The organism is Bacillus cereus group sp. BfR-BA-01316 (assembly GCF_022664195.1).
Lineage (GTDB): Bacteria > Bacillota > Bacilli > Bacillales > Bacillaceae_G > Bacillus_A.
In genome coordinates this window covers 1-57,671 of record NZ_JAKUGX010000014.1, presented here as the reverse complement: position 1 = coordinate 57,671, position 57,671 = coordinate 1, and the positions used below count along the sequence as shown (strand labels likewise).

The following is a 57,671-nucleotide window of genomic DNA, read 5'->3' as shown; positions in this document are numbered from 1 at the left end:
GTACCTATCAAATATTTTTCTCCTTGCCTGTACTCTATCTCGTAAGACTTGCAGCTGCGCCCTACCTACACCCGCTAAAATATTACTCATACGATAATTATATCCAACCTCACTATGTTGGTAGTGTGGAGCCGGATCTCTTGCTTGGGTAGCTAAAAATCTTGCTTTTCTCAATGCTTCGACATCATTCGAAACAAGCATACCTCCACCTGAGGTTGTAATGATTTTATTGCCATTGAATGAATAAACACCGAATTTTCCGAATGTTCCACTCGCTTTACCTTTGTAGGAAGAACCAAGTGATTCCGCTGCATCTTCTACTACTGGAACATTATATGTATTACATAACGAAAGAATCTCATCCATTTTAGCGCTTTGTCCATATAGATTCACAACAATTACTGCTTTCGGAAGTACCCCTTTCTCTTTTGCATCACGTAATGCACATTCTAAAGCCTGCGGTGACATATTCCATGTTTCAGGCTCTGAATCAATAAATACTGGTGTAGCCCCTAAATATAAAATTGGATTTGCGCTCGCTATAAAAGTAAGACTTGAACAAAACACCGTATCTACATCTCTTACATCCAGTAAGCGAAGTGCCAAATGGATAGCAGAGGTTCCTGAACTAACTGCAGCCGCATCAAGAACTCCAACATGGGATGAAAGTTCACTTTCAAACGCATCTACATTTGGACCAAGTGGAGCAATCCAATTCATATCAAATGCTTCCCCTATATATTTTTGTTCATTACCGCTCATATGTGGAGCGGAGAGATAGATTCTTGTTTTTTCCTGTGAGTATACCACTTTAAACACTCTCCTATAATTCTTTTTTTATTACTCTAGCTGGAATACCAACTGCCTTACAATTCGCTACAATGTCACGGATCACTGTTGCTCCGGCACCGATAACGGACCAATCGCCAATTGTAATATTTGGAATCACATTAACTCCTGCTCCTATATGTACTCCTGTTCCTACAGTAACGGATCCTGTAAGCACTGCATTTGGGGAAATATGTGCAAAATCATTTATCTTATTATCATGTTCAATAATAGCGCCTGAATTGACAATAACGTGATTCCCAATTTCAACATCTGCATTAACAATTGCACCTGGCATAATAACCGTACCAGCTCCAATCTTTGCACTTAAACTAACAATAGATTGTTTATGTATAAGCGTCGCATAGCGATGACTGGGAATCTCTAACTGCTCCATAATTATCTTTCTTGTTCTGTTATTCCCTATAGCTATCACTAACTTTGTATCTACATGCTCATCCATTAACTTTACAGCTGCAGAAATAGGTCCAAAATAGACACCATCCTCAATTTTCAACTCTTTATACACATCATCTAATTGCGCAATGATTTCATAATTTCCATACGATAGGATAATATCTCGGATTACTTTACTATGACCACCTGCCCCAATCATAATTATTTGCATCCATCTCACCTCCTCAAGAATTCTTTGTACCATTAAATTTTTCCACAGTTACATGCCCAACTTGATTGATTCCTTCTGACTTAAATACTTTCTTTACCGTTAACAACAAAATTTTCATATCAAGCCAAAAAGTCCGTTTTTTTGCATACCATACATCAAAACCAAATTTTTCCTCCCAAGAAATCGCGTTTCTGCCATTTACTTGGGCCCATCCCGTAATCCCTGGTCTGACATTATGTCGCTTGGCCTGCTCTTCTGTGTATAGTTCCAAATACTCCATCAATAATGGTCTTGGACCTACCAAACTTAGGTCCCCTTTTATAACATTAAACAACTGTGGCAATTCATCTAAACTATATTTTCTCAGAAACCCTCCGAAACGGGTAAACCTTACATCATCAGGCAACGCATTCCCCTCACTATCCTTCTCGTCAGTCATAGTTCTAAACTTATAAAGAAAAAAAGGGACACCATGCAATCCCGGGCGTTGCTGCTTAAATATGATAGGGGAACCCAACTTAATTCTAACTAAAACAGCCACTATTATAATAAGAGGTAAAAGAAACACCAATAATGACAAAGAAACGAACAAATCGAAAAGTCTTTTCATATATAATCATACTCCTAATTTGGTTTATGTATTAACCTCTACTCCATAACTGCCTAAAACTTCTATCTTCATAAAAAGCAGCCCCATTCATAGTTGAAAAATAACGAATTGATTTACTTTTTTATTTAAGGACATGTCATGCAAAATATTTAATTAAAATACTCAGTAATAAGAACACCACCATATTCAACAGAACATAGTGGTGTTTCATTTCTAAAAGATTCTTAATATTTTCCTTTTATTTACTTGCTCTTACTTTAAAGCATTATAATTTTGTGTCAATTCATTAGGCGCTGGTGCTCGATGGATTGGGTTAGTAACGGGATTATAGAAATGTAGATTTCAAATTAAAAAGTGCCCTTTTTGTTTGACTGAATTTTCACCCTCAGGTTTCCCATTATACTTTTAACAACTCCAAATAAATACTTAAATTCATCTGTCTTATAAAAAATAAATACATAAATAGCATTTGGAATTATTAAACAAATCATCCCTCTTAATATTAATGCTAGTAATCCATTATACGGAATAAGACCACATATTAAACTTGTGATAACGCAAGCTCCTAGCCCTATCATCACATAGTAAGTATATTTTAAAAAATAATCCCTAACCGGTTTACGAAATACTTTCTTATATACTAAATAAGGAGCAATCCAAAATGGAACCACTAGTGTACTTATAAGTGTTCCAATAAAGACACCTGTTATACCCATATATTGCACCAAGACAATAGAAGCCACCAGATTTACGGCAGCCTCTAAAAAGGGAGCATACCTATCTTCATGAAAAATCCCTGATGTTGTTTTGACCATAGATATAGAACGTCTCATTCCTGATACATAAAAATTTATCATTAATATAATTAATACACTTATATCCATAATAAATTTCGAACCAATCCATAAAGTAATAAAGGGTTGCATTATAATATATAAAAATATGGAAAAAAATGAGTATATCCAAAAATTACAAAGCATAGTAATCTTAAATATGCTATAAATTTTTTCATCGCTTTCTTTTGCAACCAAATTCCCTACACTATGATTAATATTATCAAAGATTTGATTTATAAAGGTTCTACAAATGTTAATTAACATATAATAATTTGAATACAATCCAACAGCTGTAACACTGACAAAAGACGCAATTAACATGTTATCAGTACCAAAGACAATATATCCACCTATATTATGTAGCACTAAAGCCTTTACATTTTTAACAATATTACTTTTGGTTTCACTATCTAATTTGCTTGCTGCTTTATTTTTTAAAAATGGGTACATCTTATCTACCAATATAGCCAAGAACGCAGAGGTACTAATTGTTATAATAATATCGATTATTAGATATAAAATATAACTATGCGTAAAGTATAAAATTCCTATTTTAACGCAAGTAGATATAATAGATGAGATAGAATAAATCCCTGTAACAATATATCCCTTTTGACATACATTTAAAAATGAGGTTTTATAAGAAAATAGATAAGATGAAGCTGTATTAATTAAAAATATAATATAAATAAAATGAATATTGTCTACCTTTGCATCTTTAGCGATATATCCAAGAAAAGGTAATAAAAGTAATCCTAGTAACAATACTATTAAAGCTATTGCCATATATGCCTTTCTATAAAAATTCATAAGCATATTGATTCTATCCTGATTATTTTCTGCCACTGGTTTATATAGATTATATATGATAGCAGATCCTATTCCTGCTTCAGCTAAAGATAACATTCCTAATATATTAGTAAATAATCCATTTACCCCCAGATACTCAACACCTAAATAAGTAATAAATATGGTTCTGGAAGCAAAACTTAGTAACGTAATAATAACTTGACTACCTATACCGGCTGATATATTAATTATTGAATTTTTAACTCTCATTTTTCCTCCCACTTCAGAAAGTATGAAAACACTTTCAATCAAAGAGTATTACCTGATTTCTCTTTTATATGCTGCAACTATTAAAGGGTACACTTTAAACTTTATTGCTAAATAATATATATACTCCTTAAAGTTATTGCATCGATATGAAAAACCAATTCCTTTTACACTATCTGAGAACATTTCATAATTCACTATTCTACGAAAAGCATTATTAACATCCACATTAGGATCGCTTTTTAAATTATTAACCAACAGTCTATATATGTGATTTATATAATAATTAGCCATATCTTTTTTAAATTGCTTATCGTGTAGTAAACCAAATTCTTGTGAAAGTTGTCTTCTCATTTGATATTGTAAAACTAAACTGTTCTCTAAATTTGGTTTATACGGAACCCTCATTAAGCTATTTGGATTATTAATAGTATAAAAATAAAGAACTTCTGAGATTGCACATACCCTTTGTGAGTGCAATAAAAACTCTAAATTAAAAATAACATCTTCTCCAATAAACACTTGTTCATTAAATCTGATGTTTTTTTCTTTTATAATGCTTAAATTGTATATATACCTCCATGCAAAGCATAGATCATTCTTGGAATGAACATTTGGAGAGCTCAGTACAAAATCCCTCCCGTTCATAACAGTATCTAATTTGAAGTTAGGAATAATACTATTATTATTTGGAACAGTTTTGTATCCACATATTACAGCATCACACTTTTCATCTTCTGCAATACCATATAACCTAGTAAAATAGTTTTCGCTTACCTCATCATCGGGATCTATAAACACTATATACTTCCCTGTAGCAGCTTCGATCCCTGCATTTCTTGCGCTACTCACTCCTCCATTTTCTTTATAGATTACTTTAATTCTATTATCCTTTTCTAAATATTCTCCACATATTTCACCACATTTATCTGTTGAACCGTCATTGACTAAAACTAATTCAATATTGACGAAAGGCTGTTTTAAAACACTTTCAATACATCTAGCTAACCATTTTTCCACATTATATATGGGAACAATAACACTTATTAATTCATGCAATCCTTTCACCCCTACATTACTTACATAAGTTAAACCCTCACGCCTATCTTATTACAGCTTTAATTTCGTTTAAATATTTCTCATCTTGAATATCGCCCACATTTTGTCCAGCACCTGCTTCACATACGTACTTATTTTCAATTTTGATTTTAGTTTTTGCTTGTCTTAAAAACCATTCGTATTCAATATCCACATGCCCTATATCAATTGCTTGATATCCCTCTTTATACAAATCATATGCTAATATAGTAGCAGTAGGCCCTATTGCTAATAGAATCAATTTAGATTTATTATTTTTTTTTGCTGCTGTTAAGATTTTATTGTAATGTAAGAATGCGTGCTCCTCTGGTACTAAAATCCTTTCAATTGATTTAGCATTGTCAAACAGATCATTTCCAATACCTAATCTACTCTTACTGCCTTCTATTAAAACTATATCCCTATCTTTCCATATTAATTTTAATAATATAAACCATTCTTTACATTTTGACTTATCTCGAAAGGGATAATAGAATCTCGATATAAAGGAATTATAATATACTTTTCCCTTCTTCAAATCTTTATACCACTTTAATCTATATTTTGCAGTATGAAGACTCCAATAATCCTTTGGTTCATCTGCATATTTTGATAAATCTTGAAAAACATCTGGTAAACAAACTAAGAACTTCTCATCTTCACTTAGCAATATTTCTTTTAATCTTTTTGATAACAAATGATCCGCCCGTTGGAATGTTATATCTAGATTATGAATTAATTTAAATTCACCATCACCATACCTGGCTACGGAAGCTTTATCATGAATAATTTTTTTTAAAGTTTCATCTATAGATTGAATTCTAGGAGGCTTGAAAAAGCACTTCGTGAATCGATCTTTTATGATAGTTAATCGATTCAAACTCTGAATTTTCACATCAACCAATTTATTCCAAATAAAAACTAACATACTTTTTATTTTTATTTGTACCATACCAAGCTCCTTTCTAATACTTTTCTCGATAGAGCATTAGATTATCTTTCCTCTTTTTCTTAAGAAAATTACTCTTATCCCTCTATTCACATCTTACATAATATTTATTCTTATTATTTCCCAATTTTTCAACTAGCCTTTTTTCTCAATGAAATATCGCCTCTAGAATTTTCAGCGGCAAGTTTCCGGCCTATTTTTATTGATGGAATTTCAATAAATTTATAACATAAGACCGACGCAACCATAGTAAATATGAAAGAAATTAATAAAATTAAAGGCACTGATATCTTTCCATAGAAAATATGAACTGTTGTTAATAGAACAATTGGATGTACTAAATAAAGACTATATGATATTTCCCCTATAAATTGTACTGGTTTAATCAGTAATAATTTAGAAAATAGTTTTGAACTTAGGGCGGATAGAATAATTAAAACTGCGCCAAAACATATATACCAATCGATGATGATAAGATACAACTCATAATCAATTTCACCAATTAGTTTGGAAAGTAACATAAATGGGATACGTGGATAGCTAAAAAATAAAAGACCTAAAGGCAATAATAGATATTTTACTTTTAAATTAATAATTTTACTCACTAAATATTCTCTGTTTTTAGCTAGTAGTGCACCAATAATAAACATTGAGCTATAATGTAATGTGATAAAGTAATTGGTGGATACTGGAATATTAAATTCGCTTGGAATGTTCTTCATTAATAAATAACCAATAACTGATAAAAACATCGCTATCCCAATACTTACTTTCCAGTTTACTCTAAGTAAAAGAAAAATAATTAAAGGAAACACTATGGAAATTCGCATCTCGTGAACTAATGACCAAATCACCATAATAAACGCATCAGAATTAAATTCTCTCAAGAATAAAATATGATCCATTACTCTATTAAAAGAAACTTCTATGTTCCATGAACCCCATTGTACCAAACCGGGAATAGTACCAATTTTAGAATGAATCCCCAATTTAATTCCTATTGCAATAAAAAGAATCACAATATAAGGAATATAAATCCTACAAACTCTTTTAATAAGATACTTTAAATAATTAAATTTCGTCCCTTTATAAAAAGGCAAGGATAGAACAAATCCACTTAACACAAAAAATATAATAACAGCCGAATGACCTTGCCATAATATAGAAAAATAGGCCCCAAATGTTGAATACATTACCTTTTTACCTAATATCGGAAATAATGCTAAGAAGTGTCCTAATAGAACAATGATTGCAGCAATACCCCGAAGGGAATCCAATTCTTTATAACGTCTCGTCATAATTCTTCCCTCTGTTCTAAAATGAAATTTATTAATCTAACTATTAAAATTTAGTCATCCTCCTTATAAGGATGACTAAATTTTATAATTATTACGTAAATTAATTAATCTAATACAAAACCCTTGTGTGAATGGCAATATATCGAATAACGTAGAATATACACCTATATCCTTCGTATCACCTTGAGAGAAGTCAACCGCTCCGTTTCTTCTTGTCACTCCCATCAAATAACCGATAGCTTTATCTGCACTTTCCAAACATTCCTTTGAAATATCCTCTATCTTTGCTGCATTCAACATAAACCACCCCAGTGTGGATGTAGCGGAGGAATCTGGTCCGCATTCGTTCCTGGTTACAGTCCAATTCCAATTGCCTTGTTGTTGAAATTTCATCGTAGCTTTTGCAAATTTACGTACACTTTCTTCTAATACAGGTTTATAGCTGTTGTTTTCCGGTAATTCATTCCACGTATCTATAAGACCTATAGCAAACCATCCAAGACCTCTTCCCCAGCCATATAAACCTAGAGGAACTTTATCTTCTAATCTATAAGCATGGCATGGTATATGACTTAAGTTTAACATTCCATATGTTTCATATTCTTTAATCTGCTTTACAGCCAAATCTATACACTCACTTTTGTTATACCTAATGCCGTAAGTCACTAAGAATGGACATATGAAACCAATGGTATCTACGTATCGATACCCCTTCATAAACTTTCTATATTCTATCGTACCATCCTCACCTATATGCTCTTGTATCATTTCCCAAGTAGCATCCAAGGCTTTTTTATATTTATCTATATCCTCAAAATCCAGCTTCATGATCGCATAAGCAAGTATTGCTCCATCTACATACTGAGGTTTGTGCACCCACTGACCATTATGATCAAATTTAGAGTTCAAAAACTTCGTAATTTCATGTTTCACTGCTTTGTCATCGTTATATTTCAGGTATTCAGATAACCCTAATAGTAAAGATGCTTCTTGCCAATGCTGTATAGCACTTTTCGTATAATTTCCTTTCAACATATCAATTGCTATTAATCTTGTGTTATCAGTTACCTTAATCTTTGGTGTTTTATTTAGCCACTTAACACCTATATGAGTGATTGACTGATTCCATAAGCTTTTATCCGTATATCTCCCTATTTTTATTCTTCCCAACCAATTCTTTCCTATAGGAATGAAATCAATCACTACAATAATTGCGATTACAGCAAGTAACACAAGGCACGCTGCCTGTATAACCATATAATTATGTCCTTTCTATACTACTTAAATAATGTATATAATTTTTTTATCTCCGACTCGGTTCCTAGCTCTTCATCTGATAAGTTCTTTATTAACTTATTTCTTAATTCTTCATTATGTATTAATTTCTTAATTCCCTCCGAAAGTGAGTGAGCATCCATGTCTATAATCAGCCCATTTTCTTCATTTTTAATTTGATCTTTAGCTGTACTGAAATTTGTTACCATTATTGGTTTATGCAGTATTTTTGCTTCGTCTATTGCGATAGATTTTCCTTCGAACCTGGATGGTTGTACATATATATCTGCTTCTCTTATATACGGATAGGGATTTTCTTTCAGTCCTAACAGTAAAAAATGATCTTGAAGGTGATTTTCTTCTATCATTTTTTCTAACTTACCTCGCCCTTCCCCTTCTCCAATGATATACCACTTTATTTCATATCCATCTCCAACCAGATTCTTACATGCTTCTATAGCCAAATCAAATCCCTTTTCATGACTTAGCCTTCCTACAGAAACAAGCTTTACCCCTTTACGCTCTAGATCTACCTTTTCCTGTGACATTTTATTTATCGTACTTGGAGATACGATGTTATGAATAACACCTATTTTGTCGTTATATATAGAAAATCTTTGTTTTAAAACATTGGCACATTCCTCAGACACCGTCACTATATGATCCAATGAACGAAAATAACCCATATCAATGTTAGGATCCATTCCTAATTTGTCATAATCAGTGTGTATAAAACCAATTTTCTTATTCGCATTTACTTTGTCTATACAAAAGTAAACTGGGTTCTTTTCTAAGTACCCAATCGCTACATCATACTTTTTACTTATATTCTGTAAAGATTTTGATAGATATCGCCATACTCTCTGTTCACAACGGGCTTTGTTTTTTTCACTTTTAAATATGTAACCTGCACAAACCCTTGATAAGGCTATATCTAGTCTTCCTTGTCGCAAGCATTTCATGACAGCTGCTTTTATCGGCATATCAAACAACTGATACTCAGAAGGTTCTTCCAATACATTCACTTGTTTAGGGATTTTATTAAGGAATAAACCTTCATGCTTAAATAAAAATAAATCCACATTATAGCGAGAGTAATCCATCGTATTCAACAGAGAGATTAATGACTTCTCAGCCCCACCGCAGTTCAAATTATTGATAACAAATAATACGTCTTTTTTCATAATAATCACCTTTTAAAGAATTCCGTAGAGCTTATTTATTTCTTTTTCGGTTCCTAACTTTTCTGTAGATAAATTATTTACGATTCTTTCCCTTAATTCTATATCTTTGATAAGCCTTTCAATTTCAGTTGCTATTCCTTCTTCAGACATCTCAGTAATAATTCCGTTTATTCCATGATTTATTTGATCTTTTGCAGTTTCAAAGTTGGTCACCACTATCGGTTTATGCAATATTTTTGCTTCATCAATTGCTATAGACTTACCTTCATATCTAGATGGTTGCACATATATATCTGCTTTTCGTATATAAGGATAGGGATTTTCTCGAACCCCCAAAATTGTAAAATGGTTTGATAGATGATGATCTTCTATTAAACGTTCTAATACATCTTTTTCATTTCCATCCCCTAATACGTACCACTTTATCTTGTATCCTTTTTCAAGAAGTAACTTGCAAGATTTCACCGCTAAATCTAAACCCTTTTCATGACTTAATCTGGCGACAGTAATAATATTGGTATAATGTCTATCAAACAAACTGTCATCTTCTATATCTTCTTTAGATAAATCATATATAATGCTAGGAGCTACTATATTATATATAATCGTAACTTTATTTTTTAGTTGTGGAAAATTTTCTTGTAACGATTTTGCACACTCTTCTGAAACCGTTATTAGATTATCTAGTTGTTCAAAATATGAGTTATCGAACTGGCAATCCATACCTGAATTCGAGTAATTTGTATGTATCCATCCAGCCTTTTTTTTGGCATTGACTTTATCAACTACGAAGTATATTGAAGACTTTTCAAGATAGCCTATCGCTGCATCATACTCTTTTTCTAACACTTCAAATGACTTACTTTGATATTCCCATGTATACTGTTCTGAAATTGCAGCTTCCCTTATCAATCTATTTTTAATAGTGAACATCAATCTTGAATATGCTAAATCAATTTGTCTATTCTTTAAAAAGCCCATTATTGAATTTTTAAGGCTAGATGCAAATATTTTATAATCACTTGGCAGATCTAATATATTTACCTCTCTTGGTATCGAATTTATGAATATTCCTGTTTTATTAAACAAAAATAAATCTACATCATATAAACTGTAATCTATCTGAGATAGTAAATTTATCAAGCTTTTTTCTCCACCACCAGCAGATAAACTAGGCATAACAAATAGTAGTTTTTTTTTCATAATGTACCCCAAATTACTTAGACAATTCTTTCAAATATTCTACTGCTTTGTAAGACATTTTCTTTATATTAGGTATAGATTGTTGTAACTTTTGTTTTATTTCCTCTTCCTCTCGTACCATCTCATCAAATCTTGCTTTTAATTTATTACTATCAGATATCTCCTCTATATCTAAAACTAATTTTTCTTCCCCAAATATATCTTTAGATATCCCTTTGGACTTTACACTATATCCCAATACCATAGTCGGAATAAAACTAGAGTAAGCAGCTATAGTTGCATGCGTTCGAGCTCCTATAAAGAAACGCATTCTAGCTATATACCCCTTATACTGTATTGCATTTAAGTTATCTGGTAACAGAATCACTCTGCCTGTGTCCTTAAATTCTTGGTAATATTTGTAGAGAACTTCGTAATCATTGTTCCCATCTTCAATAACGTGAGGTGTAAGAGCAATCGTCATATCTGTAGTATTTAATATATGATTAACTAACTCTCTTACCGCGACTTGAGAATTCTCATTTCTATTCCATACAAGCGGGCTAAAATTAAGACCCATTGTATTTCCTTCCTGCCATCCATTAGGCAACTCCAATTCTTCTTTTTCCATTGTAAACGCAGCATCAGCACACAATTGAACATTATTTAATCCTTGTTTTTTTAACATATTATAGGTAAGACTTTCGCGTGCTAATATTAAATCAAAGAGCTTTAGATCTTCCAACTTTCTTTCAGACATATCCTCTTCTCCTATAGAACATCCCCATAGTACTAGCTTTTTCCCCTGCATTTTTACTCTTCTATCAATCTCATACCACCCAGGTTGCTCTCCATAGCAATAATTATCCCCTCCGATAGATAAACATACATCGGAACTTTTTATATGCTTTATTATGTTATGATGAATTTTCCCTAATGCATAAGACTCATCGTTAAAGAGTTTTACTTTAACTGAGGACAATAACCAATCATATGAATATTTTTTCAGACTGCGGCTAGAACCATCATATATATAATCTAACTTATTGATTACCTTATCTGTTTCAGGTCTATCTGATGCCAAACATACTTTTGCTCCATCTATTTTTTCTTTTATAATATTTGCAGAAGCTCGAACTATCGCTTCGCACCCTCTATTCAAACTGCCCCCATGGGCAAACATCATAAACTTCACACTAAATTCCTCCAGTTTTATTTATTTCTAAGCCTGCTGTAAGAGACTGCGAAGTATAACCCCACAGTAGATTTTCTTTTAATCATATTTATTAAAAATTTCTCATATCTACCAAGCTTGCTATAAGTTACTTCACAATATAGTGGCAATGCCTCTCTAACATATTGATTACATATCATTTTTTTTATGTATTCATATCTCTCACTAAACCGTATTTCCTTAGACGGTTCAAAATAAATATATACGTAGGAAATTACACTATTTATAAACTTTCTTGATTTCAATTCACGTATCTTTGCCTTATCGACCTTTTCGATGTAAATTTTCGGTAGTTCCATGTTATATACTTCCACAGCTCGCTTGAAATAATCTTTTTTTGAGATATCCCGAGTTGCGCTACCCGCTACATCCCTATAATAATACCCCGTATAATCTATATATTTCATATTAGTTGCATTACTAAAAAATTGAATATTAAACATTCCATCTTCTCCTAATGCAACCTTCTCTGGAAACTTCACATTATTTTTCGTTATTATGCTATTTTTATAAATTTTGTTTACAGCAGTATTTAAATTATCGCTTTTAAGAAAATAGGGTAATATCTCTTTATTTATATATTCTTTTTCCAGAACAATATTAATTGGAAATGGATATTCAATTGTTACCTTATGCCCTTCAATCTCACTTCTTAAATTTGATATAATTACATCACAATTGCTTTGTTTTGCTGAATTATACAGAGTTTCATACATATCCGCTTCTACATAATCATCTGCATCAACAAATCCAATATATTCACCATTAGCTATAAGAATTCCTTGATTCCTTGCAATACTCACACCTTGATTTTTTTGATTTATAAGTATAATCCTGTCATCTAGTGCCCTATACTTTTCAATAATCTCTACACTATTGTCCGTTGAACCATCATTGATAAAGATAAATTCGCAGTTATGAAGCACCTGATTTAACAGTGATTCTATACACCGAGTAATATATTTACCAGCATTATAAACCGGTATAATTACACTGACATTTCTATTCATGAGCAAATCACCCCTTTGCTTCGAATCTCTTATACTTTCATTTTTAAAAATTTTTGTAGTTGTACCAGTACAATTAATAAACTTTTAAGCCTCCATAATTTCATACAACTTATTTAATTCATACTTATTACTATAATCAGTATTACTACAATTGTTAGCTAACTGCTTTCTTACGGTAGCATCCCTATACAATTTTTCTATTCCATCTGCTATTCCTTCAACGGATAATTCCGTAATATATCCGTCAACCCCATTTTTCACTTGACTGTTTGCGGTTGTATAATTTGTAATTAGGACTGGTTTTGCAAGTATCTGAGCCTCTCCTACTGTAACAGCTTTTCCCTCATATCTAGATGGTTGGACATATAAATCAGCTTCTTTTATATATGGATATGGATTAATTTGCTTTCCTAACAACACAAAGCTATTTTCTAATTTCAAATCCCTTATTAGACTTTTAATCATTGTTTCGTCTCCACCATATCCAACTACATACCAGGCTATATTCTCATAGCCTTTATCTTTCAATATCCTTAAAGCCCTAACAGCATTATCGATTCCTTTTGCATGAGATAGTCTAGCCACAGTTATAATTTTAAAACGGTTATCAAGAAGCATAGGCGTATCTATCTCTTCATTCGCCATGTCTCTAATAAACTGCGGGGAGGTTATATTTTCCATCACTATAACCTTATTTTTTAATGCACTATATTTTTTTAAAAATGAATTTTTGCATGCTTCTGATACGGCTACAATATAATCAAATTTATTCCATACTTTTAAATCCATCTCTATATCTGTCTCAATTGTAGAATAATCTGTATGGATCCATGCTATTTTTTTCTTAGCCTTGACCTTATCTGCTACAAAATAATGCGGCCACAAATAACTAATTGCAACATCATACTCTTTATCTAGTTTAGGTAAAAATGGAATAGCATATTTCCACATTAATTGCATTTGATAATATCCTGTCTCTACTATTCCTTTAGCTTTTCCTGCAAAACGAGTATTTATCTTAGATAAAATTCTAGAAAATCCAATGCCATACTCTTTATCCTTTAAAGTTTCTCCGATTGACTTCCTAAAGGTGGTGTATTGTGGAACTTCTTCTAATAGATTTACCTTGTTACAAACTAATTCCAAAAAATCCCCTTGATGCCTATACAGCATTAAATCAACAGCGTATTTTTTGTAATCAAAACCCTCAAGCATACTTATAAGGCTTCTTTCTACTCCTCCAACTTCCATATCAAATGAGGCCACCAGTATATCCTTCATATATGCCTCCTAATTTTTTGTAACAAATTTTCTTATCCGCGCTATATTTTCTCCACCTATAACCTTAGATGCTAACAGTTTTAAACCACTCTTCAATCTCGCTTTAGGTGGTAACCAACTTTTATAAAAATGATGCATTGCATATGTATTTGGAGTAATAAATTTTCTACAGTTAATATAATCATATGGAGAAAAATATGTTTGAGGATAGAAGGCTCCTATCCCACTTATTTCTTGATATTTTCCATTCAACTGTAATCCTTTATTTTTTAGTATCTCGCTTATAATGGCCACATTGGTTAAACTGTCATACTTTCCATCCTCTTTAATAAAACTTTTTTCTTCGTATGAATCTAGAAACATTTTTATTAATACATTTCCTTTAGTGGCTCCTATTGTACTTGTAGCTATATAGTTCTCTTGTTCAAATCCCCAAAATGAATCATGATGTAGCATATCATCAAAAGATTTGAATACCTCCACATCCGTATCTAAGTAAATTCCTCCAAATTTATAAAGAGCGTATACTCTTACATAATCACTTACAAATGCAAATTTTTTGTATTCATAGGCTTCCTTGACATATAAATTACAATTTATATCAAAATTATCTTCATTCCACTCAATTATTTCATAACCAGCCAAATTCTCTTTCCAGCTATCTATACATTTTTTTACTATTATTGGTTTTTCTCCTTTACCAAACCAACAATAGTGAATGATGCGTGGAATCTTTTCTGTAAATGCCAACTCAGTATCCCCTTTCTAAACTATATAGAATAATACACCTATACACCTAAATTTCCATATTTCATTGATCAACTAGTCATTAACATATTTCACCTTAAAAAACTTAGAAATTTAAAAAATTACTTTTATAAATAATGTTTAATGTTATTACATTCTCGTATGCATAGAAAATAAAATAAAATATTAATATTGCATAATAAACTAGTTTTTGGTCTTTATCAGTAAATAATTTTATAATCCATGAAATTAAAATTAATTGGTATAATCCAAAATATATAGAAAATCTTGCAAAAATCCAATTTTGTGTTGAAATTATCATGAATACAAGTCCTAATATAGACATATTTACTACATAGTCACTTTTAGGAAATATTTCCCTGAGTTTCTCTCTTCCAATGTAAGCAATAATAATTGGAGGAATATTAACTCCAACTCTAAGTATATTTGCTCCGCCCTCAGAAAAGTTCTTGTAATCTCCATACTGACTATCTCCTATGACTGAGAATAAGGTATCTAAAAATTGATTAAACCCTATAACTATGAATACAGAGCAAAAAAGGGTTACATACGTTTCCCATGACCATGCTTTTCTCCTAATCATAAAATATATTGGAATAAGGATAAGTGCAGTTTGGTGTATTGTTGATGCAAATAGAATAATTAGAATATACTTTTTCCAGTTACCTTCAAATATATATTTTGTTGCAGCAAAAATAATTGCTGCTGCAAGAAATTGCCTTATCCCATTCATTGATATTAAATACATTCCACCTGTTATATATACATATAAACTTAATTCGAACATTCTTGTATATTTATATAAAACCAATACAATAAGTACATTTGTTATTAGTGCCGTTACAAAAATCAATATTTGAGGGTCATTAGAGAACTGTTTTAAAATCATCTGAAGCACATTAAAACCCATATCTTTTCCTTCTTTTATATGTTCCCAATCAAACGTATCTTTTTTATAAGAATACATATAAAAAAAAGTATCCCCGATATTATTACGGAGACCAGACACCATTACAAGAATAACTATTGTTAAAAATACTAACAGCTTATTTGGCTTTGATTGAACAATGTGTGGTCCCATTATTACAGGAGTAGAAAAATATCTTGCTAAAAAAGAAAGAATATAAACTAAGGCCAGCGTAACCCAAAATATAAACATTTTTAAATTCCTTTCATATTATAGATTGTAAATATAAAACTCTTTGCTATTCTTTAACCAAATAATTCAATAATATAACCTATCAGTCCTATATTTCTCTTACAATCTAAATACATATGACAATAAAATACACAGTCAATTAAAGACCTACTATTTATTTTTCAAAACAGTAGCTTTACTTGTCTTTTGAATATAAAAATGAAGCATAATCCCAAAAGGTGTAGCCACCAAAGTAATAAATTTATATGGGGACTCAATGAGAAATTTATAGTTTTTGATCATCAAGTTGCTAGATACATAATGTATAGATTCCCGAAATTTTTCTTTTAATGTAGGAGCATATTTCATAGCAACTTTTCTAAAGAATGAGAACCCTTGAGGATTTTTTCTATATTGCTTAATAATGTTCATGCTAGATCCATCTGCTAAATACTCAACATGACAAAGAACTTTATTCATGATGAGTAACGGATGCTCTTGATCAATAAGAATATATTTATAACTTAAAGGACAGTACTTTTCGCCCGGAAATATTGGATATGGTGGGGTTTTTCGTGTTAACTCTGATCGATAAACTAACTTTTTATCACCTGTGACTTTATATTTCGCATGCAAATCTGTCAGTTTAGATTCCTTCACATGTTCCGGCATCATCGTTCCAATAACTTTTCCATTTGGATTAGCGTCTAATCCTATTATGCCAGCGTAATCATTACTTCCATACTCCTTCCAAAAACGAGTGATATTTTCAACGGCATCATCCGCCATATAATCATCAGAATCAATACAAACATTAAGTTCCGTATCAATTAATTCGTAAGCAGTATTATGTGCCCCGTGCATTCCCTGATTCTCTTGATAATGATACTGAATTGAGATACTGCCTTGGGAAATCCAATTTTCTATTAACTCTCTTGTGTCATCTGTAGATCCATCATCAATAATTAACCAAACAAAATCCTTACTTGTCTGTCGCTTTAAACTTTCATAACATAAATGCAGCGTGTAAGCACGGTTAAATGTAGGTGTAAAAATTGTAAGAATAGGTTTCAATTTACATCTCTCCATCAATCATCTAATCTATTAAAATTCATCCCCTAATATTGTTAATATACTATTTAATACTAATCTATCAGGTCTTACATATTCATGGTAATATCTATAATTGTTAATCATCATTTGATATCTATAATTTTCATCATTTGATAAAGTATATATTTGATTTATACATTCTTCTGGTGTTTTAAAAACAAGATAATTTTGACCATCACGAAAATCACCTGGGACTTCATAATGTAATTCTTCTGTTACTATAGCCTTGCTTGCTGCAACATACTCTGCAAATTTCCAACCAATAGATTGATGTAATCCCATAGTTGCAATACAAATTGCAGATTCTTTTACCTTTCTTAGGTAATTATTCCGTTCAGTAGCTTTTCCGTCTTCTATAACAATATCTGCATAATTTTTATATGCAAATTCTGATGGTGCTACTCCTCCATAAAATTTATCTCCAAACTCTTTTCGACAAAGTCTAATGCATGTTGCTCGAAAATCATTAATATATGCGCGTTCTTCCTTTTTATTCGAAGAAATTTGCCCTTCATAATCTCCATTTACATCCCATAGCCTAGCCATAAAAAGAATTTTTGAATCTATTTCTTTATGAGGTATATCTTCAAAAGAATTAATACGATATAAACCATTGTAATATTGAGACAACGGAACCTTCCGTATTATTTTCTTAATTTTCTCCCTAAGTGGATCTTGAGGCATCGGTGAATGCGCAATATTTCCAGGTATTGTAACCATATAATTTAATCCAAGAGGATAAATTTTTTCCTTATGCCTTAACTTTGAATTATAAAAACTATTAAAACTTCGCTTAAAGTAAAAGTCGTATTTTTCTAACAACACATTCATAAACTCAACATAATCCTGATTTTGCTTAAGCAAATTATCATAACCGTCATTAACATCATATAAAACTCGAGTTTTCCCGTTGATTATAACTTCCATCATATTATAAGGTAATTGATCTTGATGATTCTTACTAAGTTTCTCTATCCTCAAGTCTATTACTCCTTGTTGAGCAAGTAGAACAAAACCTGCAGTTATATTATAGAGATGCAGCGGAACTTCTCCTAGCCTAAGACAACATGAAACTCTTGACATCATTGTGCTCCTTTTTAATCCTTTAGACATTATTTAAAATATAGAAGTTACTATTAATTAAAGCGCTTGAAGATAAAAATTCTCAAGCCAAGTAGCCGATTCACTTATATCATATCCTTCTTTCTTGATATATCCTTCTACATCTTGCATACGTTTATTGACATCCAATATATCCTGCGCCCATATTTCGGGGGAGGTATTTATGCTTTCAAAACTCACTAGACCTGCTCCCATGTCTACTTCTTTAGTTATCGCATCCGAGATTACACAAGATAACCCAGCTCCTTGCGCTTCTATAAGAGTAACAGGCAATCCTTCATGAATGGATGGGAATGCAAATACATCAAAAGCTTGAAGTAAATGGTCGATATCGCTCCTTATGCCAAGAAACTTTACATTAGCCCCTAAATTTAATTCTTCCACTTTTTGTTCAATCTTTACCCGTAACGGACCATCCCCCACCAAAACAAGAACGGAATCTCTTCTAAGTTTAACTAACTGAGCAAACACTTCTATAAGGAATCCATGATTTTTTTGATGCGCAAACCTTCCTACATGCCCTACTACAAAGTTATCAACTGTAAGATTTAGTTCCTCTCTTATCTGTTTTCTAATTTCGGGGGAAAATGAAAACTTTTCAGGCTCAATTCCATTTTTTAAAATCGTGGCAGTATCTGTTTTACCTGCAAATAACCAGCGAGATGCTGCATCCGAGCATGCTAGAAGATGTGTCGCACTTCTTAATATATACTTCCCTGCATACCACTTATATACTTTCGCAGCAACTCCACCTTCACTGCTAGTATTGTGACTATGTGCGATACGAACTGGTATACCGGCTTTCTTAGCTGCACGTAACACAAATCCACTCATCTTATCCATGTGTGAGTGTACAATCTTATATTCTTGATGAGATTCAAAAAAATTATCTAAAGACTTTATGTATTCGTTATGACCACCATCAGTAATATATGGAATCCTGTGCACTTTCCCACCTAATTCTGATATTTCTGTATCGAAAACACCTTCCTTACAAGTAAGAAAATCAAACTGCACTTTATTTCGATCTATATTCCGGTACAAGTTCATAATAAGGGTTTCTGCACCACCACGGTTCATATTGACTACAACATGTAAGATTCTTAATGGACAATCCAATCTAACGCCTCCGTTCCACTCATAAACATGGTGTAAATATAGCTCTTTTCTTCTAATACTTTATTGACGGCATAATTATTTTTAATAATCTCACGACCAGACTCTCCGAATATGCCTTGTAAGCTACTATTTTCAGCAAGATATTTTATCTTTTCTGCCATTGTCTGTATGTCTTCACGACCTACTGTCCAACCATTTACACCATTTTGAATTAACTCTTTATGGCCCCTGTTCTCACTAGCTATAACAGGCAATCCGCAAGCCATCGCTTCCATAATATTAACTGGTAACCCCTCACGTAGACTGGATGCAACAGAAATATCACAAATAGGTAAAATTTTTGCAATATCATTCCTATAACCAAGGAAATCTATCATTTCAAATACGCCCATTTGTTTAGCTAAATTTTTGCAATCATTTATCAAAGGACCATTCCCAGCCAATAGAAGCCTCGCATTGGGAACATGATCTTTTATTAAGGCCAATGAACGAATCAAAAACTGCTGATTTTTATTTTTATTAAACTCAGCCGCATAAAACATTAAAAAATCATCCGGTTTATAACCCATCTCAATCCTTAGACAATTCTTTTGAGCCTCACTAACTGGTTTAAAATATTCTGTGTCCACTCCCACCCCATGAATTTGTTCAATTTTAGGTACTTTAAACTTTCGCTGAACAGCCAAGTTATAATCTTCTTGGTTAATTGTAATGAGGCAATCTGTATAATTTGCTAGCATTTTTTCAATTGGATAATATAACAGCCAATTTGCAAGCGGGGCACCTTTACAAAAATGAAATCCATGCGCAGTATATAAAACTTTTGTTCCATGCTTTCTAGATTTTCTTGCTGCCAAACGTGCAACGGCTCCCCCCATCGGGGTATGACAATGAATAATTTTATATTGATTTTCATCAATAATATCTTTCAGCTCTTTATAAGCCTTAATATTCTTAAATTGCAAAGGTGACCTTTGAATAGAAATGTCATACTTCTTATCCACATATGGGAGTTCTATGTTGCCAGCAGCAGCAACATGGACTTCCCAGCCTTGTTCTTTAAACCATTTCATATACGGCAAATGAAATGCTTTAAAGTGAAAGTCTACCGTCGCACAAAATAATACTTTATTTTCCATATATATATCACCCTACAATTGTTATATTGTAACTAACCACCTGTGCATACTTCATTCTCATTTCTCTACATAGTAAAACATAAGTCTAAGCATATATATGCAGATCAAAATCCATATTTATATCATATTTCGTGGAGTTATATGACTATTTGCCAATGTCAATACACGTTTTCTTAATTCCGTCTTCTCGAGATTCTTATAAGTTTGGAGAACTGCTTCAATTTCGTTTATACAAAGGTTCGATGTTTTACCTATATAAATTTTAGGATGAATTTGTTGTTCATGTATTTCTTCTTTTTTCAATAGTTCTTCAAAGAGCTTCTCTCCAGGTCTTATTCCAGTGAACTCTATTTGTATTTCTTCTAGCGAATTTCCTGATAATGTAATTAAATTTTTCGCAAGATCTACTATTTTCACAGGATCTCCCATATCTAACACAAATATTTCTCCACCTTTAGCTAATGCACCAGCCTGTATTACAAGCTTGGACGCCTCTGGAATTGTCATAAAGTAACGAATCATATCTGGATGTGTAACCGTAACTGGACCACCTTGCTTAATTTGTTTTTTAAACAACGGTATAACACTACCGCGGCTTCCTAATACATTACCAAATCTTACAGCCACAAACTTTGTATTACTTGTTTTGTCCAAGTTTTGAATTACCATTTCAGCAAGCCTTTTTGTTGCTCCCATTACACTTGTCGGATTCACAGCTTTATCTGTAGAAATCATTACAAACGTCTCGACCCCATTCCAGCTTGCCGCTTTTGCCACGTTTGTTGTCCCAATTAAATTGTTTTTGATAGCTTCTTCGGGGTTACGTTCCATCAATGGTACATGCTTATGTGCAGCGGCATGATAAACAACTTGAGGCTCATATTGACTCATTACTGACATCATTTTCAGATCATCCTGTACATCAGCAATTTCTGTGGTAACGACAATATCTGTGTCACCGTATAGCTCTTTCAATTCCATTTCGATAGAATAAATACTATTTTCACCATGACCTAATAAAATCAATTGTTTTGGGTTGAATTTTGCAATTTGACGACAAATTTCAGATCCAATTGAACCACCAGCACCAGTTACTAAAATAATTTTATTAGTAATAAATTCTGAAATACTTTCAATATCCAATTCAACAGGATCACGTCCTAATAAATCGTCTACTTGGACATCACGAAATTCATTCACTGAAACTTTTCCAGTCACTAAATCCTCTAGCATTGGAAGAATTTGTGTTTTTATTTTTGTCTTGGAACATTCTTGAAAAATCATATTTAATGCTTTCTTGCTAAGTGAAGGAATTGCTATTATGATGCTATCGATATCTAATTGCTGAACAGCAAATTCAATACGGTCAATTCCTCCAATTACCGGTATTCCAAGAATATCCAATCCTTGTTTCTTTATATTATCATCTATAAATGCCACAGGCAGTAATTCAGTATCATTACTATTCAAAAGTTGCCTTACAACCATTGTACCTGCAGAACCCGCACCAATAATTAGTGTTCTTTTTTTGTCCTCCCCTTTTTGAATATAAGCATCTCTGAACATCCGCCATAGAAAACGTGATCCTCCAATCAGTAAAATATGAATCATCCACGTTACAACAAGAAGACGGAAATAAATATCTTGGACCAATATTTGTTGTACTACTGCTGTTGTGATAACAGAAAGTGTGATTGCTTTTAAAATAATTAGCAATTCTCCTACACTTGCATACTCCCATGCTTTTTTATAAAGCTTATAAATAAAAGAAAAAATATGATGGCTAAATAGCAGCGTCATTGCACTCACTACGATGGGAAATGTTATGACATTGAAATCAGCACTTACTAAGAAGCGACTAAAGAAAACCGTAGTTAATACGATTAAGGAATCAATTAAAATTAATAAGGATAATCTCTGGCGATACGTCATAATAGGCCCCCCTCTCTAAATTTTTTATATATAACAAAAGGAAATCCTCATAATTGTTATCTTAGAATTAAAAGATTTATATATTGAATATGTCTAGCTAAACATATAGACAAGGAAAATAATCAATAACCAACTAATACAAAGTTCCTATCTACAAAATCCTTTAGAAAGACTTTCTAGACAAGAACTTCAAATAAGTTTGGGCATCCAACCCTCCCTCACACCACACTCTTGACGACTAACGTCTAAGGTTCTTCAACCCACAGTATGATCGAGTGTCTCCATTGATAGTGGTAAGGAGACATCACCGTACCCTATAATTTTTTATAGGTGGTCTTTCATTCTCTACTATAAAATATATGAAAAGCTTCTCATCCTTACGTCACCCATTAGGAAAGCGCTGGATTATTATTTTATGTATAATCAATTCTAATAAATCTCTTATACTTTTTTATTTAGAATAGCCCCTACAAGCTTTCCTTTTGTTAAATCTAAGGCCCTATTCGCTTCAACAACTGCTTCACTAGCAGTTTGATAGCAACTTAACACCAATAATACCCCATCACATTGACTAGCTAGTATATTTGTATCTATAACCTCAAGAAGGGGCGGAGAATCAAATAAAATAATGTCATACTGCTCTATTGCTTTGCTAATTAAATTTTGCATAGATGGTAAACTAAGCATCTCAGCTGGATTATTAATTTCGGGACCACTTGTCAATATATGTACATTTTTGATTTCTGTCTGCATTACCACTTTTTCTAATGCTGCTTTTCCCTCCAAAACATTTGTTAATCCAGATTTATTTTCCATTCCAAAAATCGCATGTAGTTCCGGAGTTCGCAAATCCGCATCAACAACTAAGACTTTTTCATCTCGCTGAGCCATAGAAACCGCCAAATTTGCCACAGTGGTGGTTTTACCTTCTCCATATCCAGGAGAAGTAATAATTATAGTTCTTGTTTTGTCCGTGCCAATTGCAAATTGAAGGTTAGTACGAATTGTTCGATATTCCTCAGCCATCTTCGATTTCGGAGCGATATGAGCAATTAAATGACTATTATCAAGGATACGGCTTTGCTTTTTATTATGAATCAAATGTTTTCCCCTCCACTATTACACTTTCTCTCTTACTTGTTTTATCTACTATATTATTTTTCTTCATTTGAGAAACACTTCCTAAAACGGGAACCGGTAATAATTTTTCAATGTTACGTTCCGATTTAATTGTTTCATCAAGAGAATCCAATACAAAGACTACTCCGATACTCAGTATAAGACCGGCAGCCAAGGCCATCTCAATCGCTTTTGCATGATTCAAGTTTATCGGTAAAGGATGCTCTTGTACTTTTGCTTCTGTTAAGATGCGGACATTCGAAAAATTTAGGATAGCATTGGCTTCTTCTTTATAAACATTTGCTGTAGCATTGGCAATTTTGACTGCCTCCGCTGGATTAGTATCCACAGCTGTAATAACAAAAACCTGCGACTCTTCAATCTTTCCAACACTAACCTGTCCATTCAATGCATCTGCTGATTTTTGCGAATTTAATTGCTGGGCCACTTTCTCTAAAACAATAGGTTCCTTTATCATCACTTTAAGTGTAGCTATAGCATCAGCATTAGCTGGAATGAGGATTCTTGCAGAAGACGCATATAAAGGCGTTTTCATGAAAATGCTATATATACCACCAATACATGCCGCTAATATCGTAATTACTGCAATAATCCAAAATTTTCTTTTTATAACATTAAATAAATTTTTTAAGTTTATTTCCTTTTCCATGTTTCCCCTCCATTACTGTCTATTTAACTAATAAAAAAAGCTAATCGCTGGTAAATCAAATCGTATAACCTAAGTTAATTTTGATTATATCGAACATAATTTACTAAATCATAAGTAGAATGAAATTTCTGAGTATATATTTCATTCAGAAAATATATACCTTGTTTCTTTAATCTTAATATACTCATTTAATATTCATTTTAGTTCTTGATAATGAAGCCGTCAATATAAATTTATACATCAAATCCAACGATTACCTTATTATATTTAATTCAATTATCCTTATATAAATTCAAAAATAACTTCATAAATAATTATTTCAAATGAATTAATTTCTTCATATATTGACATATTATAAAAACTATTTAAAACTGAATTAAACAATATCCTACAAGTTTGACGACTGAAAAAAAGAAGTATTATTAAAAAGCTAATTCCAAAAACAGATTCACCTTAACTGTTTACCCAACATATTGATTCTGATCCATAAAAATTTTAGCATCCTTTTCTACAAAAAAAGACTTCATTTCTAATGAAGTCTTTTTTGTATCGTTAAAGCTTAGTTACAAACCATTTCACTTTCCACTAACTTTTTCATATAATCTAATAGCTCTTTTTTTAACTCTTCGTGTTGCAGTGCCATTTCAATTGTTGTTTGAATAAACCCTAGTTTTTCTCCGACATCATAGCGCTTTCCTTCGAAATCATATGCAAATACACGTTGAATTTCATTTAAACGCTGAATCGCATCTGTTAACTGAATTTCTCCGCCTGCCCCTGTTTGTTGATCTTCTAAGAACATAAAGATTTCTGGAGTTAACACGTAACGCCCCATAATCGCTAAGTTAGATGGTGCTGTTCCTTTAGCAGGTTTTTCAACAAATTTACTCACTTGATAACTGCGATCCTTTTGCTCTAGCGGATCAATAATACCATAGCGATGCGTTTCATTCTCTGGAACAGTTTGAACACCAATTACTGATGATTGTGTATTCTCATATTGATTCATTAATTGGCGTAAGCACGGCGTATCCGCTTGAACAATATCATCACCAAGTAGTACCGCAAATGGCTCATTTCCAATAAATTTACGAGCACACCAAACAGCATGTCCTAAACCTTTAGGCTCTTTTTGGCGAATATAATGAATATTGATCTTTGAAGATTCTTGTACTTTTTCAAGAGTTTCATACTTTCCTTTTGATAGTAAGTTTTGTTCTAATTCAAAGGAATGATCGAAATGATCTTCAATTGCACGTTTTCCTTTTCCTGTTACGATAATAATATCTTCAATTCCAGACGCAATTGCCTCTTCCACGATATATTGAATTGTTGGTTTATCAACAATTGGTAACATTTCTTTTGGCATTGCTTTTGTTGCTGGTAGGAAGCGAGTCCCTAATCCAGCTGCTGGAATAATAGCTTTTCTTACTTTTTTCAATGATATTCCTCCTAGTAATCTAAAACATATTTATATAAACTATAAAATTTAACCACTATAAAAAGAATTAAATAATTTAATTACACTACTATGTAAAAATAAATTATCTATCCCCTGTTTTAATTTTATGATTTTTGCCTACTCATATTTCCCACATTATTATTCTATAACTAAAGATATTACTAATACAAAATCAATGAAATATTATATCGATATCTCTGACAATACCTTCTTATTCTATTTTAACTTTTTTTGTACTTGTTCTTCTAAAATATTTTCCCACTTATCACCAACAACATTAAAAGTATATCTTTCAACATTTTTTTTAGCCTTGCGACCATATTCTTTTCTTAATTCTTCAAATTCCATTAAGGTCATTAATGAATTAGCAAGTTCATCAATATTTCCTTCTTCTACAAGCAATCCATCTTCTTTATTTTTAATTATTTCGACAGGCCCTGTACAAGCAAAACTTACACAAGGAACTCCTACTGACATGGCCTCAATTATAACCATTCCAAAAGGTTCATATCTGGAGCTTAAAACATAAATTGATGAATTAAGCATCTCACCAATAATATCATTCGTTTTTGGCATTAAGAAAATATTATTATAGGCTTTATAATCAAAAATCTGTTGTCGAAGAAGTTGTTCATCTTCTCCCGAACCAAATATTTTTAGCTTCCAATCCGGATATTTCTCTATAACTTTAGAAAACGCAGGGACTAAAAGGTCAAAACCTTTCTGAGGTACATATCTACCCGCAGCAATCACTACTTTTTTATCTAGTGCAGCTATTTCTTTAGGAACCGCTGTAGCATTTTCTACTTTATATAACGTTACCCCAGTTCCCTTTAATAGTGATTGATAGTCGCTAATTTCTGAATCTGTTAAACATGTTAAAGCATCTAATTTCCCATAATATTTTTCAATTTTATTTTGTAAACACTTTTCATGACCACCGAAATACTTATGTTCTTGACCAATCTTAATTACATTATTACTTACAAATCTAGTTGCTAAGATATTAAATGATGGTATTGTTGTAATTAAGATACCCTCATTAATTTTCCTTAGAGCCGCAATAATCTTAAAATCGACAAAGAGATTAAACATATGATATAAATCTTCGCTTTTATCTATGAAATAACTTGGCATTTTCAATAAGATCTTTTTTATTACTTTCTGGTAAAGAGGTGTGTTTCTCCCAAATAATTTTCCTCTTCTAGCATCAAAGATAGGATTAAGCTTTACTTTTTTATTAATATCGAACATCGGTTTTGCACTCGTTCTTCTAACACTGACAATCTCCACATCATAATTTTGAGAGGCAAAATAGTTAGCAGTATTCACAACTGTTCTTACAGTTCCCCCCATTCCATAAATATTATATACAAGAAAGGTAATTTTCATCCTTATATACCTCACTATTTCTTTATTTTTCATTTGATATTTTCTTGATTTCTTTATAAATTCGTTCAAAATTCTTTTTATCATGACGCGCATAATATTTTTTAGACTTAATGAGGTACTTAGGTTTATATTTAAAATCTTTTTGAACATACTCATTAATATATTTTATTACTTCATCTTTTGTATATGCTATATCTCCAACTAACTCCCTGCTCAAATCTACATAAGATCCTCTATGTTTCAAATAATCATTGATATCAAAATGATAGAAAATCGATGGTTTTTTCAAGTAATTAAAATCAAACACAACACTTGAATAATCTGTAATCATTAAGGAACTACTTTGCATCAATTCTTTTACGCTTTCTTCGCCTAATTTAACAATTTGTATTCTCTTATTTAAAGATGAAAATTCATCTTTATATTTTTTTTGTATTTCGATATGTGGAAAGAATTTTAATACTAAATCATTTTCCTCTAATAGATTATGCAACCTCTTATCTTTTAATAATTGACTATAATGCACATAAAAATCTGATGCTAAAAATTCTTTTTTTGAATCAATAATCCAATCTCTCCATGTAGGCATAAGAAGAATCTCTCGAGTTTTTCGACTTTTACTTTTATCTACTAAAGAATCAAATCTAGCTAATCCGGTAACCATCACTTGATCCTTTTTAAAATTCATTTCGTTTATCATAATATTTTGTTCATGTGTAGAGGAAACAACGAATTTTTTAATCATTCCATTATAAGACTTTCTATTAAACTGCAATTTTTTCATTGCAATAATACCATGTTGTAGGTAAATTACTTTCTTTGGATTACTTCCCATCTTAGGATGGACAATGCTTGGAATAACATCCCTAATGCCATGACTTACGATAAGATATTCACTTAAATGATATAGAACAAGGTGTTTAAAACTATCATACCACAGAACCTTTTCTTTATACGGTTCTAGGTTTGCCATATTTTTATTATTGGTTGTACTCACATAATAGTAATTTTCTGAGGTTTTATTCTTAACACAAGACTCAAAAAAAGCAAATCCATTATCTTGCGCAACTTCCCCCAAATTTTCCCCAATAAGCCATACTGGTTTCTTTCGAAATTTACTCCATACTTTAGCAACTCCTCTGGCCATTAAGAATTTTATTTTTTCTTTTTTTCTTTCATGTGCCTTTAAGCTCCTTATTTCAAGTGACATTATCTTATCCTTTTTATTAAAGAACGTAGAACAATATAAACCACTTTCCATTTTTATCGTATTTTCTTTAAAAGTGGAGTTTTTATTGATAATATTTATATCCTCACAAAGTACCATTGTTTCCACATTATTATTATTAACATTCGCAGCAAAGTACACATCCCATTTCCCTGCATCATGAAGCTCATTTACTTTCATAAATGATGAATTAATATAAAATAGATACTCATTAAGATTATTTAATTTACCTTTCTGTGTTACAGTTTGACCAGTTTTCTTTTCCTTAAAAACTAACCTTGCATCTTGCAATTCAAGCTGTTTTTCTACCGTTGAATAAATTTTGAGTTTTATATTATCCTTATTTACATCCATTTCAGTACAATAGGATTGTAAAGAATTCTGTACAGACACTGATAATTCATTTTGATTTGTATAATAGGGCTGAATTTGTATCGGATGCCCATTAACATTCCGGTTTAATGAAGGATAAATAATTGCCTTTGCTTTATTCTTTATATCATCTAAATTAGATATGAATTTAAACACAATATTATTTCCATTACCCTCAATATAAATCATAAACTGTAAGTTTACTTCACCAATTGTTTCAATATCAAATGAATCCCAATCATATGAGCTATTAAAATAATAGCCTCCGTCTCCTTCTGAAAATTCATTTATACAATTGATTTTTAAATCCATAGATTCCTCATGAAGATACACATCTTTTAAAACATAGTTAACATCCGGAATGCTTACAAAGCCTTTTACGATTAGCTTACTCGCTTCATAATCAACTCTAATAACATCACAGTATACTCCTTCATCTCTAACCAATACTGCTAAATTATTATCTAAAGTAACATATGGTCGGATTCTTTTTATAGTACCGGATCGGGAATAAATTGTTTTAGGTATAACTACAAAGTCCATTTTAGCTTCTAGGATAGAATCTAGATTTAATGGAACTCTATCTTTAACCCCGCTCACTTTAAAACTTAAGAACACATCCCAAATTCCCTTTTCTTCAAAGAAATCACCTTCTTCAAACGCTATTGTCTTTGTAAAAGAATGGTTTATTATCCTAATAGGATGTGATTGATGTCTTTTCGTATCTCGATGGATAAACAATAACTCTACCATCTGATTTTCCGCATCCACCATACAATTAAATTGCACGAATCCCTCGATAGTGAGCTTGTTCTGTCCTAAATTTACAGTTTTAATTTTAGTAGAAACCATTCTCTCTTCATTTTTTTCAATTTTAAGAATTAATTCCTGTTTATTATTACGAGAAAACACGTGATAATACAATTGATCATTATAACGAAAATAATGTCCAACTACTTTTTTTTCTTGTTTATTTTCAACCTTTATTAATACAGACTTGCCATTAAGCTCCCCTTCGCAATACAATTCCCAGTTACCTTCATATAAAGGATTTCCCTTTAAATTCAGCGTTACTTGATATTCATTTGTACTGTCATTCACTTTTAAATCTGTTAAGTTTTTCACTTCTTTTGTAAGGCCATTTTTCAAAAAGAACTCTTTTAAATAAACCTCTCTACGCTTAGACTTCGGGGAGAAATCCCCCAGTATTACAAAATCTTTTTCTTCATTTTCAAAAATTTCATTTGCAGAGACAACAATACCTACAGAGTCTTTTCTACTAAATTCAACAAACTGTTCAACTGAATTAATCGCATTCACTTGAAAAATTGTGTTATCAGGACATATAAAGAATTCCTTCTCCAAATTGTTATATACATGAAGAACAACAATGTCTTTATCTAGTTGTAAATAAACTTTTAATTTTCCATTATTCATTATTTCGGAAAGTCCCGAAATTGGTAGAACACATATAATTCTATCTTTATGGATTTTCATACTAGATAGTGATAACTGTTTTTTAGAATTTCCTTTATGAATAAATAATCCCTTTACTCTCTCATAAATATCTTGCATATTTCCATCTGTTTGTATAGAGATTTCAAGTTCGATGCTTTTATTTTGCGTAATTTTCATTTCTTCCAATAACACTTTTACTTTCAATTCAATCTCACCTTTCATCTGTTAACAGTTAAATCCACTATCCGACTACTTTGTGTCCATTTCTCTATTTACAATTTATGTTTTATAACTTATATAAAAAATTATCCTAACTACTATCATTAGTAGGATTGATATTTCTATATTCAAATAAAGATAACGTAGTATACTTATTTATTTAATTAACAATATAACGAAACAATTCTAACTAAAAAAGGGCGGATTTAGTTTTTCAGTTGCTCTCTCTTTGCAAGGATCTCCAGGACAATTCTCTTTGAATTATTTTTATCGATATATGAGAATAAGTGATTTCTAAGCGATTTATACCTTTCTTTCTCCTTAAATCCATTGTGCATATAGAAAGTTAAGAGTTGAACTAGTTCATCCACATGCACACATCTATCTCCAAATAATTCATGTTCTACGTTTAAATAACCATTCATTATATGATCGAACTGAAAGAAAATAATTGGTTTTTTTAAATAATACATATCCCAAGAAACACTAGAATAATCTGTTATAAGCAGTGAAGATTCCATTATCAACTCATTAATTTTTATATCTTTGTATTTTACAAATTGTACATTTGAAGTATTACACTCAAAATAACGAATAGAACTATGAATTCTTGGATGCATACAAAATTTTAAAATAACGTTATGTTTCTCTAGTTGTTCAACAAGGGTTGTATCATTTAGCAGCCTTTCATATTGCCTATAAAATTGACTATCTAAAAACCCTTCCTCTGATACCTCATCTAGCCACTCTCGCCATGTCGGTAGCAATAGAATTTGTTTTTGCTCCCCACTCTTATCTTGCAAATAATCCCACCTTGCTAATCCACTCACAATGATTTCATCTTCTGTATAATTAAAAAATTGTTTTACAATTTCTTTTTCATATTCCGAAGATACACAAAATAAATTCGTTCCATTCGGACTACCTTTTTTAAAAATTGAATCCACCTTTTTCAAACCTAGCACACCGTGTTGTAGAAAAACGTGCTTTTTAGTATGAATAACTTTCTTTAACGTTCCCCTGTTTTCTTTCCATATATAACAATGTGCCTTTGACTCAGAAGATATCATAAGTGTACTAGCAAGGAGATAAATCATATACTTGATGCTCATAAAGTCGATAACTTTATCCTCATATTGATCAAGCATCTTATAGTCATTAGACTTTTTGTTAATCACATAATATAGATTGGGAATTTGCTTATGATCATAGCAATACTTAAAGAAATAATAAGAATTATCTTGTGCGGTATGGCTAAATTTCTCATATACTAATACAATGCCTTTTCGATCCCAATGCCATTTAAATGTATAATATATGATTAATGCCAGCTTTTCTTTCAAAGCATATTTTAACTGATCATAGGTTCCCTTCCTTCGATAATGTAAGCTGAGTCCACCTTTAACAGTCACATATGGATATACTACATATCCATCTTCACCATGGTCACGCTGTAATCGATTGTTTAGCTTTCTATTAACAATATAGCTGGGATGTTTAATTCGATAACTCTTAAGTTCATCGGATTTCAAATGTACATAAAAATCCCAAAAAAACGGGCCTAGCTCAAGTTGATCCAGCTCTATTTCAAAGATAACCTTTTTTTCAAATTCATTTACGCTACTTTCCTGATACGGGAGTTGATAAACTTTATCTCCGTTCCTTTTTTTTAAAGTTATAGCCTCGACCGTACATTTATCTCTACATTTTACTCTAATAGCAAACTGCCATTTTCCTTTTTTCTTCTTAAATGACGTTATTCGTATTTTAGAAATTAACTTTCCGGAGGATTTGACCATTCGCTTCACTCTTTCTTTAGCACTTCAACGAATCAAATTCATATAGTTAAATATATGATTTTCAAGAAATTTGTATGTTATAACTCAACTATGAGCGATATACGAAGGTTTTAATCCCACCGTAATCATGTAAACACTTCATCAATTTAATTAGCATGTAAAAATATAGATATTTGATCAACAGTTATACCATCTGCGGATGAAAATTTAAAATCATATTTATCAGAGCGGTATATAAATGATGCTCCGTCTTCACTTACTAACTGCGCTTGACCTAACTTCTCTAACATCGCCACCTTAGGGATAGACATATTCTGTATTGTAACCTGTTTTACAGTGAACTGATGGTTATATAGAACATTGATATTTTCATAACTATTTAATGTACCCTCTAATAGTTCTTCGGTGTTTTTTGGCTTCCCTATCACACCTTGTACATCTTGTTGATTTTTTCCTAATAAAGATATACCACTTTCAAAGTTTTGATTTGAGCCCGATAGCCCCTTTAACTTGTTGGAGATAACCTCATACTGTAAAGCTGAGCTAAAAGGAATCGTACTTGACACACCCTCACTAATCCATCCTTCTGTTCCATCTTCATATACAATTTCCAACCAGTTTATATCGTTTTTTTCATCTTTTTGCTGTGTCTTTACCACAAACGGTGTACCAAATTCCATCATAGCTACTTGTTTACCATTTAGATTTGGCATACTTCTGATCTTTGCCTTTGCCATTTTCACATATCGAATATCTAAATCCGCCAATGGATTTTTTTTCTTTTCATTAGACACTTGTTTCTTTTTACTTTCAGCTTCCGCCTGGGGAGGCTGGACAAACAGATCCTTTTTCAAATAAGCAGTACTTCCAACTCCGATACATAAGACCAATCCTGCCAATGGAATCATATATTTTTTCTTCCGTTTCCTTGGATTTAATCCAATATGTGCAATATCTAAAGCCTTAGCGTCCTCCTGCTTCATTTCCTGACCGGCTTGTTTTCTCTGTGCTTCTTCTTTAAATTTTTGTTGCTCCTCTTTACTCATAGCACGGTATTCTTTTAAAAACTGTTCGTATTTAGGCATTACGTCTTGCATAAGCCCATAATCCTTAATTTCACCATATTCAATCCATAACGCTTTTGTACAAAATTGCTTTACTTGTCCTAATGAATGACTCACAAAAAAGATCGTTTTCCCTTGTTCTTTAAATTCATTCATTCGTTTTAAACACTTATCTGTAAATGTTTGGTCACCTACAGACAAGGCTTCATCAATAACTAAAACATCTGGATTAATATTCACAGAAATTGCAAAACCAAGGCGAGATTTCATACCGCTAGAATATTTTTTTACAGGCATATCAATAAACTTACCAATATCGGCAAACTCGATAATTTCTGGTGTTAATGTTTGAATCTCATCCTTACTTAGCCCCATCATCAAACATTTCAATTCAATATTTTCTCGGCCTGTTAATTGGTTATTAAGTCCGACAGCTATAGCAATAAGTGATATTTTACCCTTTATATCAATAGTTCCTGCCGTAGGTGGTGTAATGCCAGCAATTAAATTAGACATTGTTGATTTACCAGATCCATTTACGCCAATAATACCAATTACATCACCTTTTTGGGCTTCAAAACTTAAATTTCTTAACGCGTAAAAATCTTCACCAAACCCGCCCGGATATATAATATCCTTTAACTTATCAGAACTTTTACTATGCATTTTATATTTTTTTGTTACATTATGAAACTTCACTGAATAGTTCATTTTTTACAATCCTCATTATAGATAGTCTACAAAATGTTTTCTAAATTTCACATGTACTGCTGTACCAATCAATAGCATAAAGAACACAATTCCCCAGAAATACAGTGTATACATTATATCTTCATAAAACCAACCCGTTCCTAAAAAAGCATTTCGATAGCCTTGGACTATGTAGCATAATGGATTCAGCTGCATAATCTTTTGTAAAACAAGCGGTAACTTCTCAGGGGTCCATAAAATGGGAGTTAAATAGAGTAGCATCCGCATTAAAGATTGCACTATCATTTGTACATCACGTACGATCGTAGATAAAGTAGAAGTAATTAAAGAAAACGCAAAAACAAGCATAACTGTGGCAAACATATAATAGGTCAATTGAATATAATAGATTGAAATCCCTTGACCCGATACTAAAAATATAAAGGTAACAATGCCTATTAATACTAGATGTTGATAAAAGTTAGACATAATTACATAACTAGGAATAACACTCATTGGAAAGCTCATCCTTGAGATCATATTTAACCTTGTATAAATAGATTTAGAAGCTTGCATAGTTGCAGGATTAATAAAGAACCATACCGATATGCCAGAAATCAACCAATATATAAATGGAACACCATTTACCCCTGAACCACCTCTTATTGCAGTTCCAAAAACAAACCAATAAATGCCCATTTGGATTAGAGGGTTTAACATTTCCCAAACGATGCCTAGATAGTTATCTTTATTTGTACTTTTAACTTGATAAATAGATAGGCGTTTAATTAAATAGAGACTATTTATCTGTTCTTTTAATACCATAATCATTGCATTCATTTTATTGTGCCTCTCCAAAAAACACTTTCTCTACTACACGTTTAGATGCAAGACCATCTTCCAAATAACAGTAGTTATTATAGAAAGTATCATATTTTTTTTCAAATTCGCCCAATCCATCCCTTGTGAATTTCATAATCTCTTCCAATACACCTTCAGTTGTTGAAACAACTGGTCCAGGAGCTTCCTTTTCTAAATCAAAATAAAAGCCTCTTAGCTTATCACGATATAAATCAATATCATACGTATAAAAAATAATAGGTCTTTTCAAATTTGCATAATCAAAAAAAACAGAAGAATAATCTGTAATTAGCACATCTGATAATACGTACAATTCATTAATATCGACATGATGGGAAAAGTCATAAACAAACCCTTTATACGGAGCTAAATCAAACTGTTCTGCTACTAAATAATGCATCCTTAACACAATGATATAATCAGAACTTAACTTTTGCTGTAAAAGGTTTAAATCCAGTTGTAAGTCTAATTTATAACGCCCTTGGCTATAAAATTGATCATCTCTCCACGTTGGAGCATATAAAATGATTTTTTTATCTACAGGTAAACTGTTTTTTTTCTTCAGCTCTTCAATCTTCTTACAATTATTGTTTACATATAAAAAGTCATTTCTAGGATATCCAACTTCAACTACATCTTTTTTAAATTGAAATGCGCTTCGGAAAATCTTTGTTGAATACGCATTCGGTGACAATAAATAATCCCAATTTTGCGCTTCTCTCTTAAATTTTTCCTTATATTTTTCTGTAGTTGTGCCTGGCATATGAACTTCTTTCATATCCATAGCTAATTTTTTTAGTGGTGTACCGTGCCAAGTTTGTACATAAGTAGTATGCTTAGGCTTTGGAAGCCACAATGGCATCCGACTATTTGTAACCCAATATTGCGCACGTGCCATTAAAATAAACCAACGGATTGAAAAGCGCTTAACATATGGAATATTCGCCTCTTTAAACTGTTCTATATAGTTTTTATTCACACTCCACACCATTCGGAATCCTAAATGTTGCTGTTCCATATACTCGTATATCGCACGTGGATTACAACTATACTGTTTGCCAGAAAAACTTTCAAAAACAACTAATTTCTTTTGAGCAGGTAAGTGACTGCATAGTACAAATATCGTTTTACAAGCAACCTTTACTATTCGATGATTTTTTATTTTTTTGATTACACTCATATTATCCATGCACCTTCTAACTACAATTAGCCTTTTTATAAATTATCACGATAACCATTTACATTCTTACATTCAATGCCCCTGATTCAAAGACCGTAAGAAAAATTAAACACCCACGAAAAAAAGCTAAGTATTTTCCTTGGATCTCACTTAGCCCCTTTACCTTACAACTTAACTTAAAGCTCAACCTCTTTTTGATCAAATAAGCAATTGACCAACTTCTTACTTGAATTCCCATCCGAATATTGATTCCAACGTGCATTGAATTGCTTCAACTTATTACTATCAAACGAATAGTTTCGCACTGTTTCAATAATTTCAGCTGAGTTATACACAACAGGTCCAGGGACATCAGCAATAAAGTCTCCAATGATTCCTCTTTTCTTCACATATTTCTTTAGATCATATGCAAAAAATATCATTGGTTTATTTAACAAACAAAATTCAAAAGGGACAGAAGAATAATCTGTTATTAAAATATCTGTTACTAAAAACAAATCATTTATATTCGGGTATAGAGAATAGTCGTATAAGAAATCTTTATACGATTCCTTATATTCCAGATTATTTCTAATAGCTGGATGTAGTTTGATCACAAGAATATATTCATCTTCTAAAGCCTCATACATTGCATCAATATTTAAATGTAAATCAAAATCTTCCAGTTCTTTATCTCTAAAAGTTGGAGCATATAAAATGACCTTTTTCCTTTGTAGATCAGGAAGACCACATAGGAGACTATTAACAATATGCTTTTGATGATTTTTATTAAAAAAAACATCTGTACGAGGGATGCCCGTTTTTAATATATTTTCCTCTTCTATTCCAAAGGCATCCATATAGATATTTGCCAAAGCATCAGAGCCTACTACAACTTTATGAAAATTGTTGTAAACCTTTAAAAACCTTTTTTGTGCGTATTTACTTCGCCTTTTAAAAGAAGGGGCCAATAATCCGAATTTTTTAATGGCACCCGCCGCATGCCAAATTTGGATACATTGTACCCCGCTTTTAAACCGGATCGTTGACAACGATCCAAAATAATTATCGATAATAACATGTTGAGATGTCGCTAAATGATACACTGCTTGTATAGTTTGTACTATACTTTTTGTTTCAAATGCGAATGATTTTACATCCGGATAACTTTTCACTTCATACTTACAAGTTGATTTATACAAAAAAACAACTTCACAATTTACATGTTGTTTCTGCATTTCTTCATAAATAAAGATAAGATTTTCCCCATAAGACATAATAAAGGTTACCTTATTTTTAAGAGGAAATACTTTTGCTATGTTGAATAGGATTTTGAACACAATTAGATATACTGTTACAATCAGTTCTCGAAACATAATACACTATCTAGCAACTAACACTAGCTCCTGTTTAATTTTAGTAGTAGAAATCCCAATTGTTCTTGGTAAATAAACAACCTCACAGTATTCTTTCAAAAAATCAAATTCTCCTCCCCAATCATCACCCATAACAAAAATATCTACGTCATGATTAACAACATCTTTTACTTTCTGCTCCCAACTATGCTCAGGAATCACCTCATCCACATAACGAACCGCTTCTAGAATCATTTTACGATTCTCATAGCTATGATAAGATTTTTTATTTTTTAATTTGTTAAATTCATCTGAAGAAACAGCAACAATTAAATAATTCCCTAAATCTTTCGCTCTCTTCAATAAGTTAATATGTCCCCAGTGCAATAAATCGAAAGTCCCATATGTAATAACCTTTTTCATAATCGCGCCCCCTGTGAAATGTTCTTTTTTTATAATTATTTGCTTTAGAAATATATTAAAATTAGAGCGTCCCTTGCACCTATGTAAATCCAAAACAAATTTACATAGATTTTACATCAAGTTCACACGAAATTCACAAGGATGATTATAACATAATTTTTATTTACAAACTATGACAATAACCTAACAACCATTGTCACATCTCGTTTAAGAAAGCGCTTTCTTATCTAGTGTTACAAATCTCCTCTTCCTTCCTTTTATTCACAAAAAAGTGCGAAGGAACTATTTCCTTCGCACTTTTTACTACCCTTTATATAACTATTTCAACATACGACGTGGCAATTTATCAATGTTCTCTAACATAATACCGGTACCAACTGCAACACATTGCATTGGGTTTTCAGCAATTAATACTGGTAATTTTAACTCTTCTGCTAGAAGCATGTCGATACCGTGTAATAAAGCTCCACCGCCTGTTAGAATAACACCACGGTCAATAATGTCCGCAGATAGTTCTGGTGGTGTGCGCTCTAGTACGCCTTTTGCAGCTTGTACAATGATAGCCGCGTTTTCTTTTAGTGCTTCTGTAATTTCTTCAGAGCATACTGTAATTGTACGTGGTAAACCAGTTACCATGTCACGTCCGCGAATTTCAAGCTCTTCACTACGTGCACCTGGGAATACTGTACCAACTTTAATTTTAATATTTTCTGAAGTACGTTCTCCAATCAATAGCTTATACTTACGTTTAACGTAGTTTAAGATCTCCATATCAAACTTATCGCCAGCCATTTTGATAGAGGAAGAGGTAACAATATCACCCATAGAAAGTACGGCAATATCTGTTGTACCTCCACCAATATCAACAACCATGTTTCCGCTTGGCTGGAAGATTTCCATACCAGCACCAACTGCGGATACTTTTGGTTCTTCTTCTAAAAATACTGTTTTACCACCTGAACGTTCAGCAGCCTCACGAATTGCTTTTTGTTCTACAGATGTGATATTTGTTGGACAGCAAATTAAAATGCGAGGTTTTGAAAAGAAGCTCTTCACGTCCAATTTGTTAATGAAATACTTTAACATTGCTTCTGTAATTTCGAAATCTGCGATTACACCATCTTTAAGCGGACGAATTGCTACAATATTACCAGGTGTACGTCCCACCATACTTCTTGCTTCTTCACCTACTGCTAATACTTTTCCACTATTACGATCAATTGCCACAACAGATGGCTCATTTAATACAATACCCTTACCTTTAACATGAATTAATACGTTAGCCGTACCTAGGTCAATTCCGATATCTCGCGCAAACATTCCCGTCATTTCCTCCTCGATATTCAAAATCAGGTTACACCCGAATTCTTTTACACCTAATTCCTGATTTTATCATAAATTTAACAGAAACGTAATATTCGCAAAAAGAATTCTTCTGAAAAATATTACCGAATTTGCAAGGAATGTTTGCTATTTTAGATTTATTGGCGCACAGGGTTTTCAGTATCTTCTTTTCTATACTTCTGCTTTGTTGCTTCTCCCCCTCTTAAATGACGAATAGACTTATGATAATCAAGAATTTCTTTCACTTCATTTGCGAGCTCTGGATTAATTTCTGGCAAACGTTCTGTTAAATCTTTATGGACTGTACTCTTTGATACCCCAAACTCCTTTGCGATTACACGCACTGTCTTTCTTGTCTCCACGATATACTTGCCAATCTTGATAGTTCTCTCTTTGATGTAATCGTGCACACCACTCGCCTCCCTAAATTGGATGTGAGAAGTGTGAAATGAGACTCGCTGCATACGACTATGAAGTAAATGTGAGTGCTGTTTGTAAGCGTTAAACATTCTTGGATTTATAATGAAATGATTCACGATTTCTCACCTCAAACACTCTCTTTGCATTGGTTTATACCATTGTATTGCCCGCACTACTGATATATGCTACATGTTCACTATTTTTGCGGACTAAGTTAAGAAAAATTACGTTTTTTTGTGAGAAATACGTTAACAATGACAATTATGGCGAAAAAAAGTGACACCTCTTTATAAAAGGTGTCACTCTTCTCTTTCATACTCTTCTTCTAACAACTGATGGTGGGGAACTTCTTTCTTACCGGCAATATAATAATATAAAGCGAATAAAACAAACAATAAAATGATAGCAATCGACAGAACGGATAAAAATGACACAGTATCCCCTCCCTTTTGTAATATATATTCGAGAATCTCGTCATTTTTCCTTGTTATTGCAACTTTTTTCTCGAAATTGATTATTTTTATATAAAAATAAAAAAATCAGCTCTCCTAATGAGAACTGATTTTTTTACTTTATTATTCTTGTGAAGAAGAACCGTTAGATGATTCTGTAGAACCATTCGTTGATTTTTCTTCTTTTTGAGATTTGTCATCTTGTTTGCCGTTCGTCTCTTTATCACTAGTCGAACCGCTTGTTGATTTTTCTTCTTTTTGAGATTTGTCATCTTGTTTGCCATTCGTCTCTTTATCACTCGTCGAGCCGCTTGTTGATTTCTCTTCTTTTTGAGACTTATCTTCTGTTTTACTTTCTGGTTTCGTGCTTGTTGACTTTTCTTCTTTTTGAGATTTGTCATCAGTTTTTTTACCAGAAGCATTTGTCGCCTTTGCAGCACCCGCATCAGCTTTAATTTCTGCTACTGATTTATTTAAGTAACGCTCAGGGTTCACAGCCACATTGTCTTTACGTACTTCAAAGTGAACGTAAGAACCTACCTCTTTATTCATTGCATTTAGACCTGATTTTCCTAACACTTCACCTTGCGCGACTCTTGCACCTTTTTCTACTTTCACACTGCCTAAACTTTGATAATATGCCGCTACACCATTTCCACTATCTACTGTTACAACATAACCAAGAAGTGAATCTTTTTCAGCTTTCGTTACTGTACCACTTAAAGCAGCTGTAACATCAAATTCTTTTCCGTTTTTCGCAGCAATGTCGATTCCTTTATTCGGGGAATATGTGTTGTTATAAAAGACAAGTGCTTTTTCTTGTTCCGCCTCTGATGCTGCATCTTCATAGAATTTCTTCTGTACTACTACTTCTGCATTTGCTGCAGCTGGCATTTTCATTACTTCTGAAGATTTTGTTACCGGTACTGCTGGATCTTCCGTTTGTGTATACGGTGTTGCTTGATCTTGGTTCGGAGCTTTCTTTGGATTAGCTCCCTGGAACCATAGCGCAACCATTAAGATTACCGCTGCACAAGCAATGTATAGTGCCGGAAACACCCATCTTTTTTGAAATAAATGTACTACTTTTCGCGACTTTTTACTATTTCTTCCTCGCATTCCATCATCACCTCAGCAATCATTTTGAACAATATTCACTCATCCTATACAACCTATAACTAATTACTTTTCGACAAAATCTGTAAAAATATGTATAAGAATTGCAGAATTTCCGAGGAAATGATGAAAAAAGAAAAAACTGAGCGTTTGAGCTCCGTTTTTAGTCCATTTGTTTCTTTCTATAAATGAAGAGTGTAATAACAAGTACTGCAACTAACCAAATTGTTATGTTCAATAAATTACTAGTAATTGCACTAAAACCTCCACCTTTTATAACACTGCTAACTGCAAGACCGATATGACGAGTTGGCAAATAATCGACTATTTTTGTAACGACTTCATTCTTCACAAACATTCCAATTAAATCACCGAAAAGGAATGTCATTAATATTGGTAATCCAATTGTCGATGTTTGCGGTACATTTTGAGCTAATAATCCAATACAAGTACCAATGAGGTTAAATATTAGCATTCCAAGAACAAAGATGAGTAATAATAATGCAATATTACCTTCTAATTTACCTAAAATAAGTAGATTAATAAAACAGATCGCTACTGTAATCATACCCGTTAATGAACTTTTACCAATTAATACTTCAATAGATGATGCTGGTGATAGCATAAGAACACGAAGCGTATTTTTTTCCTTTTCTTCAGCGATGAGCATCGCCTGTACAAAGCCTCCGACCATAACTAACGCCATCGCAGTTAACGTACTTGCTCCAACTTCTCTCATATTATCTGAGCGACTAAATAATACCGAAAAGACAAGTGGCATTACCAACATAATTAAAGTTTGTGAATTCGTTTTAAAATCCTGTACCTCTTTCCGAAAAATTGCTGAAAATCGTCTCATTGAAAATGTCATTATAGTCCCCTCCCAGTAACTTCAATAAAGATATCGCCTAATGTTGGCTCGTGTGAATGAATAGATAGTAATTCGCCTTTTTTCATCCATTCTGAAATGCGTTTTGCCCCTAATTCATCTTTTTTCACAATTTCTTTCTTCTTATCTGTTAACACAACTTGTATTTGATCTTTCGCGTATTGCAAGCGAAGGTTTTCTGGTGTATCAAGAGCTACTATTTCTCCTCCACATAGAAAGGCAATGCGGTTACAAAGCGTTTCTGCTTCGTCCATGTTGTGCGTTGTTAAGAAAATCGTTGTTCCTTCTTTATTTAAGTCTTTTAAGATTTTATGAATGTTTTGTACGTTTACTGGATCAAGTGCAGATGTTGGTTCATCTAAGAAGAGGATATCTGGTTTATGAAGAATTGCTCTCGCTAGTATGACGCGCTGCTTCATTCCTTTTGATAACTTTTTCACTTGTGTTTTTTTATCATCCAATAAGTTCACTTGTGCTAACACTTCATCAATTCGTTCTTTTTTACAATCGTATAAGTCACAAAATAATAGTAAGTTATCATAAATGCTAAGTCTGTCATATAAGCCGCTATTGTCTGTTAAAATACCGATTCGTTTGTAATCGATGCTGCTTGGCCCTGTAATGTCTTTACCTAATACTCGTACTGTTCCAACGCTATGAAGCAATTGAGAAGTTAAAATTTTCACTGTTGTCGTTTTCCCAGATCCGCTCGGTCCAAGAAATCCGAAGATTTCTCCTTGCTTCACCTCAATATTTACATTTCGAAGGGCCGTTTTTCCATCGAAACTTTTCATTACATCTTTCATTTCAATTGCCAATGTCATTTCGTCATCCCCTTTGTTTTTCTTTTTATAGATGAAAGTCGCTTTAGCGCTTTTCGTTTGTTTGTTTCGCTTTTCTTGACTCAATCATATGAAAAACAAAGGGGTTACGCAGTAAAATACCGGTAAAAGGAGTATTTTTACCGGTGAATGAATCCTATTTTGAGCTTATTGGAGCATTTTTATAGTCCAATTACACCTTTTAATTCATCCATTCGTCCTTTCGAAAGCGGGATTGAACTTTTTCTTTCGTCATCCAAAATTAAACTAAAACTATTACGTGTCCACGTAATGACTTCTCGTACTCTTTGTAAATTAACGAGGTACGAGCGATGACATCTAAAGAATCCGAATCCTGTTAATCTCGTTTCTAGTTCACTTAATGTTAATGCGCATACGAAGTCACCTTCGCGCACATGAATATGTGTCACTCCATTTTGTGTTTCAATGAAATGGATCTCCATCGGATCCAGTAAAATGATTTTATCGTTCACTTTCGCTGGTATTCTTTCCAGTTTCATTTGCGGAATCATTTGAACTACTTTTTCTTCATCTACTTCTTCAACTTCTTCTTGCTCTATTTCTATCTTTTTCACACCATCATTGTTTAATATGTATACATCTTCTGTCAACGAAAGGGCATCCGATAAAAAGGAGGACGTAATAAAGATTGCCTTTCCTTGCTCTTTCATTTTCATAATCGCTTTTCGAATAATAATCGTACTCTCTGTATCTACATTTTGCTCTGGCTCTTCTAAAATAACTAAATCCGGATTGTGAATCATAATCCGCCCGATATGAAGACGGCGTTTCTCTGAAAATGACAATTTTTCTATTTTAGCGTTTAACTTATCTAGGAGACCGACATATTGTACAACTTCTTCTATACTCATATGTGATTCATAAAGCCCTAATAAAAACTTGAAGTACTCCTTCACCTTTAAACGGTCATATGCTTCATCTTTCAAAAAACAAAAGCCGATGCGTGAATACATCTTCTTTCCAATCGATTCACCTTCAAATAGCACACTGCCCAAAGAAGCCTCTTCTTCTCCGATAATAATGCGATGCAACACTTTAGCTGTATGATTATTGCACTGCAAAACAACACATTGCCCTTTTTCAACCTCCAGTTCAATTGCCGGCAACTGGTTCGTCTTCCCTAATTGTTTCAACTCCAATAACGCCATTCTGTCTCCTCCAAATGTTTTTCCCTAATTATATCAAACATTTAATGGAAAATTATGATATTTCATGAAGTACCATAACAAATAAGGACCTGTCCCAAAATCGATGAGAGTAGCTCTTTTTTCATGTCGCATGATGGCAAATAAAGTGAAACTTTAATCAGTGGGGGTTTTGTTCATCCCCCACTGATTATTAGCCTTCACCAATCGAGCTTTTACGGGCAGCCCGACTCCCACAAATAGCGGGATAAAATTTTATCGGTGATTTTTCGAATATATCGACCACAACTCGAGTTTTATCAGCGATTCGACAATAGTAGCAACTTATAAATATGAAAAGACCGTCCCAAAACACCTTTTGAGACGGTCTCTTTTGCGTTCTATTTTTTCACCATTAACTTTCCTTCATAATCATTCATCGTCTTTATTTCAACGCCTTTATAATAATGAGCGACGATATCTGTATATTTCTTACCTTCCACTGCCATGCCATTCGCACCGTACTGGCTCATACCGACGCCGTGACCGAATCCTTTCGTCGTAACGGTGATGTTATCCCCTTCTTGTTTCCACGTAAAGTCTGAGGAGCGTAAATCTAACTTTTCACGAACTTGTTTTCCTGTTAATGTTTTCCCTTGGAACTCTACATCCTTTACTCGCTTTCCTTCCGTAAGGTCTTTAATATTACCAACCTTTCCGTTTGCTAGTACTTTCACACCGAGACGTTTTTGAAAATCAGATACTGTGAATTTTTGCTCACTCGTAAATTTTGGAGAGGCTTGATCCCACGGACTATCTACACTCTTTAAGTATGGATAATCATTTCCCCAATAATCAGCTGCATTTTCTGTTCGTCCGTTACTCGTTGAGAAGAAGGATGCTGAAATTGGTTTTCCATCATACGTTAAAACTTGTCCTGCGGTTTTCGAAACGGCTTCCTCAATTTTCTTTAAATTATTTTCGTAGTTATTACCCCATTGTTTCTTCAATTCCTCTTTGCTTTTGTACACTTGATCTTTCACTGTATCTGTCACGTCCGCATTGTTTTTCTTACCTCCGCTTAGCATACGCTGCACTACAAATGTTCTTGCTGCTAATGCCTGCGCCTTTAGCGCCTCTATTTCAAAGCTGGCATTCATCTCAGAAGCTACTACACCGGCCACATACTCCTCCATAGGTAATGTTTCTACCTTCTTCTGCTGATCACGGTATACAGCAACTTGAACCGCTGTATCCACTTTCCCTGGAGCTGGTATACTTTCTATCGCTGGAGGAGTTTTAGAAGCTGCTTCTTCCCCTACTTTTGCTTTCGCAAACGGAATAACAAGAGCAGCAGGTACAATGATAACGAGCGCTATTAAGAGCGCTACTGTAATGAAAAGCGGCTTTGAAAATTTCATCCTATTCCCCCAATATAAAGTTGGATTCCTTTCATTCTTATGGAACTACGGGATCTTTTAGAACATACTTGGGGGTATCGGTATAAAGTGAAACTATAATCAGTGGGGGTTTTGTTCATCCCCCACTGATTATTAGCCTTCACCAATCGGGCGTTTACGGGCAGCAGGGCTCCCACATAACTTCTTTGCTCCAGCCGAATTTTGAGGTGGGAGTTTTACTGCCCGCAAATAGCGGGATAAATTGAAACTTTAATGAGGCAGGGATCTTACTGACCACAAATAGCAGGATAAAAACGAAAATTTTCTAAATATTTTTACTGAGACGTGCATAAGTATAGAATTTATTGACTATAACAGTAATAAACCCAAAAAAAAATAGCCCCTATGTCAAAAGACATAGAGACTACTTCAATTAAGCGTGAAGATCAGAAACTTCTTGTTCTTTCACTTCTTCTACTTTTTCGTTTACACGTTCAATAGTTGCACCTAATGCAGCTAATTTCTTATGGAAGTCTACATAACCGCGGTCAAGATGTTTTAACTCTGTTACACGAGTATAACCTTCTGATACTAAACCAGCTAAGATTAATGCTGCTGCAGCACGTAAATCAGTTGCGCCTACTTCAGCACCTTGCAGGCTACTTGGACCGTTCATAATTACAGAACGACCTTCGATTTTAATATCAGCATTCATACGACGGAATTCTTCAACGTGCATAAAGCGGTTTTCGAATACCGTTTCTGTAATCATACTTGTTCCATCAGCATGTAGTAATAATGCCATCATTTGTGATTGCATGTCTGTTGGGAAACCTGGATGAGGCATAGTTTTAATATCAACCGCTTTTAACTTATCTGGGCCGATAACACGTACACCTTCATTTTCCTCAATAATTTTAACACCCATTTCTTCCATTTTCGCTGTAATTGAGCGTAAATGTTCAGGCACAGCATTTTCAATTAAGATGTCTCCACCTGTAATTGCCGCTGCAACCATGAATGTTCCTGCTTCAATACGGTCAGGAATAATAGGGTGGTTTGCACCATATAATTTTTCAACGCCTTCAATACGAATCGTTCCAGTTCCAGCTCCGCGTACTTTCGCACCCATTGCATTTAAGAAGTTAGCTAAGTCAACGATTTCTGGCTCTTTCGCTGCGTTTTCAAGGACTGTTGTCCCTTTTGCTAATGTAGCTGCAGACATAATGTTTTCTGTCGCGCCTACGCTTGGGAAGTCTAAATAAATTTTAGCTCCTTTTAGTTCGCCCTCTACGTGTGCCTCAACAAATCCGTTACCAACTTTTACTTTCGCTCCCATTGCTTCAAAGCCTTTTAAATGTTGGTCAATTGGACGTGAACCAATTGCACATCCACCAGGAAGTGCAATACGAGCACGACCGTTACGTGCTAATAATGGTCCCATTACTTGAACAGATGCACGCATCTTACGTACATACTCAAATGGTGCTTCAATGTTTAATTCTTTAGAAGAATCGATTGTTACTTGGTTATTTTCAAATACGACTTCAGCATTTAAATGACGTAATACCTCGTTAATTGTGTATACATCAGATAATACTGGTACTTCAGATAGTACATTCTTTCCGTCACTCGCTAATAGGGCTGCAGCGATTATAGGTAATACAGCATTTTTTGCGCCCTCAACACGCACTGTGCCGCTTAACCGCTTTCCGCCACGGACGATGATCTTTTCCAAATTATTCCCCTCCGTGTCCTTTTTTCAGTATCTATTCACTCAATACTCAGAAGTTATGATCGGTGTGCCAACCACAATTGTATCTTTGTTGTTTGTAGAACGTATTGCTATTTGCACATTTATTTTCTCTCTATTTGTTGAAAGAGCGTCATTCCACTTTTTATTATATGCGGAGACTGATACAAATGCTCTTTCTTCTATCTGTTCGATCGCTCTTGCTGAAAGATCTTTCAAAACCTGATTGGTTTTATTTTGCAAAACACCTTCAATCTTATCATTCAGTACACCTTGAACACAAGTGTAAATTATAGGTTTTTCACTAAAAATTTTGTCTATGTTCTGAACGTACTTCGGGTCCCATTTCGCCCCGCTCACTTCAAAAATAATAAAAGTGTTTTCTTTAGTATTTTCCTTACTCCAAGTTACTACTATTCGTTCTTCATGTGAAGAAGATTTTTTATAGGATGTAGCCTTATATCCATCTGGAGATTGTTCTAATTCCCAACTTTCGATGTTTGCCTCTTCCTTCACATCATTTAACAGTTTTTGAAACGTATGTATATTAGAAATTGTTTTCGTTTCTCGCGCTAACCATGACCACCGCTCTACTTTTGCATCGTTCTTCTCTAAAGCTGCAATCATGCTCTCCATTTTCTGTTCATCGCTTATAGGTTTCATCTCTTTATATCCAACCAAAAATAAAACAACACTTACGATAACGATAAGAATGGCTTTAAACTTCAATTTCATCCCCTCCTATCCCCATTGTTAACGGAGATATGAGGTTCTATACACTTACTTTACTAAATACGTTAAACTCTTTGAATAGCCTAAATAATCAAGGAAAAAGTTACTTACAGATGTCCCAATTGTAATTGTAATTAGGATGAGTAATACTCTCGTCTGCATCACTTTTCCAGACTTCATTAAGCGCTCAATGTGAATACCTTGTAAGGCCCACCACGTAATGGTAATAAATAATAAATGTGAAACAATGGCAATCAGTGCTTGTTGCCCTAAAAGATGTGCCAAAAAATCGACCCCTTTTTTTGCTTGGCTACTACTTACGCAAAATGTAAAAAACGATACCATAAATAAGTAGGAGCCACACTTTTTCACACGCAAATAAGCATCTTACATTTTACATCTTAATTTTCTGTTAAAAAACATATACCTATAGGTGTTTTCATTTGCTGTTACTCCAAAATAAAAAGCGTAGAGTACGGACTCTACACCCTTTATTTTTACTATTGTACCACGTTCCCTAAGAAGAAGAAATCTTTCATTAATGGAAAATATTCATAGAAGAAATTGTAACCAATCATCGGCATAATCCCTAGTATTACAATTGAAATTGCGCAAAGACTCATGACAATCTTTATATTTAACGGTAACCGAAGCTTTTCTTCTGTCTCTCCCGTGCGGAAAAATATTTGCTGTAATATCCGGAAGTAATATACGAATGAAATAACTGTTGTCCCCATCATAATAGAAGCTAATACGTAATGAGCAGGTTCAACATGAAGTGCCCCTAAAAAGATGTTAATTTTCCCGATGAAACCTGCTGTCCCGGGTATTCCAGCTAATGATAAAATAAAGACCGTCATCACTATAGCTGTAAAGGGGGACCGCTTATATAACCCTGTGAAAATCGTCATATTTTCCTTATCATTTTGTAAGATTAATCCGTGGATGATTGCAAATGCTCCTATATTCATAAGCATATATGCAAGCATATAAAACCACATACTATCCATCGTAAACTGCGATAGCGCTACAAGGGGGACTAGCAAATATCCAGCATGCGCGATACCTGAATAGGCAAATAGACGTTTTACGTTGTATTGCTTTAATGCTACTACGTTCCCAACAATCATCGTAATACTCGCTAGCACCGCAATGTATATGCTCATACGCCCGTATAAAGATTGTGCGTCTCCTTGGATTGCCACACCTGCAAACACCATAAGAAACAAACGCGTAATGAGTAAAAAACCGGAAATTTTAGAAATTGTTCCAAGAAAGGCAGCGACAGGTGTAGCGGCTCCCTCATATACATCTGGTGCCCACATATGAAACGGCACTGTTGCAATTTTGAACGAGAGTCCAACGAGCAGTAGTAGAAATGCAAGAGCTAACAATAATTGAATGCCACCAGCCAGCTCTTGCGTAAATGCCTTTTGCATTTCCACTATGTTGGTCGACCCTGTAATACCATATAAGTAGCTCATTCCAAAGAGCGTAATTGCTGTTCCAATTCCTCCGTTAATGACGTATTTCATCGCTGCCTCATTTGATGCGCGGTTTCTCTTTCGGATTCCTACTAGAATATACGAAGAAAGCGAGAGCAGTTCTAAACCGACGAATAGTGTGATGAAATCAACGCTAGAAGCCATGAACATCGCTCCTAGGAGCGCCATTAAAAACAAGTAATAATATTCTCCTTTGTCTTGAATAGGCTCCTTCTTGTCATCGCTCATTGCCATACATAAAACGAGAGCTGCTCCGCCTAACAACAACGTTTTAAACCCTTTTGAAAATCCATCTAGCACAAACGATCCATTTAAAATATCTCCTGCCGGTTCGCTGTATAGCGAAATTAATGACACTATCGCTAACAAGACAGCGGCAATTGCACTAATCGCTACGTACCTATGGTTCAACTTAAAAAACAAATCACATATGGAAAGAAGGATGGCAGCCCCGAGAATAATGAATTCTGGTACCATGAGATGCCATGATAAGCTAAGTAATGTGTTCATATCCATCCTACTTCACCCCCAATGTTTTCAATGTAGTTTGAAGCGGATCCCCTAGTAGTTCTGGCATTACTCCAATTGCAATAATACAAATGATAAGCACTATAACAGGGACGTACTCCCATCCGTGTATATCAGATTTCGCTTCCCATTCTTTCTTACCAAATGTCACTTGAAGTATCGCTCTTAATACGTATACAGCGGTTAAAATAATTCCAAGTACACCCGCGGCGGCGATAACCGGTTTCCCTTGGAATAAACCGAGAAAGGCAAGAAATTCGCTAATAAATCCGGACATCCCTGGCATTCCAAGCGATGCCATGCCTCCCGCCAAGAAGAAGCCGCTAAGCACTGGAACACTTTTTGCGAGTCCACCAAGTTCTGTAATATCCGACGTCCCGAAACGCTCTTCAATGATGCCAAGTAAGAAGAAGAGCAAGGCTGCAATTAAACCGTGAGACACAACTTGGAATAGCGCCCCTTGTGTACCTGGTGCATTTAACGCCGCAAGCCCCATTAATACAATGCCCATATGCGAAATACTAGAGTAAGCAAGTACCTTTCTAAAGTCCGTTTGGATGAGTGCTAGAAAGGCCCCATACAATAAATTAATTCCCCCTAAAATTGCGATTAGCGTTGCAAACTCACGAAAATATTCTGGGAATAGCCCTTTCCCGAAGCGAACAATACCGTACGCACCAATCTTCAGCAAAACCCCCGCATGAAGCATAACTACAGCAGGATGCGCTTCTATGTGTACATTGACCATCCAGCGATGCAAAGGGAAAACAGGGAGTTTAATCGCGAAAGCAATCATTATGGAAAGAAACAAGCCGAACTGTAAGTTACTTGAAACGGCCATTCCTCCCCCAGCACCTACACTCGTTAATATTTCTTTAAGCTCCGCAATATTTGTCGTACCTGTTTTCGCAAATAAAACCGAGAAAACGATAAGTAAAATAGCTGATCCAATACCGTTATATATTAAATAACTATATGCAGCCTTTTCACTCGACAATTTCCCCCACTTGCCAATTAATAAAAACATTGGTGGCAACGTAATTTCAAAGAAGATGAAGAACAGCATTAAATTTTGAGCAGCGAAGACACCGAGCATCCCTATTTCTAACATGAGTAACAGCATGTAGAATGCTTTCAAATTTCTTTTAATAGAAAATGCCGCAATAGCTGCAACCATCGCTAGAAGGGCTGTGAGCACCATCATTACAAGCGATAAACCATCAATACCAAGCTCGTAATAAATTGAAAACCACCTTTTGTCCACTGCTGTGAAATCCCCAAATTTAATCCATTTCACTTTTTCATCAAATATCGATAAACTCTTTCCTGAAGCGTATGTACAAGCGAGAACGATAGCAATTCCAAATGGAAGCGCCGTTCCGAATAAACCAAGCGCCTGCACTGTACGCGATTCTCGTTTCGGCGTTAATAAAAGCAAGAGAATTCCTAAAAGTGGGGAAAAAATGAAGAACGTTAATAGCAATCCATTCACCGTAAATCCCCTCCCGTATATAACAAAATAATTAGGAGCACTGCGAGCGAAACTGCTGTTACAGTTCCATACACTTGTACATTCCCGTTTTGAAGCCTTGATCCGATGCCGCTCATACCTTTAACGAGTCCTGCAATTAAAACTGCGATTCCTTCTACAACGTATACTTCAAATAAGCGAAGCACATGAGCGATTCCTTTCGTAATAGGAAGCACCGTCACATTGTATAGTTCATCCACATAATATTTTTCTTTCAAAAGGTTATAAAGAGGCGTCCCTTCTCCGCCGGCCCAATCTCTAGAGATAGATTTCTTGCCATATATGAAATATGCGAGGGCAATTCCCGCAAATGAAACGAGCGTCGCAACAACCATAATCCAAACAGGGCCATGCACTTCCTTCACCTGGAATCCTATATCTTTCGTAAGCCAATCCCCAAGAAACGTTCCGAACCACGGTGTATTTATATAGCCTGCCACTACCGCAAGAACACCAAGGACAATCATCGGATACGTCATGGTGCGAGGCGATTCATGCACCTCTTCCTTCGTCTTCGTTTCCCCTGTAAAGACAAGAAAGTATAGACGGAACATGTAAAATGCTGTTAGAAATGCCGCAATTACCGCTAAAACGAATAGAAAGTAATTGCCATTCATCCAAGCCGCCGCTAAAATTTCATCTTTACTAAAAAATCCGGAAAGGAGGGGAACACCGCTAATTGCAAGTGTACCGATTAAAAACAGCGCAGCGGTTACTTTCATCTTCTTCTGTAAACCGCCCATTTTATTAATGTTTTGCGTGTGCACTGCATGAATTACACTCCCTGCAGCCAAGAACAATAGTGCTTTAAAAAAGGCGTGTGTCGTTAAATGAAAGACGCCAGCTACATAACCAGCAGAGCCTAGCGCAAGCATCATATAACCGAGCTGACTAACTGTAGAATAAGCAAGAACCCTCTTTATATCAGTTTGTACAAGACCGATAGAGGCCGCGAAGATTGCAGTAAAAGCCCCAACGATTGCAACAGTTTGCATCGCTACCGCACTCGCTGAAAATAGCGGGAACATCGTCGCTACTAAATATACGCCAGCTGCAACCATCGTTGCCGCGTGAATAAGCGCCGAAACAGGCGTCGGTCCTTCCATTGCATCTGGCAACCATGTATGAAGCGGGAACTGGCCCGATTTCCCCATCGCACCGATAAAAATTAATATCGCCGTTATTGTAATCATAGAAGGAGAGAGGTCGCCCGTATGAATCGCTTTAAAAATCGCGTCATATTCAAAACTACCTGCGTGCCAAAAAATTAAAATCATCCCAATAAATAGCCCAACATCCCCAATGCGTGTCATAATAAAAGCTTTTTTCGCAGCAGCCTTCGCTTCTTCTTTAAAGAAATAAAAGCCGATAAGTAAAAACGAACCAAGGCCGACTAACTCCCAAAATATATAAAGCTGTAATAAATTCGGCGATATAACTAGCCCAAGCATCGCAAATGTAAAGAGCCCTAAATATGCATAAAAGGTCGGTAATCTTTCATCACCTTTCATATAGCCTTTTGAGTACACATGTACAAGAAAACTCACAAGCGTAACGATAAACAACATTAAAGCTCCTAATGCGGTAACTTCAAAACCAAATGATATATCTATATCTCCTGTCCTAAGCCATACCCACTTATGCTTCACTGCCTCGGATGAAAACCGTTCTATTAGTACCACTACCGCGGATATAAAGGAGAGAAAGGTAAAGAAAATACCTAGTACACTACTTCCCTCTCTAATTTTCTTCCCGAACACAATAAGTAACAAAAACGAAACAAGCGGGAAAAGCGGTATGAGCCATGCATAATCGATCATTGTTTCCTTCCCCCTTTTCGGTCACAATGCTATCCTTTGAGCGTATCCATCTCATCTACATGAACTGTCGGGCGATTACGGTACAAAGCAATCAAAATTGCAAGACCTACCGCTGCCTCCGCTGCCGCTACGGACATCGTAAACAGCGAAAAAATTTGTCCTGTTAAATTCGGAAACAAGCCTAATTTACTAAACGCTACTAAATTTAAATTGGCCGCGTTAAGCATTAATTCGATACAAACTAATACAATTACTGTATTTCGCTTTGTTAAAGCTCCAAATAAGCCGATGCAAAACAAAATAATCGCAAGTGTTAAATACGCAGAAGCTGGAACGCTACTCATGGGAATCCTCCTCTCCCTCATCCTTCTTCGCAAGGATAATCGCTCCTACAAGTGCTACAAGTAAAATAACTGAGGTTAACTCAAATGGAATAATATATTTTGAATAGAGAAGTGTACCGATTTGAAGTGTGTTGTTTTCATGGAGAGGTAAACTTTCTTGTGTGCTTTGATTTGAAAAATCGATACTATTAACAGCGAAATACATAACTGCTCCAAATGCTACAACCGCAAAGAAGATAATCCATTTTCGAAGAGTAAGGCGCGATTCATTTTCCGCGTTATGTTTCGTTAACATAATGCCAAAAATCATAATAATAGTGATCGCACCAGAGTAAAGTAAAATTTGTGCAACTCCGATAAATTCGGCCGATAAGAGAAAGTATAAACCCGCAATGCTAAGGAATGTAAGCACAAGGGCCAGCATCATATGCATTACTTTCGTTAAATTCAGCATAAGAACACCGCCGATAATCGCAGACAAGGATAATATAAAGAAAGCTACAAACTCGCCATTCATGCTTTATTCTCCTTCCTGACGTTCTCGTCGTTCTCGTCAAGCCACTGCAAATTTTTAAATAAATCATCACGTGAATACTCTGCGAGTTCAAAGTTATTTGTCATTACAATCGCCTCTGTCGGGCAAACTTCTGTACATAAATCGCAAAGAATACAAATTTCAAAATTAATATCATACGTGTCGATAATTTTTCCTTTTTTCGTAGGATCAGGATGTTTTTTTCCTGTTAATTGAATGCAATCTGTCGGACAAATGTTGGAACACTGATTACAAACAATACATTTCTCTGGATAAAACTTTTGAATACCTCGAAAGCGGTCTGGTAATGGCAACGGTTGATTCGGATAATCATACGTCACCTTTTTCTTACTCAAATTACTAAGCGTATATTTTAACCCTTTAAATAGTCCTTTCATCTCTTACTGGCACCCCCTTCATAGATTAGAAGAATAGCTCCTTAATCAATGCCGTTAAGAAAATATTTGCAAGTGCGATTGGCAATAATACTTTCCAGCCGAACTCCATTAACTGGTCACCTCTTATACGCGGGAACGTAACGCGGAACCAAATTAATAGAAAGACCACACTGCTGAATTTCAAAGCAAACCATACGGCTCCTGGAATAAATCCAAGGAACATAACTGGATTCCATCCGCCTAAAAAGAGTACTGTAATTAAAGATGCCATTCCGAAGAAATATACATATTCTGAAAGCATGAAAAACGCCCAGCGAAACCCTGAGTATTCCGTATGGTATCCTGAAACAAGTTCTGACTCCGCTTCGGGTAAATCAAACGGTGTCCTATTTAATTCTGCAACTGCCGCGATTAAGAAAATGACGAAACCGATTGGCTGTGCGAAAATGTACCATACCTTCTCCTGCGCCGCTACAATTTCATTCAAGTTAAGACTACCAGCTAGTAAAACGACACCAATTACACTCATTACAAGTGGAATCTCATAAGAAATCATTTGCGCCGCCGCACGCATCCCTCCTAGAAGGGAATATTTATTATTTGATGCCCATCCCCCAGTTACAACTCCGATCGTTGTAATCCCAGAAACAGCAATGTAATACAGTAACCCTACGCCAATATCCGCGAACTGAAATTTATCGGTAAACGGTATAACCGCAAGTACCATAAATGCTGGTGCAAATGCAATAACAGGTGCTAATATAAATAACGGTTTATCAGCAGCTTTCGGAATACTATCTTCTTTTAATAATAGTTTCAAAACATCCGCTACCGTTTGGAGTAAGCCGAACCGGCCACCAACTTGGTTTGGTCCAATCCGTCCTTGCATAAATCCCATCACTTTCCGTTCTGCCAAAATACCGTATGTAACGAAGCCAAGGACTGCAAATAATAGAAGCACCGCTAATCCGAAAAAAATGAAGAAATTCGTCCAACTTGAAGGTGATTGTAAGAGCGTCTCAATCATTAGCCGTCAACCTCCCCAAGTACAATATCAACCCCACCTAAAATCGTAATTAAATTGGCGATGTTTTCACCTTTCAATAACTTCGGTAAGATTTGCAAATTATAAAAAGACGGTCTGCGAAATTTCAAACGGTACGGCTCTTTCTTTCCATCACTAGCAATATAACAGCCAATCTCTCCCCGCGGTGACTCTATACGGACGAACGCTTCTCCCTTAGGTGCTTTAATAATTTTCGGCACTTTCGCCAGCACGGCTCCATCGTTTGGGAACTGCTGGGCTGCTTGCTCAATAATTTTTAATGACTCCTCAATTTCCTTCATCCGGCAAACGTAGCGGTCCCAAGCATCTCCCGTGCTCCCAACAGGAATATCAAAGTCAAAACGATCATAAATAGAATACGGCTCATCTTTGCGAAGATCAAAGTGGACTCCCGTGCACCGCAAATTTGCGCCGCTTAAAGAATACGAGATCGCCTCTTCCGCGCTATATACGCCAACGCCTTTCACACGATTTAAGAAAATTTCATTTCCGCTAACAAGGTCGTGATACCCTTCCAACTGCTCTCTCATATACGGAACAAACTCTTTCACCTTTTCAATCCAGCCGTCTGGCGCATCCCACTTCACGCCGCCAACTCTCATATAGTTGAAAGTAAGCCTTGCACCGCACAATTCACTTAATAAATTTATAATCATCTCTCGTTCACGAAAGGCATATAGAAATGGACTAACCGCTCCTATATCAAGCAGGTTCGTTCCCCACCAGACGAGATGGCTCGCAACTCTCCCAAGCTCCATCGCAAGCACCCGTAAATATTCAGCACGCTCTGGAATCTCAAGATCCATCATCGTCTCTACAGCGTGGCAAATAACGTAATTATTCGTCATTGCTGATAAATAGTCCATTCGATCTGTGTACGGGATAATTTGCGTATATTGCAAGCTCTCAGCGATCTTTTCTGTTCCGCGATGCAAATATCCGATAACCGGTGTAGCCTCTTTAATAATTTCCCCGTCAATCTTAATTACAAGCCGAAACACACCATGTGTACTCGGATGCTGCGGCCCTACATTTAAGAGCATCTCTTCCGTACGAATCACAAGCTACACCTCCACATCATATGGTTCGTAATCTTTCCTAAGCGGATACCCTACCCAATCATCCGGCATTAAAATGCGAGATAAATTAGGATGACCTTCAAATACAATACCGAGCAAATCATACGCTTCACGCTCCGGCCAATCTGCCCCTTTCCAAAGCGGCGTCACCGATTTTACTTGCGGCGCTTCCCTATCCAGCTTTACCTTCACTGCTACTGACTGTTTCTTTCCATATGAAAACAAATGAACGTATACTTCCATATGTGTCACAAAATCTGTCGCATGTAGCTCTGACATATAATCAAAAGCAAGTCCCTCATGGAATCGTAGCAATTCCATCACTTCATAATATTTCGAAGGCTCCGCCACAAGCGTTGGAACATCTTTTGAAAGCTTATTAATATAGGAATCTACTAATGCATATTCTCCTATCTTCTCCTTAACAACCTCCACATAGCGATTTAAATATGGTTGGTTAACTGATGGTTCTTCCTGCTGCGGTTCATCTTCCTTCTTATTTACAGCTCCCTTTGCCCTTACCGCAGCTGCCGCTTTGGCAGCTGCTACAGCCTTCGCCTTTGCTTTAACTTTTTCCTCGTCCGTTACTCCTTCTGTTCCTTCTCGATTCTGCTTAGCTAATACCGCTGCTTTTGCTTTTGCGGCTGCTGCGGCTTTCGCCTTCGCTTTGACCTTTTCCTCTTCCGTTACTTCTTCTGTTCCTTCTCGATTCTGCTTCGCTA

51 protein-coding genes (1 of these 51 running past the window's edge) are annotated in these 57,671 nt (G+C 34.3%); all 51 read right to left on the bottom strand.

What is annotated here, in order from left to right; all coding sequences use genetic code 11:
- Positions 1-810, bottom strand: partial view of a DegT/DnrJ/EryC1/StrS family aminotransferase gene (locus tag MR071_RS13020; protein ID WP_105586034.1) — the 5' portion only. The gene continues 360 nt to the left of window position 1, outside the view; 810 of the gene's 1,170 nt are visible here — the first part of the coding sequence; the start codon lies at positions 808-810; the stop codon falls past the left edge of the window.
- A gap of 13 nt (positions 811-823) precedes the next feature.
- Positions 824-1,456 carry an acetyltransferase gene (locus MR071_RS13015; protein WP_078213782.1) on the bottom strand — a complete coding sequence of 211 codons (633 nt, stop codon included), beginning with the start codon at positions 1,454-1,456 and terminating at the stop codon, positions 824-826.
- Positions 1,457-1,469: 13 nt separating this feature from the next.
- Entirely contained in the window at positions 1,470-2,066 is a 597-nt protein-coding gene (locus MR071_RS13010; RefSeq protein ID WP_105586035.1) for a sugar transferase, read from the bottom strand.
- 347 nt (positions 2,067-2,413) lie between these two features.
- A complete protein-coding gene (locus MR071_RS13005; protein ID WP_105586036.1) occupies positions 2,414-3,961 on the bottom strand; it encodes a lipopolysaccharide biosynthesis protein in 1,548 nt (515 codons plus the stop codon).
- Between the two features lie 48 nt (positions 3,962-4,009).
- A complete protein-coding gene (locus tag MR071_RS13000; protein WP_016127645.1) occupies positions 4,010-5,017 on the bottom strand; it encodes a glycosyltransferase in 1,008 nt (335 codons plus the stop codon).
- 43 nt (positions 5,018-5,060) lie between these two features.
- The gene (locus MR071_RS12995) at positions 5,061-5,987 is read right to left on the bottom strand and encodes an SP_1767 family glycosyltransferase (protein ID WP_078213785.1); all 927 of its coding nucleotides are present in this window, start codon (positions 5,985-5,987) and stop codon (positions 5,061-5,063) included.
- A 128-nt stretch (positions 5,988-6,115) separates the two neighbouring features.
- Entirely contained in the window at positions 6,116-7,282 is a 1,167-nt protein-coding gene (locus MR071_RS12990; protein ID WP_242236331.1) for an acyltransferase family protein, read from the bottom strand.
- Positions 7,283-7,357: 75 nt separating this feature from the next.
- Positions 7,358-8,539, bottom strand: a complete 1,182-nt coding sequence (locus tag MR071_RS12985) for a glycoside hydrolase family 88 protein (RefSeq protein ID WP_113733758.1) — start codon at positions 8,537-8,539, stop codon at positions 7,358-7,360.
- 20 nt (positions 8,540-8,559) lie between these two features.
- Positions 8,560-9,741, bottom strand: coding sequence for a glycosyltransferase (locus MR071_RS12980; protein WP_016127641.1), 1,182 nt, complete (start codon positions 9,739-9,741; stop codon positions 8,560-8,562).
- 12 nt (positions 9,742-9,753) lie between these two features.
- A complete protein-coding gene (locus MR071_RS12975) occupies positions 9,754-10,944 on the bottom strand; it encodes a glycosyltransferase (RefSeq protein WP_078176133.1) in 1,191 nt (396 codons plus the stop codon).
- 13 nt (positions 10,945-10,957) lie between these two features.
- The gene (locus tag MR071_RS12970; RefSeq protein ID WP_242236329.1) at positions 10,958-12,118 is read right to left on the bottom strand and encodes a polysaccharide pyruvyl transferase family protein; all 1,161 of its coding nucleotides are present in this window, start codon (positions 12,116-12,118) and stop codon (positions 10,958-10,960) included.
- Positions 12,119-12,135: 17 nt separating this feature from the next.
- Positions 12,136-13,167 (bottom strand): glycosyltransferase, encoded by a 1,032-nt coding sequence (locus MR071_RS12965; protein ID WP_105586038.1) that lies wholly within the window; start codon positions 13,165-13,167, stop codon positions 12,136-12,138.
- An 84-nt stretch (positions 13,168-13,251) separates the two neighbouring features.
- Positions 13,252-14,448 carry a glycosyltransferase gene (locus MR071_RS12960; protein WP_105586039.1) on the bottom strand — a complete coding sequence of 399 codons (1,197 nt, stop codon included), beginning with the start codon at positions 14,446-14,448 and terminating at the stop codon, positions 13,252-13,254.
- Positions 14,449-14,457: 9 nt separating this feature from the next.
- The gene (locus MR071_RS12955; RefSeq protein WP_078176137.1) at positions 14,458-15,198 is read right to left on the bottom strand and encodes a glycosyltransferase family 32 protein; all 741 of its coding nucleotides are present in this window, start codon (positions 15,196-15,198) and stop codon (positions 14,458-14,460) included.
- Between the two features lie 103 nt (positions 15,199-15,301).
- A complete protein-coding gene (locus MR071_RS12950; RefSeq protein ID WP_078176138.1) occupies positions 15,302-16,375 on the bottom strand; it encodes an EpsG family protein in 1,074 nt (357 codons plus the stop codon).
- A 150-nt stretch (positions 16,376-16,525) separates the two neighbouring features.
- The gene (locus MR071_RS12945) at positions 16,526-17,428 is read right to left on the bottom strand and encodes a glycosyltransferase family A protein (RefSeq protein ID WP_078176139.1); all 903 of its coding nucleotides are present in this window, start codon (positions 17,426-17,428) and stop codon (positions 16,526-16,528) included.
- A gap of 30 nt (positions 17,429-17,458) precedes the next feature.
- Positions 17,459-18,550: a hypothetical protein gene (locus tag MR071_RS12940; RefSeq protein ID WP_070145563.1), complete on the bottom strand. Its 1,092-nt coding sequence runs from the start codon at positions 18,548-18,550 to the stop codon at positions 17,459-17,461.
- Positions 18,551-18,607: 57 nt separating this feature from the next.
- The gene (locus MR071_RS12935; protein ID WP_078176141.1) at positions 18,608-19,708 is read right to left on the bottom strand and encodes a glycosyltransferase family 1 protein; all 1,101 of its coding nucleotides are present in this window, start codon (positions 19,706-19,708) and stop codon (positions 18,608-18,610) included.
- Positions 19,693-20,847 carry a glycosyltransferase family 4 protein gene (locus tag MR071_RS12930; RefSeq protein ID WP_078176142.1) on the bottom strand — a complete coding sequence of 385 codons (1,155 nt, stop codon included), beginning with the start codon at positions 20,845-20,847 and terminating at the stop codon, positions 19,693-19,695. The genes MR071_RS12935 and MR071_RS12930 overlap by 16 nt, the downstream gene beginning before the upstream one ends.
- A gap of 117 nt (positions 20,848-20,964) precedes the next feature.
- Positions 20,965-22,779: a polysaccharide biosynthesis protein gene (locus MR071_RS12925; protein ID WP_242236327.1), complete on the bottom strand. Its 1,815-nt coding sequence runs from the start codon at positions 22,777-22,779 to the stop codon at positions 20,965-20,967.
- A 441-nt stretch (positions 22,780-23,220) separates the two neighbouring features.
- The gene (locus tag MR071_RS12920; RefSeq protein ID WP_002184562.1) at positions 23,221-23,880 is read right to left on the bottom strand and encodes a CpsD/CapB family tyrosine-protein kinase; all 660 of its coding nucleotides are present in this window, start codon (positions 23,878-23,880) and stop codon (positions 23,221-23,223) included.
- Positions 23,870-24,568, bottom strand: coding sequence for a YveK family protein (locus MR071_RS12915; protein WP_078176144.1), 699 nt, complete (start codon positions 24,566-24,568; stop codon positions 23,870-23,872). Before MR071_RS12915 ends, MR071_RS12920 begins: the two co-directional genes overlap by 11 nt.
- Positions 24,569-25,127: 559 nt before the next feature.
- Positions 25,128-26,009 (bottom strand): UTP--glucose-1-phosphate uridylyltransferase GalU, encoded by an 882-nt coding sequence (gene galU, locus MR071_RS12910; RefSeq protein ID WP_041488624.1) that lies wholly within the window; start codon positions 26,007-26,009, stop codon positions 25,128-25,130.
- 237 nt (positions 26,010-26,246) lie between these two features.
- Complete coding sequence (locus tag MR071_RS12905; protein ID WP_233152496.1) at positions 26,247-27,455, bottom strand: glycosyltransferase family 4 protein; 1,209 nt, start codon at positions 27,453-27,455, stop codon at positions 26,247-26,249.
- Complete coding sequence (locus MR071_RS12900) at positions 27,445-30,684, bottom strand: CDP-glycerol glycerophosphotransferase family protein (RefSeq protein WP_242236325.1); 3,240 nt, start codon at positions 30,682-30,684, stop codon at positions 27,445-27,447. Before MR071_RS12900 ends, MR071_RS12905 begins: the two co-directional genes overlap by 11 nt.
- Positions 30,685-30,905: 221 nt before the next feature.
- Positions 30,906-32,498, bottom strand: coding sequence for a CDP-glycerol glycerophosphotransferase family protein (locus MR071_RS12895; RefSeq protein WP_105586046.1), 1,593 nt, complete (start codon positions 32,496-32,498; stop codon positions 30,906-30,908).
- Positions 32,499-32,644: 146 nt separating this feature from the next.
- On the bottom strand, positions 32,645-34,273 hold the full coding sequence (tagH, locus tag MR071_RS12890; RefSeq protein WP_078176147.1) for a teichoic acids export ABC transporter ATP-binding subunit TagH: 1,629 nt from the start codon (positions 34,271-34,273) through the stop codon (positions 32,645-32,647).
- A 15-nt stretch (positions 34,274-34,288) separates the two neighbouring features.
- Entirely contained in the window at positions 34,289-35,092 is an 804-nt protein-coding gene (locus MR071_RS12885; RefSeq protein WP_044438318.1) for an ABC transporter permease, read from the bottom strand.
- A 1-nt stretch (position 35,093) separates the two neighbouring features.
- Positions 35,094-36,293, bottom strand: a complete 1,200-nt coding sequence (locus tag MR071_RS12880) for a CDP-glycerol glycerophosphotransferase family protein (RefSeq protein ID WP_113733756.1) — start codon at positions 36,291-36,293, stop codon at positions 35,094-35,096.
- A gap of 176 nt (positions 36,294-36,469) precedes the next feature.
- Positions 36,470-37,648: a CDP-glycerol glycerophosphotransferase family protein gene (locus tag MR071_RS12875; protein ID WP_078176149.1), complete on the bottom strand. Its 1,179-nt coding sequence runs from the start codon at positions 37,646-37,648 to the stop codon at positions 36,470-36,472.
- 6 nt (positions 37,649-37,654) lie between these two features.
- A complete protein-coding gene (tagD, locus tag MR071_RS12870; RefSeq protein ID WP_078176150.1) occupies positions 37,655-38,050 on the bottom strand; it encodes a glycerol-3-phosphate cytidylyltransferase in 396 nt (131 codons plus the stop codon).
- 318 nt (positions 38,051-38,368) lie between these two features.
- Complete coding sequence (mreB, locus tag MR071_RS12865) at positions 38,369-39,370, bottom strand: rod shape-determining protein (RefSeq protein WP_044438315.1); 1,002 nt, start codon at positions 39,368-39,370, stop codon at positions 38,369-38,371.
- 161 nt (positions 39,371-39,531) lie between these two features.
- The gene (gene spoIIID / locus MR071_RS12860) at positions 39,532-39,804 is read right to left on the bottom strand and encodes a sporulation transcriptional regulator SpoIIID (RefSeq protein ID WP_002089714.1); all 273 of its coding nucleotides are present in this window, start codon (positions 39,802-39,804) and stop codon (positions 39,532-39,534) included.
- Positions 39,805-40,113: 309 nt separating this feature from the next.
- Positions 40,114-40,248 carry a hypothetical protein gene (locus tag MR071_RS12855; RefSeq protein ID WP_002016211.1) on the bottom strand — a complete coding sequence of 45 codons (135 nt, stop codon included), beginning with the start codon at positions 40,246-40,248 and terminating at the stop codon, positions 40,114-40,116.
- A 141-nt stretch (positions 40,249-40,389) separates the two neighbouring features.
- Positions 40,390-41,385 (bottom strand): stage II sporulation protein SpoIIQ, encoded by a 996-nt coding sequence (locus MR071_RS12850; protein ID WP_242236324.1) that lies wholly within the window; start codon positions 41,383-41,385, stop codon positions 40,390-40,392.
- Positions 41,386-41,545: 160 nt separating this feature from the next.
- Positions 41,546-42,253, bottom strand: coding sequence for an ABC transporter permease (locus MR071_RS12845; protein ID WP_078176152.1), 708 nt, complete (start codon positions 42,251-42,253; stop codon positions 41,546-41,548).
- Positions 42,253-43,095 (bottom strand): ABC transporter ATP-binding protein, encoded by an 843-nt coding sequence (locus tag MR071_RS12840; protein WP_002184548.1) that lies wholly within the window; start codon positions 43,093-43,095, stop codon positions 42,253-42,255. Before MR071_RS12840 ends, MR071_RS12845 begins: the two co-directional genes overlap by 1 nt.
- A gap of 179 nt (positions 43,096-43,274) precedes the next feature.
- Positions 43,275-44,282 (bottom strand): LytTR family transcriptional regulator DNA-binding domain-containing protein, encoded by a 1,008-nt coding sequence (locus MR071_RS12835; protein ID WP_002184547.1) that lies wholly within the window; start codon positions 44,280-44,282, stop codon positions 43,275-43,277.
- Between the two features lie 377 nt (positions 44,283-44,659).
- Complete coding sequence (gene spoIID / locus MR071_RS12830; RefSeq protein ID WP_002184544.1) at positions 44,660-45,679, bottom strand: stage II sporulation protein D; 1,020 nt, start codon at positions 45,677-45,679, stop codon at positions 44,660-44,662.
- 412 nt (positions 45,680-46,091) lie between these two features.
- Positions 46,092-47,396: a UDP-N-acetylglucosamine 1-carboxyvinyltransferase gene (gene murA, locus MR071_RS12825; protein ID WP_002068497.1), complete on the bottom strand. Its 1,305-nt coding sequence runs from the start codon at positions 47,394-47,396 to the stop codon at positions 46,092-46,094.
- Positions 47,397-47,435: 39 nt separating this feature from the next.
- Positions 47,436-48,140 (bottom strand): YwmB family TATA-box binding protein, encoded by a 705-nt coding sequence (locus MR071_RS12820; protein ID WP_181149507.1) that lies wholly within the window; start codon positions 48,138-48,140, stop codon positions 47,436-47,438.
- Positions 48,141-48,191: 51 nt separating this feature from the next.
- Positions 48,192-48,428, bottom strand: coding sequence for a DUF1146 family protein (locus MR071_RS12815; protein WP_002113021.1), 237 nt, complete (start codon positions 48,426-48,428; stop codon positions 48,192-48,194).
- Positions 48,429-48,643: 215 nt separating this feature from the next.
- Positions 48,644-50,158 carry an NADH-quinone oxidoreductase subunit NuoN gene (gene nuoN / locus MR071_RS12810; RefSeq protein ID WP_374954546.1) on the bottom strand — a complete coding sequence of 505 codons (1,515 nt, stop codon included), beginning with the start codon at positions 50,156-50,158 and terminating at the stop codon, positions 48,644-48,646.
- A gap of 7 nt (positions 50,159-50,165) precedes the next feature.
- Positions 50,166-51,668 (bottom strand): NADH-quinone oxidoreductase subunit M, encoded by a 1,503-nt coding sequence (locus tag MR071_RS12805; protein ID WP_242236322.1) that lies wholly within the window; start codon positions 51,666-51,668, stop codon positions 50,166-50,168.
- On the bottom strand, positions 51,665-53,527 hold the full coding sequence (gene nuoL / locus MR071_RS12800) for an NADH-quinone oxidoreductase subunit L (RefSeq protein WP_242236320.1): 1,863 nt from the start codon (positions 53,525-53,527) through the stop codon (positions 51,665-51,667). Before nuoL ends, MR071_RS12805 begins: the two co-directional genes overlap by 4 nt.
- Before the next feature lie 29 nt (positions 53,528-53,556).
- On the bottom strand, positions 53,557-53,871 hold the full coding sequence (nuoK, locus tag MR071_RS12795) for an NADH-quinone oxidoreductase subunit NuoK (RefSeq protein WP_000100081.1): 315 nt from the start codon (positions 53,869-53,871) through the stop codon (positions 53,557-53,559).
- On the bottom strand, positions 53,864-54,388 hold the full coding sequence (locus MR071_RS12790) for an NADH-quinone oxidoreductase subunit J (RefSeq protein ID WP_242236317.1): 525 nt from the start codon (positions 54,386-54,388) through the stop codon (positions 53,864-53,866). The genes nuoK and MR071_RS12790 overlap by 8 nt, the downstream gene beginning before the upstream one ends.
- Positions 54,385-54,804 (bottom strand): NADH-quinone oxidoreductase subunit NuoI, encoded by a 420-nt coding sequence (nuoI, locus tag MR071_RS12785; RefSeq protein WP_000677191.1) that lies wholly within the window; start codon positions 54,802-54,804, stop codon positions 54,385-54,387. The genes MR071_RS12790 and nuoI overlap by 4 nt, the downstream gene beginning before the upstream one ends.
- 25 nt (positions 54,805-54,829) lie before the next feature.
- Entirely contained in the window at positions 54,830-55,831 is a 1,002-nt protein-coding gene (nuoH, locus tag MR071_RS12780) for an NADH-quinone oxidoreductase subunit NuoH (RefSeq protein WP_002144750.1), read from the bottom strand.
- Positions 55,831-56,931, bottom strand: a complete 1,101-nt coding sequence (nuoD, locus tag MR071_RS12775) for an NADH-quinone oxidoreductase subunit NuoD (RefSeq protein ID WP_242236315.1) — start codon at positions 56,929-56,931, stop codon at positions 55,831-55,833. Before nuoD ends, nuoH begins: the two co-directional genes overlap by 1 nt.
- A gap of 3 nt (positions 56,932-56,934) precedes the next feature.
- The coding region (locus MR071_RS12770) for an NADH-quinone oxidoreductase subunit C (protein WP_242236313.1) at positions 56,935-57,671 on the bottom strand (737 nt) is incomplete at its 5' end.

Bases quoted from the DNA above. Each gene is read 5' to 3' on its own strand.
- MR071_RS12980 (WP_016127641.1), bottom strand. From the start codon at position 9,741: ATGAAAAAAGACGTATTATTTGTTATCAATAATTTGAACTGCGGTGGG.
- MR071_RS12885 (WP_044438318.1), bottom strand. From the start codon at position 35,092: ATGAATGCAATGATTATGGTATTAAAAGAACAGATAAATAGTCTCTAT.
- MR071_RS12965 (WP_105586038.1), bottom strand. From the start codon at position 13,167: ATGAATAGAAATGTCAGTGTAATTATACCGGTTTATAATGCTGGTAAA.
- MR071_RS12990 (WP_242236331.1), bottom strand. From the start codon at position 7,282: ATGACGAGACGTTATAAAGAATTGGATTCCCTTCGGGGTATTGCTGCA.
- MR071_RS12840 (WP_002184548.1), bottom strand. From the start codon at position 43,095: ATGACATTGGCAATTGAAATGAAAGATGTAATGAAAAGTTTCGATGGA.
- spoIID (WP_002184544.1), bottom strand. From the start codon at position 45,679: ATGAAATTTTCAAAGCCGCTTTTCATTACAGTAGCGCTCTTAATAGCG.
- MR071_RS12985 (WP_113733758.1), bottom strand. From the start codon at position 8,539: ATGGTTATACAGGCAGCGTGCCTTGTGTTACTTGCTGTAATCGCAATT.
- MR071_RS12930 (WP_078176142.1), bottom strand. From the start codon at position 20,847: ATGGAAAATAAAGTATTATTTTGTGCGACGGTAGACTTTCACTTTAAA.
- MR071_RS12850 (WP_242236324.1), bottom strand. From the start codon at position 41,385: ATGCGAGGAAGAAATAGTAAAAAGTCGCGAAAAGTAGTACATTTATTT.
- MR071_RS12960 (WP_105586039.1), bottom strand. From the start codon at position 14,448: ATGAAGGATATACTGGTGGCCTCATTTGATATGGAAGTTGGAGGAGTA.
- nuoI (WP_000677191.1), bottom strand. From the start codon at position 54,804: ATGAAAGGACTATTTAAAGGGTTAAAATATACGCTTAGTAATTTGAGT.
- MR071_RS12875 (WP_078176149.1), bottom strand. From the start codon at position 37,648: ATGTTTCGAGAACTGATTGTAACAGTATATCTAATTGTGTTCAAAATC.
- tagD (WP_078176150.1), bottom strand. From the start codon at position 38,050: ATGAAAAAGGTTATTACATATGGGACTTTCGATTTATTGCACTGGGGA.
- MR071_RS12845 (WP_078176152.1), bottom strand. From the start codon at position 42,253: ATGACATTTTCAATGAGACGATTTTCAGCAATTTTTCGGAAAGAGGTA.
- MR071_RS12995 (WP_078213785.1), bottom strand. From the start codon at position 5,987: ATGGTACAAATAAAAATAAAAAGTATGTTAGTTTTTATTTGGAATAAA.
- MR071_RS12940 (WP_070145563.1), bottom strand. From the start codon at position 18,550: ATGTCAAGAGTTTCATGTTGTCTTAGGCTAGGAGAAGTTCCGCTGCAT.
- MR071_RS12895 (WP_105586046.1), bottom strand. From the start codon at position 32,498: ATGGTCAAATCCTCCGGAAAGTTAATTTCTAAAATACGAATAACGTCA.
- nuoN (WP_374954546.1), bottom strand. From the start codon at position 50,158: ATGAACACATTACTTAGCTTATCATGGCATCTCATGGTACCAGAATTC.
- MR071_RS12925 (WP_242236327.1), bottom strand. From the start codon at position 22,779: ATGACGTATCGCCAGAGATTATCCTTATTAATTTTAATTGATTCCTTA.
- MR071_RS13015 (WP_078213782.1), bottom strand. From the start codon at position 1,456: ATGCAAATAATTATGATTGGGGCAGGTGGTCATAGTAAAGTAATCCGA.
- MR071_RS12915 (WP_078176144.1), bottom strand. From the start codon at position 24,568: ATGGAAAAGGAAATAAACTTAAAAAATTTATTTAATGTTATAAAAAGA.
- MR071_RS12790 (WP_242236317.1), bottom strand. From the start codon at position 54,388: ATGAATGGCGAGTTTGTAGCTTTCTTTATATTATCCTTGTCTGCGATT.
- MR071_RS12950 (WP_078176138.1), bottom strand. From the start codon at position 16,375: ATGTTTATATTTTGGGTTACGCTGGCCTTAGTTTATATTCTTTCTTTT.
- MR071_RS12905 (WP_233152496.1), bottom strand. From the start codon at position 27,455: ATGAAAAATAAAGAAATAGTGAGGTATATAAGGATGAAAATTACCTTT.
- nuoK (WP_000100081.1), bottom strand. From the start codon at position 53,871: ATGAGTAGCGTTCCAGCTTCTGCGTATTTAACACTTGCGATTATTTTG.
- MR071_RS12880 (WP_113733756.1), bottom strand. From the start codon at position 36,293: ATGAGTGTAATCAAAAAAATAAAAAATCATCGAATAGTAAAGGTTGCT.
- mreB (WP_044438315.1), bottom strand. From the start codon at position 39,370: ATGTTTGCGCGAGATATCGGAATTGACCTAGGTACGGCTAACGTATTA.
- MR071_RS12835 (WP_002184547.1), bottom strand. From the start codon at position 44,282: ATGGCGTTATTGGAGTTGAAACAATTAGGGAAGACGAACCAGTTGCCG.
- nuoH (WP_002144750.1), bottom strand. From the start codon at position 55,831: ATGATTGAGACGCTCTTACAATCACCTTCAAGTTGGACGAATTTCTTC.
- MR071_RS13005 (WP_105586036.1), bottom strand. From the start codon at position 3,961: ATGAGAGTTAAAAATTCAATAATTAATATATCAGCCGGTATAGGTAGT.
- tagH (WP_078176147.1), bottom strand. From the start codon at position 34,273: ATGAACTATTCAGTGAAGTTTCATAATGTAACAAAAAAATATAAAATG.
- MR071_RS12975 (WP_078176133.1), bottom strand. From the start codon at position 10,944: ATGAAAAAAAAACTACTATTTGTTATGCCTAGTTTATCTGCTGGTGGT.
- MR071_RS13010 (WP_105586035.1), bottom strand. From the start codon at position 2,066: ATGAAAAGACTTTTCGATTTGTTCGTTTCTTTGTCATTATTGGTGTTT.
- nuoL (WP_242236320.1), bottom strand. From the start codon at position 53,527: ATGATCGATTATGCATGGCTCATACCGCTTTTCCCGCTTGTTTCGTTT.